54 protein-coding genes and 1 pseudogene (2 of these 55 running past the window's edge) are annotated in these 55,943 nt (G+C 71.3%); 29 read left to right on the top strand and 26 right to left on the bottom strand.

The genetic code is table 11. The features are described 5' to 3' along the window. The 4 genes from ACIRQP_RS18005 to ACIRQP_RS17990 all read left to right on the top strand — a co-directional run. A protein-coding gene (locus ACIRQP_RS18005; protein ID WP_403890555.1) for an ATP-binding protein crosses the window boundary here: on the top strand, positions 1–38 show its 3' end. Its footprint begins 487 nt before the window's first position; the window shows 38 of its 525 coding nt (coding positions 488–525); its start codon lies beyond the left edge, outside the window; the stop codon is at positions 36–38. 243 nt (positions 39–281) lie between these two features. Beyond that, entirely contained in the window at positions 282–920 is a 639-nt protein-coding gene (locus ACIRQP_RS18000) for a TetR/AcrR family transcriptional regulator (RefSeq protein WP_403890552.1), read from the top strand. A 47-nt stretch (positions 921–967) separates the two neighbouring features. Next, positions 968–1,549 carry a DUF4865 family protein gene (locus ACIRQP_RS17995; protein ID WP_403890549.1) on the top strand — a complete coding sequence of 194 codons (582 nt, stop codon included), beginning with the start codon at positions 968–970 and terminating at the stop codon, positions 1,547–1,549. Further along, the gene (locus tag ACIRQP_RS17990) at positions 1,546–2,472 is read left to right on the top strand and encodes a phosphotriesterase (RefSeq protein ID WP_403890546.1); all 927 of its coding nucleotides are present in this window, start codon (positions 1,546–1,548) and stop codon (positions 2,470–2,472) included. Before ACIRQP_RS17995 ends, ACIRQP_RS17990 begins: the two co-directional genes overlap by 4 nt. Positions 2,473–2,514: 42 nt before the next feature. On the opposite strand, the gene ACIRQP_RS17985 is transcribed toward ACIRQP_RS17990, so the two are convergent. Next, complete coding sequence (locus ACIRQP_RS17985) at positions 2,515–3,732, bottom strand: ROK family protein (RefSeq protein ID WP_403890543.1); 1,218 nt, start codon at positions 3,730–3,732, stop codon at positions 2,515–2,517. A 96-nt stretch (positions 3,733–3,828) separates the two neighbouring features. On the opposite strand from ACIRQP_RS17985, the gene ACIRQP_RS17980 reads away from it, so the two are divergent. The 3 genes from ACIRQP_RS17980 (at position 3,829) to ACIRQP_RS17970 (ending at position 6,011) form a co-directional block, all read left to right on the top strand. Continuing rightward, a complete protein-coding gene (locus ACIRQP_RS17980) occupies positions 3,829–5,112 on the top strand; it encodes an MFS transporter (RefSeq protein ID WP_403890541.1) in 1,284 nt (427 codons plus the stop codon). 149 nt (positions 5,113–5,261) lie between these two features. Continuing rightward, positions 5,262–5,609: an SCO4225 family membrane protein gene (locus ACIRQP_RS17975; RefSeq protein WP_403890538.1), complete on the top strand. Its 348-nt coding sequence runs from the start codon at positions 5,262–5,264 to the stop codon at positions 5,607–5,609. 72 nt (positions 5,610–5,681) lie between these two features. Then, entirely contained in the window at positions 5,682–6,011 is a 330-nt protein-coding gene (locus ACIRQP_RS17970) for a DUF6332 family protein (protein ID WP_403890535.1), read from the top strand. Here the strand turns inward: ACIRQP_RS17970 and ACIRQP_RS17965 are convergent. From ACIRQP_RS17965 to ACIRQP_RS17955, 3 genes are all read right to left on the bottom strand, one after another. Beyond that, positions 5,972–6,637 (bottom strand): response regulator, encoded by a 666-nt coding sequence (locus tag ACIRQP_RS17965; RefSeq protein WP_403890532.1) that lies wholly within the window; start codon positions 6,635–6,637, stop codon positions 5,972–5,974. The two genes, ACIRQP_RS17970 and ACIRQP_RS17965, sit on opposite strands and share 40 nt — an antisense overlap. A 156-nt stretch (positions 6,638–6,793) precedes the next feature. Continuing rightward, positions 6,794–7,930, bottom strand: coding sequence for a histidine kinase (locus ACIRQP_RS17960; RefSeq protein ID WP_403890673.1), 1,137 nt, complete (start codon positions 7,928–7,930; stop codon positions 6,794–6,796). A gap of 509 nt (positions 7,931–8,439) precedes the next feature. Beyond that, on the bottom strand, positions 8,440–9,744 hold the full coding sequence (locus tag ACIRQP_RS17955; RefSeq protein WP_403890529.1) for a geranylgeranyl reductase family protein: 1,305 nt from the start codon (positions 9,742–9,744) through the stop codon (positions 8,440–8,442). A gap of 149 nt (positions 9,745–9,893) precedes the next feature. Between ACIRQP_RS17955 and ACIRQP_RS17950 the strand changes: the two genes are divergently transcribed. Continuing rightward, positions 9,894–11,258 (top strand): dipeptidase, encoded by a 1,365-nt coding sequence (locus ACIRQP_RS17950; RefSeq protein WP_403890526.1) that lies wholly within the window; start codon positions 9,894–9,896, stop codon positions 11,256–11,258. Positions 11,259–11,364: 106 nt separating this feature from the next. Here ACIRQP_RS17950 and ACIRQP_RS17945 read toward each other — a convergent pair whose 3' ends face one another. After that, the gene (locus ACIRQP_RS17945; protein ID WP_403890523.1) at positions 11,365–12,411 is read right to left on the bottom strand and encodes an NUDIX domain-containing protein; all 1,047 of its coding nucleotides are present in this window, start codon (positions 12,409–12,411) and stop codon (positions 11,365–11,367) included. Between the two features lie 230 nt (positions 12,412–12,641). Here ACIRQP_RS17945 and ACIRQP_RS17940 point away from each other — a divergent pair, with 230 nt between their 5' ends. Together ACIRQP_RS17940 and ACIRQP_RS17935 are read left to right on the top strand one after the other, a co-directional pair. Then, the gene (locus tag ACIRQP_RS17940) at positions 12,642–12,830 is read left to right on the top strand and encodes a hypothetical protein (protein ID WP_356516437.1); all 189 of its coding nucleotides are present in this window, start codon (positions 12,642–12,644) and stop codon (positions 12,828–12,830) included. Further along, entirely contained in the window at positions 12,827–13,282 is a 456-nt protein-coding gene (locus ACIRQP_RS17935) for a hypothetical protein (RefSeq protein WP_403890519.1), read from the top strand. Before ACIRQP_RS17940 ends, ACIRQP_RS17935 begins: the two co-directional genes overlap by 4 nt. A gap of 143 nt (positions 13,283–13,425) precedes the next feature. Here ACIRQP_RS17935 and ACIRQP_RS17930 read toward each other — a convergent pair whose 3' ends face one another. Beyond that, positions 13,426–14,382, bottom strand: coding sequence for an ROK family protein (locus ACIRQP_RS17930; protein ID WP_403890516.1), 957 nt, complete (start codon positions 14,380–14,382; stop codon positions 13,426–13,428). 204 nt (positions 14,383–14,586) lie between these two features. On the opposite strand from ACIRQP_RS17930, the gene ACIRQP_RS17925 reads away from it, so the two are divergent. Then, positions 14,587–15,630 carry a LacI family DNA-binding transcriptional regulator gene (locus ACIRQP_RS17925; protein WP_403890513.1) on the top strand — a complete coding sequence of 348 codons (1,044 nt, stop codon included), beginning with the start codon at positions 14,587–14,589 and terminating at the stop codon, positions 15,628–15,630. A gap of 98 nt (positions 15,631–15,728) precedes the next feature. Here ACIRQP_RS17925 and ACIRQP_RS17920 read toward each other — a convergent pair whose 3' ends face one another. The 5 genes from ACIRQP_RS17920 to ACIRQP_RS17900 form a co-directional block, all read right to left on the bottom strand. Then, positions 15,729–17,027 carry a DUF6986 family protein gene (locus ACIRQP_RS17920; protein ID WP_403890510.1) on the bottom strand — a complete coding sequence of 433 codons (1,299 nt, stop codon included), beginning with the start codon at positions 17,025–17,027 and terminating at the stop codon, positions 15,729–15,731. 141 nt (positions 17,028–17,168) lie between these two features. After that, positions 17,169–18,131 carry an electron transfer flavoprotein subunit alpha/FixB family protein gene (locus tag ACIRQP_RS17915; RefSeq protein ID WP_403890507.1) on the bottom strand — a complete coding sequence of 321 codons (963 nt, stop codon included), beginning with the start codon at positions 18,129–18,131 and terminating at the stop codon, positions 17,169–17,171. Positions 18,132–18,216: 85 nt separating this feature from the next. Further along, entirely contained in the window at positions 18,217–19,011 is a 795-nt protein-coding gene (locus ACIRQP_RS17910; RefSeq protein WP_403890504.1) for an electron transfer flavoprotein subunit beta/FixA family protein, read from the bottom strand. Positions 19,012–19,211: 200 nt separating this feature from the next. Beyond that, a complete protein-coding gene (locus ACIRQP_RS17905) occupies positions 19,212–19,718 on the bottom strand; it encodes a flavin reductase family protein (protein ID WP_403890502.1) in 507 nt (168 codons plus the stop codon). A gap of 195 nt (positions 19,719–19,913) precedes the next feature. Next, positions 19,914–20,381, bottom strand: coding sequence for a TlpA family protein disulfide reductase (locus tag ACIRQP_RS17900; RefSeq protein ID WP_403890499.1), 468 nt, complete (start codon positions 20,379–20,381; stop codon positions 19,914–19,916). A 150-nt stretch (positions 20,382–20,531) separates the two neighbouring features. Here ACIRQP_RS17900 and ACIRQP_RS17895 point away from each other — a divergent pair, with 150 nt between their 5' ends. Beyond that, on the top strand, positions 20,532–21,260 hold the full coding sequence (locus ACIRQP_RS17895) for a lysophospholipid acyltransferase family protein (protein ID WP_403890496.1): 729 nt from the start codon (positions 20,532–20,534) through the stop codon (positions 21,258–21,260). A gap of 99 nt (positions 21,261–21,359) precedes the next feature. Here ACIRQP_RS17895 and ACIRQP_RS17890 read toward each other — a convergent pair whose 3' ends face one another. From ACIRQP_RS17890 to ACIRQP_RS17870, 5 genes and pseudogenes are all read right to left on the bottom strand, one after another. After that, complete coding sequence (locus tag ACIRQP_RS17890) at positions 21,360–22,052, bottom strand: B3/4 domain-containing protein (RefSeq protein ID WP_403890493.1); 693 nt, start codon at positions 22,050–22,052, stop codon at positions 21,360–21,362. A 37-nt stretch (positions 22,053–22,089) separates the two neighbouring features. Next, positions 22,090–22,293: pseudogene (locus tag ACIRQP_RS17885) on the bottom strand (transglutaminase); the annotation flags it as partial. A 63-nt stretch (positions 22,294–22,356) separates the two neighbouring features. Further along, on the bottom strand, positions 22,357–23,445 hold the full coding sequence (locus tag ACIRQP_RS17880; protein ID WP_403890490.1) for a threonine aldolase family protein: 1,089 nt from the start codon (positions 23,443–23,445) through the stop codon (positions 22,357–22,359). Then, entirely contained in the window at positions 23,424–24,185 is a 762-nt protein-coding gene (locus ACIRQP_RS17875; RefSeq protein WP_403890487.1) for an SDR family NAD(P)-dependent oxidoreductase, read from the bottom strand. Before ACIRQP_RS17875 ends, ACIRQP_RS17880 begins: the two co-directional genes overlap by 22 nt. A gap of 28 nt (positions 24,186–24,213) precedes the next feature. Continuing rightward, positions 24,214–25,611 (bottom strand): DUF6421 family protein, encoded by a 1,398-nt coding sequence (locus ACIRQP_RS17870; protein WP_403890484.1) that lies wholly within the window; start codon positions 25,609–25,611, stop codon positions 24,214–24,216. 299 nt (positions 25,612–25,910) lie between these two features. Between ACIRQP_RS17870 and ACIRQP_RS17865 the strand changes: the two genes are divergently transcribed. Continuing rightward, the gene (locus tag ACIRQP_RS17865) at positions 25,911–26,561 is read left to right on the top strand and encodes a glycerophosphodiester phosphodiesterase (RefSeq protein WP_403890481.1); all 651 of its coding nucleotides are present in this window, start codon (positions 25,911–25,913) and stop codon (positions 26,559–26,561) included. Between the two features lie 89 nt (positions 26,562–26,650). Here the strand turns inward: ACIRQP_RS17865 and ACIRQP_RS17860 are convergent, their stop codons facing one another. The 4 genes from ACIRQP_RS17860 to ACIRQP_RS17845 all read right to left on the bottom strand — a co-directional run bounded on the left by ACIRQP_RS17860 (position 26,651) and on the right by ACIRQP_RS17845 (position 30,488). Beyond that, on the bottom strand, positions 26,651–27,214 hold the full coding sequence (locus tag ACIRQP_RS17860) for a GNAT family N-acetyltransferase (protein WP_403890478.1): 564 nt from the start codon (positions 27,212–27,214) through the stop codon (positions 26,651–26,653). A 105-nt stretch (positions 27,215–27,319) separates the two neighbouring features. Next, positions 27,320–28,198, bottom strand: coding sequence for a carbohydrate ABC transporter permease (locus ACIRQP_RS17855; RefSeq protein WP_403890475.1), 879 nt, complete (start codon positions 28,196–28,198; stop codon positions 27,320–27,322). Then, positions 28,195–29,115: a carbohydrate ABC transporter permease gene (locus ACIRQP_RS17850; protein WP_403890473.1), complete on the bottom strand. Its 921-nt coding sequence runs from the start codon at positions 29,113–29,115 to the stop codon at positions 28,195–28,197. Before ACIRQP_RS17850 ends, ACIRQP_RS17855 begins: the two co-directional genes overlap by 4 nt. Beyond that, positions 29,112–30,488: an ABC transporter substrate-binding protein gene (locus ACIRQP_RS17845; RefSeq protein WP_403890470.1), complete on the bottom strand. Its 1,377-nt coding sequence runs from the start codon at positions 30,486–30,488 to the stop codon at positions 29,112–29,114. Before ACIRQP_RS17845 ends, ACIRQP_RS17850 begins: the two co-directional genes overlap by 4 nt. Before the next feature lie 169 nt (positions 30,489–30,657). Here ACIRQP_RS17845 and ACIRQP_RS17840 point away from each other — a divergent pair, with 169 nt between their 5' ends. From ACIRQP_RS17840 to ACIRQP_RS17820, 5 genes are all read left to right on the top strand, one after another. Then, positions 30,658–31,443: an IclR family transcriptional regulator gene (locus ACIRQP_RS17840; protein WP_403890467.1), complete on the top strand. Its 786-nt coding sequence runs from the start codon at positions 30,658–30,660 to the stop codon at positions 31,441–31,443. 135 nt (positions 31,444–31,578) lie between these two features. Continuing rightward, the gene (locus ACIRQP_RS17835; RefSeq protein WP_403890464.1) at positions 31,579–32,253 is read left to right on the top strand and encodes a ThuA domain-containing protein; all 675 of its coding nucleotides are present in this window, start codon (positions 31,579–31,581) and stop codon (positions 32,251–32,253) included. Beyond that, positions 32,238–33,317 carry a Gfo/Idh/MocA family protein gene (locus ACIRQP_RS17830; protein ID WP_403890462.1) on the top strand — a complete coding sequence of 360 codons (1,080 nt, stop codon included), beginning with the start codon at positions 32,238–32,240 and terminating at the stop codon, positions 33,315–33,317. The genes ACIRQP_RS17835 and ACIRQP_RS17830 overlap by 16 nt, the downstream gene beginning before the upstream one ends. 205 nt (positions 33,318–33,522) lie before the next feature. Beyond that, positions 33,523–36,792, top strand: a complete 3,270-nt coding sequence (locus ACIRQP_RS17825; RefSeq protein WP_403890459.1) for an alpha-mannosidase — start codon at positions 33,523–33,525, stop codon at positions 36,790–36,792. Beyond that, entirely contained in the window at positions 36,785–39,049 is a 2,265-nt protein-coding gene (locus ACIRQP_RS17820) for an ROK family protein (protein WP_403890456.1), read from the top strand. Before ACIRQP_RS17825 ends, ACIRQP_RS17820 begins: the two co-directional genes overlap by 8 nt. Positions 39,050–39,117: 68 nt before the next feature. Here the strand turns inward: ACIRQP_RS17820 and ACIRQP_RS17815 are convergent, their stop codons facing one another. Beyond that, positions 39,118–40,392 (bottom strand): glycoside hydrolase family 71/99-like protein, encoded by a 1,275-nt coding sequence (locus ACIRQP_RS17815; RefSeq protein ID WP_403890453.1) that lies wholly within the window; start codon positions 40,390–40,392, stop codon positions 39,118–39,120. A gap of 352 nt (positions 40,393–40,744) precedes the next feature. Here ACIRQP_RS17815 and ACIRQP_RS17810 point away from each other — a divergent pair, with 352 nt between their 5' ends. The 5 genes from ACIRQP_RS17810 to ACIRQP_RS17790 all read left to right on the top strand — a co-directional run bounded on the left by ACIRQP_RS17810 (position 40,745) and on the right by ACIRQP_RS17790 (position 44,844). Further along, on the top strand, positions 40,745–41,329 hold the full coding sequence (locus ACIRQP_RS17810) for a DUF5134 domain-containing protein (RefSeq protein WP_403890450.1): 585 nt from the start codon (positions 40,745–40,747) through the stop codon (positions 41,327–41,329). 201 nt (positions 41,330–41,530) lie between these two features. Further along, positions 41,531–42,466: a M56 family metallopeptidase gene (locus tag ACIRQP_RS17805; protein WP_403890446.1), complete on the top strand. Its 936-nt coding sequence runs from the start codon at positions 41,531–41,533 to the stop codon at positions 42,464–42,466. 68 nt (positions 42,467–42,534) lie between these two features. After that, positions 42,535–43,245 (top strand): phosphatase PAP2 family protein, encoded by a 711-nt coding sequence (locus tag ACIRQP_RS17800; RefSeq protein WP_403890443.1) that lies wholly within the window; start codon positions 42,535–42,537, stop codon positions 43,243–43,245. A 19-nt stretch (positions 43,246–43,264) separates the two neighbouring features. Continuing rightward, positions 43,265–43,975: an HAD family hydrolase gene (locus ACIRQP_RS17795; protein ID WP_403890440.1), complete on the top strand. Its 711-nt coding sequence runs from the start codon at positions 43,265–43,267 to the stop codon at positions 43,973–43,975. A 215-nt stretch (positions 43,976–44,190) separates the two neighbouring features. Beyond that, the gene (locus tag ACIRQP_RS17790; RefSeq protein WP_403890437.1) at positions 44,191–44,844 is read left to right on the top strand and encodes a TetR/AcrR family transcriptional regulator; all 654 of its coding nucleotides are present in this window, start codon (positions 44,191–44,193) and stop codon (positions 44,842–44,844) included. On the opposite strand, the gene ACIRQP_RS17785 is transcribed toward ACIRQP_RS17790, so the two are convergent. Then, positions 44,820–46,316, bottom strand: coding sequence for an LVIVD repeat-containing protein (locus ACIRQP_RS17785; RefSeq protein ID WP_403890434.1), 1,497 nt, complete (start codon positions 46,314–46,316; stop codon positions 44,820–44,822). The genes ACIRQP_RS17790 and ACIRQP_RS17785 overlap by 25 nt on opposite strands. A gap of 177 nt (positions 46,317–46,493) precedes the next feature. Between ACIRQP_RS17785 and ACIRQP_RS17780 the strand changes: the two genes are divergently transcribed. Next, positions 46,494–47,162 carry a DUF305 domain-containing protein gene (locus ACIRQP_RS17780; RefSeq protein WP_403890432.1) on the top strand — a complete coding sequence of 223 codons (669 nt, stop codon included), beginning with the start codon at positions 46,494–46,496 and terminating at the stop codon, positions 47,160–47,162. 46 nt (positions 47,163–47,208) lie between these two features. On the opposite strand, the gene ACIRQP_RS17775 is transcribed toward ACIRQP_RS17780, so the two are convergent. Both ACIRQP_RS17775 and ACIRQP_RS17770 read right to left on the bottom strand, forming a co-directional pair. Continuing rightward, entirely contained in the window at positions 47,209–48,183 is a 975-nt protein-coding gene (locus ACIRQP_RS17775; RefSeq protein ID WP_403890429.1) for a DUF6214 family protein, read from the bottom strand. Positions 48,184–48,353: 170 nt separating this feature from the next. Then, positions 48,354–48,722 (bottom strand): ArsR/SmtB family transcription factor, encoded by a 369-nt coding sequence (locus ACIRQP_RS17770; RefSeq protein ID WP_403890426.1) that lies wholly within the window; start codon positions 48,720–48,722, stop codon positions 48,354–48,356. 180 nt (positions 48,723–48,902) lie between these two features. On the opposite strand from ACIRQP_RS17770, the gene ACIRQP_RS17765 reads away from it, so the two are divergent. From ACIRQP_RS17765 to ACIRQP_RS17745, 5 genes are all read left to right on the top strand, one after another. Continuing rightward, positions 48,903–49,982, top strand: a complete 1,080-nt coding sequence (locus ACIRQP_RS17765) for an NADH:flavin oxidoreductase/NADH oxidase (RefSeq protein WP_403890423.1) — start codon at positions 48,903–48,905, stop codon at positions 49,980–49,982. A 92-nt stretch (positions 49,983–50,074) separates the two neighbouring features. Continuing rightward, a complete protein-coding gene (locus ACIRQP_RS17760; RefSeq protein WP_403890420.1) occupies positions 50,075–51,163 on the top strand; it encodes a WD40/YVTN/BNR-like repeat-containing protein in 1,089 nt (362 codons plus the stop codon). A 97-nt stretch (positions 51,164–51,260) separates the two neighbouring features. After that, a complete protein-coding gene (locus ACIRQP_RS17755; RefSeq protein WP_403890417.1) occupies positions 51,261–51,938 on the top strand; it encodes a uracil-DNA glycosylase in 678 nt (225 codons plus the stop codon). Positions 51,939–52,037: 99 nt separating this feature from the next. Then, positions 52,038–53,030 (top strand): N-acetylglucosamine kinase, encoded by a 993-nt coding sequence (locus ACIRQP_RS17750; protein WP_403890415.1) that lies wholly within the window; start codon positions 52,038–52,040, stop codon positions 53,028–53,030. A 95-nt stretch (positions 53,031–53,125) separates the two neighbouring features. Further along, positions 53,126–54,046 carry a sirohydrochlorin chelatase gene (locus ACIRQP_RS17745; protein ID WP_403890412.1) on the top strand — a complete coding sequence of 307 codons (921 nt, stop codon included), beginning with the start codon at positions 53,126–53,128 and terminating at the stop codon, positions 54,044–54,046. Between the two features lie 158 nt (positions 54,047–54,204). Here the strand turns inward: ACIRQP_RS17745 and ACIRQP_RS17740 are convergent, their stop codons facing one another. Continuing rightward, positions 54,205–55,263: a lactonase family protein gene (locus ACIRQP_RS17740; RefSeq protein ID WP_403890409.1), complete on the bottom strand. Its 1,059-nt coding sequence runs from the start codon at positions 55,261–55,263 to the stop codon at positions 54,205–54,207. Between the two features lie 277 nt (positions 55,264–55,540). Next, positions 55,541–55,943, bottom strand: partial view of a BTAD domain-containing putative transcriptional regulator gene (locus ACIRQP_RS17735; protein ID WP_403890406.1) — the final stretch only. 1,628 nt of this gene lie beyond the right edge of the window; the window shows 403 of its 2,031 coding nt (coding positions 1,629–2,031); its start codon lies beyond the right edge, outside the window; the stop codon is at positions 55,541–55,543.

The following is a 55,943-nucleotide window of genomic DNA, read 5'->3' as shown; positions in this document are numbered from 1 at the left end:
ACGGGCACGCCTGGGCCAAGTCGGCCGCGATCAGCTGACCGGGACCGCGATCGGCCGTTCCCGAGCCACCCGAACGGTCCACGCTCCACCCGAACGGTCCGCGTTCCGGGAAGGGGAACCCGAGGGCGGGCACAGCGACCGGAGACCCGCCGCGACCCCGGTCCCGGCGGCAGCCCCGCCCCGGCGCCCGCCGAGGCCGCCGGCATTCCTCCCCTCACCCCTTCTCGCCTCCTCCCCCTCCTCGCGCATTTTCTGTACCTACTGGTATGTACAGTGGATCCATGAGCACTCCCGAGCGTCTCATCGAGGCCACCCGAGAGCTGCTGTGGGACCGGGGGTATGTCGGCACCAGCCCCAAGGCGATACAGCAGCGGGCGGGCGCGGGCCAGGGCAGCATGTACCACCACTTCAGCGGCAAGCCCGCGCTGGCGCGGGCCGCGATCGTCCGTACCACCGAGGAGTTGCGGGCCACGGCGGAGGCCGCACTCGGCGGCACTGACACCGGCTCCGGGACCGGGACCGAGGTCGGGGCCGGCTCCGGGACCGCGTCCGCGTCCGCGTACGACCGGATCGCGGCGTATCTGGTGCGCGAGCGCGAGGTGCTGCGCGGCTGTCCGGTCGGACGGCTGACCATGGACCCGGACATCATGGCCGACGAGACCCTGCGCGCCCCGGTCGACGAGACGCTCGACTGGCTGCGCGGCCGGCTGGCCGGAATCGTCCAGGAGGGCCTGGAGCGAGGCGAGTTCCCCGCCGCGCTCGACCCGGCCGAGATCGCGTCGACGGTCGTCGCGACCGTACAGGGCGGGTACGTCCTGGCCCGCGCCTCCGGTTCACCCGCAGCCTTCGACGCGGGGGTGCGCGGACTGCTCGCGCTGCTCGCACCTGCCCGTGATGACCCCAACTCGCCTCGTTCGTAGGACGATTGGCCTCATCCCGTACACACTGTCAGGACCGGGAGCACCCGATGCACGTCATGCAGTACGAGATCACCCTTCCCGCCGATTACGACATGGAGATCATCCGCAAGCGCGTGGCGGAGAGGGGGCCGCTCCTGGACGACTTTCCCGGGCTCGGGCTGAAGGCGTATCTGATCCGGGAGCGCGGAGACGACTCGCCCGTGAACCAGTACGCGCCGTTCTATGTCTGGACCACGCCCGCGGGCATGAACTCCTTCCTCCTCGGGCCGGGGTTCGCGGGCATCGTCCGTGACTTCGGCCGGCCCGAGGTCCAGCACTGGTCCGGGCTCGTGCACGCGGAGGGCCCCGCCCGCGCGAGCCTCCCGCGGACAGCGGTACGCCGCCAGCAGCCTGTCCCGGAGGGGATGGCGCTGTCCGCCCTGGCGGACGAGGCGGTACGGGAAACCGAACGGCTCGCGGGGCTCGACGGGGTGGTGTGCGCGACGCTGGCCCTCGATCCGCGCCACTGGGAGCTGTCGCAGTTCACGCTCTGGGCGCATGACACCCCACGCGCGGTCGGCGACCTTTACCACGTGCTGCATCTGTCCCAGCCGCACCGCGAGGAGTTGAGCGGTGGAGACCGCCGGTGAGCCCGGACCAGGCGCTTCCCGGGGTCCGGAACGCCCGTACGGTCCGTACGGTTCTCGGCGAGGTCGACCCGACCGGGCTGGGCATCTGCGACGCGCACGACCATCTCTTCCTGCGCAGCCCCCGGTTACCGGGCCAGGAGCTGGCCGATCCCGACGCGGCGGCCGGTCGGCTGCGGGAGTTCCGGGCGCTCGGCGGCCGGGCCGTGGTGCAGTGGACGCCGTACGGAATGGGCCGCAGGCCGGCGGACCTCGCCACGCTGTCCCGGGCGGAGCGTGTCCATGTGGTCGCCGCCACCGGGCTGCATCAGGCCGCGCACTACGGCCGGGCGACACTGCGGTCGGCGGGCGAGGATCCGGCCGAACTCTTCGTCAGGGAACTGACGGAGGGGATCGCGGGGACCGGCGTCCGGGCCGGGCTGATCAAGGTGGCCGGGTCGTTCTACGGGATCGACGCGCACGCCCGGCGCACGATGACGGCCGCGGCGCGGGCCCATCACCGTACGGGTGCGCCGATCGCCGTCCATCTGGAGCTGGGAACCGGCGCGCTGGACGTACTCGACCTGCTGTGCGGGAAGTTGGAGGTGGCGGCCGAGCGGGTGATCCTGGGGCATCTGGGCAGATCACCGGATCAGATCACCCAGCGTCTGGTCGCCGAGTCCGGCGCCTATCTGGCTTTCGACGGCCCGTCACGTGCCCATCACGCCACGGACTGGCGGCTGCCCGAGCAGCTGGCCGTGCTCGCGATCGCCGGATTCGGCGACCGGCTGCTGCTGGGCGGGGATACGACTGTGCCGGAGACCCCGGGGATGGCGTATCTGCTGCGTCGGCTGCGCCCGAGGCTCGAAGTCACCCTGGGCGAAAGGATGGTGGAGCGGATTCTCGTGGCGAACCCGGCTCGCGCGCTGAGTTTCCGCGCGCCGTGATCCCCGCCAAGGGACGGGCGCCCGCGTACCGCCCCCGGCCGGTCACGGGGCCAGCGCGCCGAGCGGATCGTCCAGCACCGGCTGCCACGCCACCTCGGCCGCGCCCACCAGGCCGTTGTGGTCGAGGGTGCAGGGCAGGATGGGTACGCCTCCACTGCGGCCCCACAGGCTGCGGTCCGCGACGACGGCGCGCAGCCGTTCCGGGTCGGCGTCGAGCAGTTCCCGGTGGAGTCCGCCGAGGATGATGCGGTCGGGGTTGAGGATATTGACCAGCCCCGCGAGCCCGAGCCCGAGCCGGTCGATCAGTTCCTCGGTGGCTCTCTGTACAGCGGGGTCCGCGTGCTCGGTACGGAGCAGGTCGCGGGCCTGCTGGAGCAGCGAGACCTCGGGGCCCGGGGCGCGGCCGGCCGCGGTGAGGAAGGCGAGCGGGTCGGCCTCGACATCGAGACAGCCCTTGCTGCCGCAGTAGCAGGGGCGGCCCTCGGGGTTGACCGTGAGATGGCCGACTTCCAGGGCGAGGCCCGCACTGCCGGTGTGCAGCCTGCCGTCGAGCACCAGCGCGCCACCGACCCCCCGGTGTCCGGTCGCGACACAGAGCAGGTGCTGGGCGCCGCGTCCGGCGCCGTGCCGATGCTCGGCGAGCGCGGCGAGGTTGACGTCGTTGCCGGTGAACGCGGGGCCCTCGATGCCCGCCGCGCGTACCCGCTCGGCGAAGATCTCCCGCACCGGCGCCCCGGCGGGCCAGGCGAGATGCAGGGGATTGAGCGCCGTGCCCTCCGGCTCGGCGACGGCCGACGGTACGGCGAGCCCCGCGCCGACGCAGCGCAGCCCGGTGGTCCGCAGCAGCCCCGCCCCGGCCTCGACGACCTCCCCGAGGATCTGCGCCGGGTCCGCGGTGACCGTACCGCGGACGGGAGCGGTGGCGACGATCCGGCCGCCGAGCCCGACCAGCGCCGCCCGGAAGCCGTCCGCGTGGACCTGCGCGGCGAGCGCGACGGGCCCCCTGTCGTCGACGGACAGCCGGTGCGAGGGCCTGCCCTGGGAACCGGCGCCGGCGCCGGGACGGGAGTCGACCCGGATCAGACCGAGGGCCTCCAGCTCCGCGGCGACCGCACCCGCCGTGGCGCGGGTGACCCCCAGCTCCGCGGTCAGCACCGCGCGGGTGGGCGCACGGCCGGTGTGCACCAGTTCCAGTGCCGGACCGAGTGCGCCGCGGCCTCTCTCCAGCCTCGTCCGGGCGGTCGTCCCCTTGCCGTTCATGGGGGCGAGTCTCCCATGATCCGCGACCGATGCCGACGGCCCGTCGAGCGATACCGACGGCTTGTGAGGACGGGCCACGGCACCTATGCTCACTTTGTGCCGCACCTAAACAAAGTACGGACGGCTCTCTCGGGAGGACGCGCCGGAGAACCCGGCTCCCGGTCCTCACCGTCCCGCCTCCGCATCGCGCTGACCGTGTTCTTCGCCCTCGACGGTTTCATGTTCGCCGGCTGGGTGGTCCGTATCCCGGCCATCAAGCAGCAGACCGGGGCCTCGGCGAGCGATCTCGGACTCGCGCTGCTCGGCGTCTCCGCGGGCGCCGTCGTGACGATGGTGTTCACCGGCCGGCTCTGCCGGCGCTTCGGCAGCCATCCGGTGACGGTGGTGTGTGCCGTACTGCTCTCGTTGAGCATCGTGCTGCCGCCACAGACCCACTCGGCCCTGACGCTCGGGCTGGTGCTGCTGGTCTTCGGCTCGGCGTACGGAGCGTTGAACGTCTCGATGAACAGCGCGGCCGTCGATATCGTGGCCGCCCTGCGGCGCCCGGTCATCTCCAGTTTCCACGCCGCGTTCAGCCTCGGCGGCATGGTCGGGGCGGGGCTGGGCGGGCTGCTCGCGGGCGGGCTCTCCCCCGCCGTCCATCTCTCCCTGCTGACCGGCCTCGGTCTGCTCGTCACCGCCGTCACCGGCCCCACGCTGCTGCGGCACCCCGCGCCCGTCCCTGAGCGTACGGAGCGGGAGCGCGAGGCGGAGGCGACCGCGAAGGGGACGGCGGCCGCACCGCGGCGGCTCGACCGACGCACCCGACGCCTGGTCCTCCTCTTCGGTGCGATCGCCCTGTGCACGGCCTACGGCGAGGGCGCGATGGCCGACTGGAGCGCGCTCCATCTCACCCAGGATCTGGACGCCACCCCCGGTCTGGCGGCGGCCGGTTACTCGCTCTTCGCCCTCGCCATGACGGCGGGACGGCTGTCCGGTACGGCTCTGCTGGAGCGCCTCGGCCAGACCCGTGCCCTGGTCGCGGGCGGCGTCACGGCAGCGCTCGGCATGCTGGTCGGCGCGCTCGCGCCCACCGCCTGGCAGGCTCTCGCCGGCTTCGCCGTGGCCGGTCTCGGCCTCGCCAATATCTTCCCCGTGGCCATCGGCCGCGCGGGGGCGCTGGCGGGGCCCGGCGGGGTCGCCGCCGCCTCCACGCTGGGGTACGGCGGGATGCTGCTGGGGCCACCCGCGATCGGTTTTCTCGCCGACTGGTTCACGCTGCCCCTCGCACTGACCACGGTGGCCCTGCTGGCGGGCGCCGCCGCACTCATCGGCTACTCGGCGCGGAACGCGTCGGCGGGACCGGCGGAGTCCGCGCGACCGGTGGAGTCCACGGCCTGAGCCGGCGCACCGGCCTGACGTGGAGCGCCGGCCTGAGCCGGCGCGACCGCCTGAGTTGGCGCGACCGGCGGATGAGTAGCCGTACTCAGGCACATCCGTTCGGACCGAACCACCCTTGGGGGGACAACCGCTTCAGGGGAGACAGAGCAATGAATTCAGGATGGCTGACCGGACTCGCGCGGCTGACCTTCGGCAATCGCGCGTCACAGGTCTATCTCGGCCTGGTCGCGGCGGCGACGGTGTTCGTCGCGGTCGACACCCTCTTCGTACAGCACCAGGACGCCTCGTTCGCCGGTGTGTGGCTGTTCTTCCTCGCCGCGCCGACCATCTTCGCGTTCTTCGTCGGCGGCGGGCTGCTGGGCGACGCGGTCGCGGAGTCCGCCGGGTTCCTCTATCCCGCGCTGGTGCTCTCGGTGCTGATCCAGGCGGCGGCCATCGGGGCGTTCGTACGGCTGCTGCGCAACGCGCAGGGTTCGGCGCACCCCCACGGGGCCTGACCCCGGCAGACCGCGGCCGGCCGGCCGGGGTGGCGTCTTGTCCCGGGCCCCGGGCGTGGTCAGACTCGGGCCATGGGGAGACGAATCGCGGGGACCACGCGCAGCGACGCCGAACGGGACGCCATCACGGTCGAGATCGGCTTCGCCGTGCTGACGGGTGCGTTGGCGGCGGGGCTGGTGTACGGCGTCATCGCGGGACCGGCGTGGTACTTCGACCTGCCGGACGCGCTCCGGCACATCGCCGCCGTCGCCGCGGGTCTCACGTTCGTGGCCCGTGTCGTCCAGGTCCTGTGGCGCTTCCCGCGGTCCGGTCGGGGGCCGGCGGGGCAACTCCCGGGTCAGCAGCCCGTCAAGCACGCCGATCAGCCGAGCCAGCCCGGCCGCACCAGCCCGGACTCGTAGGCGAGGACGACCAGTTGGGCCCGGTCGCGGGCGCCCAGCTTCACCATCGTCCTGCTGACATGCGTCTTGGCCGTGAGCGGGCTGACGACCAGTCGGCGGGCGATCTCCTCGTTGGAGAGTCCGATCCCGACCAGGGCCATCACCTCCCGTTCCCGCTCGGTGAGCGCCGACAGTTCCGCGAGGCCCGTCGGCGCCTTGGAGCGGGACGCGAACTCCGCGATGAGACGGCGGGTGACCCCGGGGGACAGCAGCGCGTTCCCCTCCACCACCGCCCGCACCGCGCGCAGCAGTTCCTCCGGTTCGGTGTCCTTGACGAGAAAGCCGGAGGCGCCGGAGCGGATCGCCTCGAAGACGTACTCGTCGAGTTCGAAGGTGGTGAGCATGACCACCTTCACCTGGTCGAGCCGGCCGTCCTCGGTGATCCGGCGGGTCGCGGCGAGCCCGTCGAGCAGCGGCATCCGGATGTCCATCAGCACCACATCGGGGCTCAGTTCACGCACCCGGCGCAGCGCCTCCTCGCCGTCCGCCGCCTCGCCCGCGACCTCGATGTCCGGCTGGGCGGCGAGCAGCGCGCGGAAGCCAGCGCGTACGAGCGACTGGTCGTCGGCGAGCAGTACTCGGATCACGGTGTCTCCTTGGGCGTTCAGGCCCTGCTCAGGCCCTGGGTGTTCAAGTCCGGGCTGGGGCGCCGGGAGTTCGGACCCCGGGGATTCGGACCCCGGGGGATTCGGACCCGGGAGATTCGGACCCGGGGAATCGAACCGCTGTCGGACTTCGGGTGTTCAGTCCTCGGGGCGCAGCGGGAGCGTGGCCCGTACGCGGAAACCGCCGTCCGCGCGCGGGCCGGCCTCGATCGTGCCACCGAGCGCGGCGGCCCGCTCGCGCATGCCGACCAGACCGTTGCCGCCGCCCCCCGCGTCACCGCCGGTGGCCGGACCCGCGTCGTCGATACGCAGCTCCAGCAGCCCTGGCGCGTAACCGAGGCCGATCTCGGCCGTACGGGACCCTGAGTGGCGCACCACATTGGTCAGCGCCTCCTGGATGATCCGGAAGGCGGCCACATCGGTGCCGGGCGGCAGCGCCGCCCGCTCCCCGTCCCGCCGGATGCCGACGGTCAGTCCGGCGCTCGCGGCCTGTTCGACCAGCTCGGGCAGCCGGTCGAGGCCCGGGGCGGGGGCGCGTGGGGCGTCGCCGGGCGTTCTGAGGGTGTCGAGGACCTGCCGTACCTCGCCGAGCGCCTCCTTGCTCGCCGCCTTGATCGTGGTGAGGGCGGTGCGGGCCTGCTCGGGATCGGAGTCGAGCAGGGCGAGCCCCACGCCCGCCTGAACGTTGATGACCGAGATCGAGTGGGCCAGTACGTCGTGCAGCTCACGGGCGATCCGCAGCCGCTCCTCGTTCTCCCGCCGCTTCTTGGCCACCGTGCGTTCGGCGTCCTCCCTGGCCCACTGCTCACGGCGCACCCGGACGAGTTCGGAGGCCGCGCAGAGGGCGACCACGAAGGCCGCGATGACGAGCTCCTGTCCCCAGGGCGCGAGCCGGTCGTGGGCCGGGGGCAGCCACCGGTAGAGCCAGTGCGCGATCAGCAGATGCCCCACCCAGAGCGTGCCGACCGCCCACCAGGCCGCCCGCCGGTGACCCGTGACGATCGCGGCGAAGCTGGCGACCGCGACGGTGACGAAGACCGGTCCGTACGGATAGCCGGCGGCGAAGTACACGAGCGCGGTCGCCGAGACCCCGAACACAACGATGACGGGGTGCTTCCGACGGAACAGCAGCAGTGCTGCCCCGGCGAGCAGCAGCAGCCGCGCGTAGCCGTCCAGGGGCTGCCGATCGGGCTGGCCGGCCGCGGCGAAGGCGGTCCCCACCAGGACGAAGACGGCCAGGAACAGGGTGGACGGCCAGGGCGGCCGGCCTCCCATTCCGCCGGGGCGGCGGGCCCCGGGCAGCCGGAACGGCGCTCCGTCCTGTCCCGGGGGAGCGCCACCGTACGACCAGCGGCCACCGCCGTACGACCGATGGCCGCTGTACGACCAGCGGCCACCGCCGCGCGCCCGGGGAGGACCGCCGCGCCGACACCGGGGGCCGCCGCCCCGGCCTCCGGCCCGGCGCCCTTCCCACCACCGGCCCCGGCGGCTGTGCTGCTCTTCCATACCGGTCACGCTAGACCGGCGGGTGTGTTCCGGGCGTCAGCCGGGCGAGGTGACCACCCCTACTCCCTGGGGAGTACCGGACGCCCCGGCCCTGGGGAGTACCGGACGCCCCGGCGAACCGGCCCGTCATCGCGCCGGGACGTACGGCGGCGGTCCATCAGCCCGACTTCGTACGCGAGGCGCCGCGAGGCGTGCGTGAACAGCTCGTCGCGGGCCTCGGGACGCGGGCTCCGAGTTGCCGCCCGGAGCCGGCCGCTCTCCCGGTCAGGGCCCGTCGCTCACTCCCGGGCGTCCGCCTCCGGCGCACCCGTCACTCCCGCCACACCGGGCTCCGGCGTCCCGCTGTCCGGCGTCCCGGTCTCGCCCGGCTGTCGGCGGTCCAGCAGATCCAGCGCGCGGCGGGCCAGTGGACGGGTCCGCACGACACCGGCCAGCGTGGTCGAACCGCGGGTGATGTCCGCGAACATGTTCCACGCCGGGCGCAGCCCCGTGATCGCCGCGTGCAGCAGTCCCGGCCTGCGCTCGAAGATGGCCAGCATCCGCCGGCCGACGCCCATCTCCACGCCGAGCCCGGCCTTGATGGCGAACGCGTAGTTCAGCGCCTGACGGCGGGCGTCCACGGCGTCGTGCGACTCCGAGATCCGTACCGCCCACTCCCCCGCGAGCCGCCCGGAGCGCAGGGCGAAGGAAATCCCCTCCCTGGTCCACGGTTCGAGCAGCCCCGCCGCGTCCCCGCACACCAGCACCCGGCCGCGCGACAGCGGTGAGTCCTCGCTGCGGCACCGGGTCAGATGCCCGGACGAGACCGCCGGTTCGAACCCGGCGAGCCCGAGCCGGGCGATGAAGTCCTCCAGATAACGCTTGGTGGCGGCGCCCTCGCCGCGCGCCGAGATCACCCCGACGGTGAGCGTGTCGCCCTTCGGGAACACCCATCCGTAACTCCCGGGCAGCGGACCCCAGTCGATCAGCACCCGCCCCGCCCAGTCCTCGGCGACCGTCGCCGGTACCGGAATCTCGGCCTCGAGCCCCAGGTCCACCTGGTCCAGCTTCACACCGACATGAGCGCCTATCCGGCTGGCACTGCCGTCCGCGCCGACCACGGCCCGCGCCAGCACCGTCTCGCCGTCCGCCAGGACGACGGCGACCGTACGGCGGTCGGGCACGGCCGGGCCGTGCTGTTCGACGCGCGAGACCGTCACACCGGTACGGAGCACCGCGCCGGCCTTCTGCGCGTGTTCCACCAGGCTCGCGTCGAACTCCGGGCGGTTGATGAGCCCGAAGAGCATGCGCTTGGAGCGGCGGGTACGGGCGAGCTTGCCGTTCAGGGAGAAGGTCACCGCGTGCACCCGGTCCCGGAACGGCAACTCGAAGCCCGGGGGCAGTGAGTCGCGCGAGGGCCCGATGATCCCGCCCCCGCAGGTCTTGTAGCGGGGCAACTCGGCTTTCTCCACCAGCAGCACCTGACGGCCCGCGACCGCCGCCGCGTATGCCGCGGAGGCTCCCGCCGGCCCTGCGCCGACCACGACGACATCCCACACCGGCTCGTCGTGCTCGCTTCCGGCGTCTGCGTTCTCGCTGCTCACGATGTGCTTCTGCTCCTGATCCGACCGGTGGCCCCTGCTGTCGAACGGCATCCTACGGCGCTGGCTCGGTGAACCCGCTGTGGGAGGATCGGCAGTGACTTCGACGTACACCCGACTGAGACAACGTCGTACCCACCAGGAGCGTGCCCATGACCGCGAATCCGATCGCCGAGACCATAGCGTCGCTGATGCCCCGTGCCCGTACGGAGCTCGCGGAGCTGGTGTCCTTCCGGTCAGTGGCGGATCCCGCGGTGTTCCCCAGGAGCGAGTGCGAGGCCGCCGCGGGCTGGGTCGCCGACGCGCTGCGTACCGAGGGGTTCCAGGATGTCGCGCTACTCGACACCCCGGACGGCACCCAGTCCGTCTACGGCCTGCTGGCGGGCCCCGAGGGTGCGCCCACGGTGCTGCTCTACGCCCACTACGACGTACAGCCGCCGCTGGACGAGGACGCCTGGGTGACACCGCCCTTCGAGCTGACCGAGCGCGACGGCCGCTGGTACGGACGCGGGGCGGCCGACTGCAAGGGCGGCTTCCTGATGCATCTGCTGGCGCTGCGCGCTCTCCAGGCGAACGGCGGGGTACCGGTGAACGTCAAGGTGATCGTGGAGGGTTCGGAGGAGCAGGGCACCGGCGGTCTGGAACGGTACGCGGAAGCCCACCCGGAGCTGCTGGCCGCCGACGCCGTCGTCGTCGGCGACACCGGTAACTTCCAGCTGGGCCTGCCGACGGTCACGGCCACGCTGCGCGGCATGACCACGGTCCGGATCTCGGTCGACACCCTCGAAGGCAACCTGCACTCGGGCCAGTTCGGCGGAGCGGCGCCCGACGCGCTCGCCGCGCTCATCAGGGTGCTCGACTCGCTGCGCGCCGAGGACGGCTCCACCACCGTGGACGGGCTGGCCTCGGACTCCGTCTGGGACGGACTGGCCTACGGTGAGGCCGACTTCCGCAAGGACGCCAAGGTGCTCGACGGTGTCGGTCTGATCGGCGAGGGCACGGTCGCCGACCGGATCTGGGCCCGCCCGGCCGTGACCGTCCTGGGCATCGACTGCCCGCCCGTGGTGGGCGCCACCCCCTCGATCCAGGCGAGCGCGCGGGCGACGGTCAATCTGCGGGTTCCGCCGGGCCAGGACACGGCCGAGGCGACCGCACTGCTCTTCTCCCACATCGAGAAGCACACGCCGTGGGGTGCGCGGGTCGCGGTGGAGCAGATCGGTCAGGGCCAGCCGTTCCGCGCGGACACCTCCAGCCCCGCGTACACCGCGATGGCCGACGCGATGCGCGTGGCGTATCCCGGCCAGGAGATGCAAGCCTCCGGAATGGGCGGCTCCATCCCGCTCTGCAACACCCTGGCCGAGCTGTATCCGCGCGCGGAGATCCTGCTGATCGGGCTGAGCGAGCCGGAGGCGCAGATCCACGCGGTGAACGAGAGCGTCTCCCCCGAGGAGTTGGAGCGCCTGTCGGTCTCCGAGGCCCTGTTCCTGGTCAACTACGCACGGTCCAAGCGCGTTTGACGGGACTTGAGAGGCCCTGAGCTGGACCGGAGCGGGAAACAGGAGCGGGAGCCGAGCGGGACCGGAGCCGGACCGGCGCAGACCTGACGGGGCTGTGGGGAGGCCGTCAGCCCACCGGGATCCCGTCCTCCAGGTTGAGTACGGTCCCGCGCTCCCTGGCCCGCAGGGCCCAGCGCAGCCGTGCGTAACGGGCGGGCGGCAGCAGCCGCCCCGCCTCCTCCTCGCCGACGAAACGCCAGGCCCGCAGCTCGGGCCCCGGCAGCGCCAGTTGTCCGGCGAGGCGCGCCGGGAGCAGACCGCCGTCGAAGAGCAGCCGCAGTCCGCCGTAGCCCGGCGGTCTCGGCGGTTCCCAGTCGACGACCAGCAGGCCGGGCACATCGGTGAGTTCAATGCCTATCTCTTCGGCGACCTCACGTATCCCGGCGCGGGCGGGCGCCTCACCGGCCTCCACCACACCGCCGGGAAACTCCCAGCCGGGCTTGTACGTGGGATCGACGAGCAGGACCCGGTCCTGCTCGTCGAAGAGCAGGACGCCCGCCGCGACGGTCTCGGCGGTCGGCTCGGGAGTCTGCACGATCTCGCAGACTCCCGCCGTGCCGGTCCGTACCGCTTCCGCGAGACAGACGGCGGTCTCACGCACCGTGAGACCGGTGTTGTCGATCACGAGGGCGTCGCCCGTAAGCCAGCCGAGCGCCGCGCGGTAGGGCTCGATGTACGCGTCGCCCCCGCGCCGGCCGCGCTCGTTCACCCCATGCCCGCCCGGGTCGTCCTCACGGGCCTCACGTGCCGCGATCCGTCCGCGCAGGATCGTTTCATCTGTTGTCAGCAACACGTGCCGTACGGGGATCCGACGCGAGGCGAGCCCGCCGAAGATCTCATCCCGGTACTCCTGGCGCAGCAGTGTCATCGGCACGACGAGCGCCCCGCCCACCTCGGCCAGCAGAGCCGCCGCCGTGTCGACCACCAGACGCCGCCAGATCGGCAGGTCCTGGAAGTCGGTCACCTCGGCGAGCCGCTTCTGCGGCAGCAGCTCCGTCAGTGTCCCGCCGATCAGATCGGGTTCGTACAGAGTGCAGTTCGGGATCAGGTCGATCAGTTCGCGCGCGGTGCTGGACTTGCCCGCTCCGAACGCACCGTTGATCCAGACGATCACGGTTCCCCCTCTTCCATAGCCCTCAGTGGACTGCCCGCAACACCCTGCCCCGGAAACCCCCGGGCAGACCGGGGAGCCCGCACCGGCCGACCGTCGTGTCCGAGCTGTGTCCGGATCGAGGTCGTCCTGAGGCCCCCTGGGCGTCTCCTGTACGGACCGATGTCCCCGCCGGGCCGTAACACAACCCCGAGGGACGTCGTTGAGAGCTCGACAGGGCAAGGGGGTAACCAATGCGCCGGACGGTGCTGGAGAAGTTTCCCGCGGGAGGACCGCGCGGCAGCTGGCCCGCGGAGGAGTTCGCGCGGGCACGGCGGGACGAGGGCACACCGGCCGAGGTCGTGATGGATCTCGACTCGGACGTGTTCCTCGTCGTCGTACCGCACCAGGCGACCGACTCGGGCTCCTGCGGCGCCAAGTGACGCCTACGCCACGGGGAATCGGCCCGACCGGAACACCGACCGCGGCCGACCCACCGCCGCCCGCCACGCCGCCACCCGCCCCACTGCCGCGCGCCAGGCGGTCCGCGCTGACGCTCGCGCTCGCGGGCCTCGCCGTATCGCTGAGCGCCACCCCGGCGGCAGCCGACAGCAGCGCCTGCACCCACCACTTCTCGGGACCGCAGATCTGTATCAGGCTGGAGGGGCAGGGCGGCCGGAACGCGATCACCGGGATCTGGACCAATCCGCCGAGGGAGGTCACCTCCCGCACCGTGTCCCTGTTCCGGAACGGACAGCTCATCGACAGGGCGACGGCCACCCGTTCCGGCAGGGCGCTGACGCACAGTTGGCCGGCCGAGGACGCGGGCAACGACACCGAGTTGTGTGTGAGGTTCCGGGGCAGCAAGCGCATGGCCTGCCAGACGACCCGCTGAGCCCTCGGGGCGAGCGCGCGTGCCGGACACCGCGAGCCGGGCGGGATTGGTCGGACACGGTCTGGCCAAGAGTTGTCCCGTTGTCCCCGGCGGGTGCGCGACGACAGCTACGCACTGATCCACCAGGGACAACGGGACAGCCCTTAGACCAGCAGGTCCGAAGTCCCGTCCCGTCCGCCGAGCGCGGCGGCGGCCGCCGCGCCCACCAGACCCGCGTCCCGCCCGGTCAGCGCCGGGGCGATCTTGATCCCCTGGACGAAGGAGAGCGAGGCGTAGTCCTGGAGCGAGCGGCGCAGCGGTGCGAAGAGCACCTCGCCCGCGTTCGCCACTCCGCCGCCGATGACCGCGATGCGGATCTCGACCAGGGTGGCGGTCGCGGCGATCCCGGCGGCCAGTGCCTGGGCGGCCCGCTCGAAGGAGGCGATCGCGACCGGATGCCCGGCCCGCGCGGCGGCGGCCACCGCCGCCGCGGAGGTGTCACCGTCGGGTCCCGGCTCCCAGCCGCCCTCCAGCGCCCTGCGGGCGATATTGGGGCCGCTGGCGATACGTTCCACACAGCCGCGGCCGCCGCACGGGCAGAGATCGCCGTCCAGGTCCACACTGATGTGGCCGATGTGCCCGGCGTTGCCGGTGGGTCCCGGGTGGAGCTTGCCGTTCAGGACGAGCCCGCCGCCGACCCCCGTGGAGACGACCATGCACAGCGCGTTGTCATAGCCGCGGGCGGCGCCCTGCCAGTGTTCCGCGGCGGTGATGGCGACGCCGTCCCCGACGAGCGTCACCGGCAGCCCGCCGGTGACCATCCGCACCCGCTCCACCAGTGGAAAGTCGCGCCAGCCCGCGACGTTGACCGGGCTGACCGTGCCGGCCGAGGCGTCCACGGGGCCGGCGCTGCCGATGCCCATCGCCGTGGACGACGCCCAGAGCGGGGACGCGGACACCTCGGCGAGGACCGCCTCGACGGCGCGCATCACCGTCTCGCCGTCCTCCCGCGCGGGGGTGGGGCGTTGTGCCCGTACGAGGATCCTGCCGTTGCCGTCCACCAACGCGCCGGCGATCTTGGTGCCGCCGATGTCGAGTGCGGCAACGGGGTCGGTATGCATCGGTGTGGGATCTCCCGGCGATGAGGTATCCCCGCGTATACCGGGGATGGACGGAACAGCGGCTTCGATGAACAGTCTCCATTCCCCTGACAACGTTGTCCAGGGCCTATGCTCGACGCCACAGCCGTGGCGGGCAAACCCACGGCAAAGTGACCGGCGAACGAACGCCGGAACACTGAAGCAACGACGACAGGACAGCGCACTGTGGCCGACAACACCCGCCGCTCCGAGCCCCGTTACGGCAACAGGCCCACGATGAAGGATGTGGCCGCACGTGCCGGAGTTGGACTCAAGACGGTCTCCCGGGTGGTCAACGGAGAGCCGGGTGTCACACCCGACACCGAGCGCCGGGTCCAGGAGTCCATCGACGCGCTGGGATTCCGCCGCAACGACTCGGCGCGAGTGCTGCGCAAGGGCCGCACCGCCAGCATCGGCCTGGTCCTGGAGGACCTCGCGGACCCCTTCTACGGGCCGCTGAACCGCGCCGTGGAGGAAGTCGCCCGCGCCCATGGCGCGTTGCTGATCAACGGATCGAGCGCCGAGGACCCGGACCGCGAGCAGGAATTGGTGCTGGCCCTCTGCGCGCGCCGGGTGGACGGGCTGATCGTGATCCCCGCCGGGCACGACCACCGCTATCTGGAACCGGAGATCAAGGCCGGGGTCGCGACGGTCTTCGTGGACCGTCCGGCCGGGCGGATCGACGCGGACGCCGTACTCTCCGACAGCTTCGGCGGAGCCCGCTCGGGGGTCGCCCATCTGATCGCGTACGGTCATCGCAGGATCGGCTTCATCGGCGACCAGCCCCGTATCCACACGGCGAGCGAACGGCTGCGCGGCTATCGCACGGCGATGGCGGACGCGGGGCTCGCGATACACGACGACTGGGTCTCGCTCGGCACGACGGCCCCGAGGCGGGTACATGACGCCGTCGTCGCGATGCTCGCGGGGCCCGAACCGGTCACCGCGATCTTCACGGGCAACAACCGCGTGACGGTGACGGTCGTACGAGTACTGGCCGCGCACGACCGGCCCGTCGCCCTGGTCGGTTTCGACGACATCGAACTCGCCGATCTGCTGGACCCCGGCGTCACGGTCATCGCGCAGGACGCGGCGACCCTGGGCCGTACGGCGGCGGAGCGGCTCTTCCACCGGCTCGACGGGGCGGCCGACGCCCCGGCACAGGTGGTGCTGCCGACGCGGCTGATCGCCCGCGGTTCGGGAGAGATCCCGCCTCCGGCGCAGGAGTAGCAGCGCGGGGGCGACGGCTCGTCGCCGCCCCCTATCCCTCGCGGGCGCGGGGGCGGGAGCGGCGACGAGGGCCCCGCTACGGAGTGACGCGGGCCCCGCTACGGAGTGCTGACCGTCAGGTCCGCGCGGCGCGGGATCGCGAAGGTCTCCAGCTCGGCGCGGGTCAGGCCGGTCAGCCCGGTGACCTCGTCGCCGTCGAGGGCGCCGCAGTCGAGTCCGCGCAGCAGATAGCCGCTGAGCGCCTTGGCGGTGGCGGGTTCGTCCATCACATCGCCGCCCGCCTTGGCGACATAGGCGGCCAGCCGGGCGGCCGCCGGCGCCAGGCCCTCGCGGTAGAACGCGTAGACGGCGGCGTAGCGGGTCGGCAGATGGCCCGGGTGCATGTCCCAGCCCTGGTAGTAGGCGCGGGCGAGCGCGCGCCTGGTGAGGCCGTAGTGCAACTTCCACGCCTCGTGGACCTGTGCGGTGGGCCCGACCGGCAGGACGTTGGTGGAGCCGTCGCAGACCCGTACGCCCGTTCCGGCGGCGGCGACCTGCATGACGGCCTTGGCGTAGTCGGCGGCCGGGTGGTCGCTCGACTGGTAGGCGGCGCTGACCCCGACGCAGGCGCTGTAGTCGAAGGTGCCGTAGTGCAGCCCGGTGGCCCGGCCGTCGGCCGCGTCGATCATCCGGGCCACGGTGGCGGTGCCGTCCGCCGCGAGGATCGACTGACTGGTCTCGATCTGGATCTCGAACCCGATCCGGCCCGGCTCCAGACCGCGCGCCTTCTCGAACTCCCCGGCCAGCCGCGCCATCGCGGCGACCTGTTCGGGGTAGGTGACCTTGGGGAGCGTCAGAACCAGCCCCTCGGGAAGGCCGCCCGCCTCCATCAGTCCGCTCAGGAAGATGTCGAGGGTCCTGATCGCCCGGTCGCGCGGGGCGGCTTCCAGGCACTTCATGCGGATGCCCATGTACGGGGCGGCGGTGCCGTTCCCGTACGCCTCGTGGACCAGCCGGGCGGCGCGGGCGGCGTCCTCGTCCTCCTCCTGGCCGGTGCGGGGGCCGTAGCCGTCCTCGAAGTCGATGCGCAGGTCCTCGACGGGCTCGCGGCCCAGCTTGTCCCGTACGCGCTCGTACACCGGTCCGGCCAGTTCGTCGGAGAGGCCGAGCACCCGCGCCAGCGAGGCGGCGTCGGGGGCGTGTGCGTCGAGGGCGGCGATCGCCTGGTCGCCCCAGGAGCGGATGGTGTCCGCGGTGAAGGCGTCGCCGGGTACGTAGACGGTGTGGACGGGCTGGCGGGTGCCCGGTTCGCCGGGGTAGCGGCGGGCCAGCTCCGCGTCGACCGACGCGAGGGAGGCGCCGACGGCCGCGCCGACCGCGTCCGGGAGACTCGTGGCCACCTTCTCCTGCTGCCCCATTCCCACACCCTCCAACTTTCCGCTCTGCGGAATCAACAATCCGTTGAATGAAGTTAATCGGCAGGCTCGCGCCGCGTCAACGACGCGGGGCCACGCGGTGAGGATCACCACGCGGCCCCGGGCCCGTACATCGTCGGCGGGTCAGCCCTTGCGGACCTTGATCTCGTCGGTGAGCTGCGGGACGACCTCGAACAGGTCGCCGACGACGCCGTAGTCGACCAGGTCGAAGATCGGCGCCTCGGCGTCCTTGTTGATCGCCACGATCGTCTTCGAGGTCTGCATGCCGGCGCGGTGCTGGATGGCGCCGGAGATACCGGAGGCGATGTACAGCTGCGGGGAGACGGACTTGCCGGTCTGGCCGACCTGGCTGGAGTGCGGGTACCAGCCGGCGTCGACGGCGGCGCGCGAGGCGCCGACGGCCGCGCCGAGGGAGTCGGCGAGCGCCTCGATGACCGCGAAGTTCTCGGCTCCGTTGACGCCGCGGCCGCCGGAGACGACGATCGCGGCCTCGGTCAGCTCCGGGCGCCCGGTCGACTCGCGCGGGCTACGGGAGACGACCTTCGTGCCGGTGGCCTTCTCGGAGAAGGAGACCGCCAGCGCCTCGACGGCGCCCGCGGCCGGAGCGGCCTCGACCGGGGCCGAGTTGGGCTTGACGGTGATGACGGGCGTGCCCTTGGAGACACGGGTCCTGGTGCTGAACGCGGCGGCGAACACCGACTGCGTCGCCACAGGACCCTCCTCACCGGCCTCCAGATCGACGGCGTCGGTGATGATCCCCGAGCCGATGCGGACCGCGAGGCGCGCGGCGATCTCCTTGGCCTCGGCGGAGGACGGGAGCAGCACTGCGGCCGGAGAGACGGCCTCGTAGGCGGCCTGAAGCGCGTCGACCTTCGGGACGACGAGGTAGTCGGCGAACTCGGCGGCGTCGGCGGTGAGTACCTTCACCGCGCCGTGTTCGGCGAGCGCGGGGGCGGTGCTCTCGGCGCCGGGGCCGAGCGCGACGGCGACGGGCTCGCCGAGCCGGCGGGCCAGCGTCAGCAGTTCCAGGGTGGGCTTGCGGACGGCACCGTCCACGTGGTCGACATAGACGAGAACTTCAGCCATGGGACTTCTTCTCTCCTGCTTGCGAAAGATGAGGGGGACGGTCGGCGAGTGGGGCTCAGCTGAACTTCTGGCCCACGAGACCGTGTCAGACGAATTTCCGCTCCGTGAGGAAGGCAGCCAGCTGCTTGCCGCCCTCGCCCTCGTCCTTGACGATCGTGCCCGCCGTGCGGGCCGGGCGCTCGGCCGCCGAGTCCACCGCGGTCCAGGCGCCTTCGAGACCGACCTCGTCCGCGTCGATCTCCAGGTCTTCCAGATCCCAGGACTGCACCGGCTTCTTCTTCGCGGCCATGATGCCCTTGAAGGACGGGTAGCGCGCCTCGCCCGACTGGTCCGTCACCGACACGACGGCCGGCAGGGACGCCTCCAACTGCTCGCTCGCGGTGTCGCCGTCCCGGCGGCCCTTGACGAGTCCGTCCGCCACCGCGACCTCGGAGAGCAGCGTGACCTGCGGGACACCGAGCCGCTCGGCGAGGATCGCGGGCAGCACGCCCATCGCGCCGTCCGTGGAGGCCATGCCGCAGATGACCAGGTCGTAGCCGGTCTTCTCGATGGCCTTGGCCAGCACCAGGGACGTGCCGATGACGTCCGTGCCGTGCAGGTCGTCGTCCTCGACGTGGACGGCCTTGTCGGCGCCCATGGAGAGCGCCTTGCGCAGCGCGTCCTTGGCGTCCTCGGGGCCCACGGTCAGCACGGTGATCTCGGCGTCGCCGTCCCCGTCGAAGTCCCCGGCGATCTGCAGTGCCTGCTCCACCGCGTACTCGTCGAGCTCCGACAGCAGACCGTCCACGTCGTCCCGGTCGACGGTCAGGTCATCGGCGAAGTGCCGGTCGCCGGTGGCGTCGGGCACGTACTTCACACAGACAACGATCCTCAAGCTCACGCCGGCTCTCCTACTGCATCGTCATTTCTGGGCTGCCTTGTTGCACGCAGCATAGGCGCCTTATGGGGCGGTTTCCGGTCGGGGAGACCGGCGCACCGGAGTAAATATTACTCGCCAGTACACCCAGAGTGTTCCCACTGAGCAAGCGCTTGGAACTGTGACCTTGCCAACGCGCGGGGGGAGAGCCGGAGAAGGAACTCTCAGTCGCGCAGCGCGTTGAACCGTCCCTGGTGGTAGAGAAGCGGCCGGCCGCCGCCCGCGGGGTCGCCGACGACGGCCTGGGCGATCACCAGCCGGTGGTCCCCGGCGGGGACCCGGGCGATCACGCGGCAGACCAGCCAGGCCAGTACGCCGTCGAGCACCGGCACCCCCTCGGGCCCGGTCCGCCAGGAGGTGGGCGGCGCGAACCGGTCGGCGCCGCTGCGGGCGAACGTGGCCGCCAGATCCTTCTGGTGCTCGCCGAGTATGTGCACACCGACATGGTCGGTCTCGGCGAGGACCGGCCAGCTGGAGGAGGAGGTGCCCACCCCGAAGGAGACCAACGGGGGTTCGGCGGCTGCCGAGTTGAGGGAGGTGGCGGTGAATCCGACCGGATCCTCCCCCTGGGCCGTGATGACCGCGACACCCGCCGCGTGCTGCCGGAACACGGAGCGGAGCAGATCGGGAGAGGCCAGTCGGGGAGGGGAGAGATCGGGCGTGGCCGTCATGGAGTTGTCCTTCTTCGGGAGTGGCGGGCAGGGCCGTGGCTGCTCAGACAGCCGGACAGCGCGCGCTCGCGTTGCGGGCCAGATCCACATGGGCCCGCCCGTAGAGAAGGAGTTCTTGGGGCACCTCGTCAGCGTGACGATAGGTGGCGGGCGCAGTCAAGTACGTATCCCCCGCCCCCGTGCCACACCCCGGCGTCATACCGCCTCGCCCAGCGCGGCGATCACATCCACTTTCCGGGGCTGACCGGCCGCCGTCCGTACGATGTGCCCCCCGGCGTCCAGTACCAGCACCGTCGGGGTCCTGACGATGCCCAGCTCGCGCACCAGCTCCAGCCGTTCCTCGGCGTCCAGCTCCACATGGGAGACGCCTTCTACCATCTCCGCGACTTCGGCGAGGGTGCGCCGGGTGGCCCAGCAGGGCCGGCAGAACGCGCTGGAGAACTGGACGAGCGTGGCCCGCTCCCCCAACTCGGCGCCCAGCTCGGCCGCACCGAGCCGCTTCCCGCCGTCGTTCCCCCGCACCTTCGCCCTCCCGTCGGTCGCCGCGCCCCCGCCACGTGGAGCGTTCGCACAACCGCGAAATATTCCGGCCGGCGGCCGCTCCCCCCGGGGTGCGAGATATACCTGTTGGTCCGGCGCACCACGGCTGTGCTGCGGCGACATGACGCCGACGTGACGAGAATCTCGCCGGACGCACAAGTCAGGACTGGCCACGGGGCCGCGTATGCGGCACCATCGGCGCAATGCCGAAAACCTACGGCTGCGTAACTTCCGCCGGGAGAACCCTCCCCGGAACAGAAGGGTCCTCACCTGATGGCAGAGCTCGTCTATCGGCCGGTCATCGGCGCCGCCCGTACGATGTTCAAGGCGCTGGACCTGAAGATCGACACTCAGGGTTCCGAGCACATTCCGCGCACCGGTGGCGCCGTGCTCGTCAGTAACCACATCAGCTATCTGGACTTCATCTTCACGGGACTCGCGGCGCTCCCGCAAAAGCGTCTGGTGCGCTTCATGGCGAAGGAGTCGGTCTTCCGGCACAAGGTCTCCGGCCCGCTCATGCGCGGCATGAAGCACATCCCGGTGGACCGCAAGCAGGGCGAGCAGGCGTACTCCCACGCCCTGGACTCGCTCCGGTCCGGCGAGATCGTCGGGGTCTTCCCCGAGGCGACCATCTCCCCGTCCTTCACGCTCAAGAGCTTCAAGTCGGGCGCGGCCCGGCTGGCGCAGGAGGCCGGGGTGCCGCTGATCCCGATGGCGCTGTGGGGCACCCAGCGGGTGTGGACCAAGGGCCGGCCGCGCAACTTCAGGCGCAGCCACATCCCGGTGACGATCCGGGTCGGTGAGCAGATCGAGGCGGCGGCGGACCAGTACGCGGGGGCGATCACGCGGCGGCTGCGCGACCGGGTGCAGGAGCTGCTGGAAGCGGCGCAGCGCGCCTATCCGGTACGCCCGAGGGACGCGGCCGACACCTGGTGGGTGCCCGCGCACCTCGGCGGCACCGCGCCCACCCCGGCGGAGGCCCGCACGGCGGAGGCCGGCTGAGCCGAGGCACGCTGAAACGTCTCTCCTGACCGGAACGTCTCCGCCCCGGCGGAGGCCCGCACTCCGGTCAGGTCAGGCCCGTGGCGCGGCCGGGGCCGGTCACCGCGCCGCGTGGACCGTGATCCGCGCCCCGGGGCTCAGCTTCTCCAGCGATTCGGCGAGTTCGGCGCCCGCGGCGTCGAGCGCGCCGCGGTTCATGGGGGCCAGGCTCTCCAGCAGGAAGACCGCGTTCACCGACTCCTCGGTGAGCCGGGTGCGCACGCCCTGACGCCAGTTCCACCGACGGCACGTGACACCTTCGTCGTCGCACCAGACGACCTCGCCCGGCTCCGGACGCTCCACCGACGTCTCACCGCCGGCGACCGTCGCGAACGGCTCGTCGCCCGTGGCGCGCACGAGCCGCATGCCGCCGACGATCCGGTCGGTGTCCTCGCCGCCGACGGGGATCAGATGGGCGACGCTGATGGCGTTGTAGAGGTCGACCAGCAGATTGATCCGCGGCAGCCCGGCGTCGGACAGGGCACGCTTGGCCAGCGCCTCCGCGGAGTTACGGGTACGGGAGGGCTTGGCCCCGAACGCGGTGTACGCCGCGCGCCAGGCGGCCAGATGCGTGTCCTCGTGCGGGGCGCGGCCGTCCAGTCGGCCGACGAGCCTGCGGGCCGCGTCGTCCAGCAGGGCGGAACTGTCCGCGTTGCTGGGGCCGTTGACCAGCCCGTGGGCCTCGACGGCGAGATGGGTGAAGGTGGGCGCGAGGGCGCGCACCTCGTCCGACACGGTGAGCGTCAGGGTCATGGTCTGCTGTGCCTCGGTGCTTTCGGAGTGGCGGTCGGAGGGCGGTGGGAAGCGTCCGCCGGAGGCGGCCCCGGTCGGGGGCGGCTCCCAGCGCGCTCAGAACGACCGGGTGCGGTGCATCATAAAGCACTGGGCAGTCTATCTCACTGCACTCCGGACGGACGATCCAGGCCGGCCGCTCCCCCTCCGGGGAGAACTGGGCGTCGACCCCCGGCCTGTTGCCGCGCGGGTCCCGCCGATGAGACAGGACCGGCCGGAATCCAATGGATTTCCGGCCGGTCACATATCCATGCACACGCCTCCGCTATCGCGCCATCTCTTCCTTGAGCGCCTGCACGAAGGCGTCGACGTCGTCCTCCGTCGTGTCGAAGGAGCACATCCAGCGGACGTCCCCGGCCTTCTCGTCCCAGAAGTAGAACCGGAACCGGCGCTGGAGGCGCACGCCGACCTCGTGCGGCAGTCGCGCGAAGACGGCGTTGGCCTGGACCGGGTGGAGGATCTCCACTCCGTCCACCGCGCGTACGCCCTCCGCGAGCCGCTGGGCCATCGCGTTGCCGTGCCGGGCGTTGCGCAGCCATAGATCACCCGCGAGGAGCGCCTCCAACTGCACCGATACGAACCGCATCTTGGACGCGAGCTGCATGGAGAGCTTCCGCAGATGCTTCATGGCCCGCGCGGCGTCCGGGTCGAGGACGACGACGGCCTCCCCGAAGAGCATGCCGTTCTTCGTGCCGCCGTAGGAAAGGACATCGACACCGACGGTGTTGGTGAACGTCCGCATCGGGACGTCCAGCGACGCGGCGGCGTTGGATATCCGGGCCCCGTCGAGATGGACCTTCATGCCCCGCTCATGGGCGTGCGCGCAGATGGCGCGGATCTCCGCGGGCGTGTAGACCGTGCCCAGTTCGGTGTTCTGGGTGATCGACACGACCTGCGGCATGGCCCGGTGCTCGTCGTCCCAGCCGTACGCCTGCCGGTCGATCAGCTCGGGCGTGAGCTTGCCGTCCGGGGTCGGTACGGTCAGCAGCTTGAGGCCGGCGACCCGCTCGGGGGCGCCGCCCTCGTCCACGTTGATATGCGCGGTCTCGGCGCAGATGACCGCGCCCCACCGGTCGGTGAGCGCCTGGAGCGCGACCACGTTGGCGCCGGTGCCGTTGAAGACCGGGAAGGCCTCCGCCGTCGGGCCGAAGTGGCTGTGCATGACGCGCTGGAGGTGACCGGTGTAGTCGTCCTCGCCGTAGGCGATCTGATGACCGCCGTTGGCGACGGCGAGCGCCGCCAGGACTTCGGGGTGGGCGCCCGCGTAGTTGTCGCTGGCGAAACCACGTACCTCGGGGTCGTGGTGCCGGCGCGCGTCCGTCGTACGGGACCTCACGGCTCGGGGGTCAGCCACAGGCGGTTTCCATTCACTTCCCGGGCGGGCCGGTCCCAGACTCCGGCGATGGCCTCGGCCAGGTCCGTGACGTCCGTGAAGCCCGCGAACTTCGCATTCGGGCGCTCGGCGCGCATCGCGTCGTGCACCAGTGCCTTGATCACCAGGATCGCAGCCGCGGCCCGGGGGCCCTCCTCGCCCCCCGCCTTGCGGAAGCCGTCGCCGAGGGCCAGCGTCCATGCCTCGGCGGCGGCCTTGGCGGCGGCGTAGGCGGCGTTGCCCGCGGTGGGCTTCGTCGCGCCCGCCGCGCTGACCAGCACGAAGCGTCCGCGATCGCTGCGCAGCAGTCCGTCGTGGAAGGCGAGGGACGTGTGCTGGACGGTGCGGATCAGCAGCTTCTCCAGCAGGTCCCAGTCGGCGAGATCGGTCTCGGCGAAGGAGGCGCTGCCGCGCCAGCCGCCGACGAGATGGACCAGGCCGTCGATCCGGCCGAATTCCTTCTCGGTCTTGTCCGCCCACGCGCGAGCGGCGGCGAGGTCGAACAGATCGACGGTGTCGCCGGTGACCGTGGCTCCGCCGTGCGCGTACCGTGCGGCGTCGACCGCCTCGGCCAGCCGGGTGGCGTCCGCGTCCGCGCCGACGACCGTGGCACCCGCTTCCGCGAGCCGCAGCAGGACGGCCCTGCCCGCGGGGCCCGCCGCTCCGGCCACCGCGACCACGGCGCCGTCCAGCGCTCCGCTCGTAGCACCGCTTCCGTTCATATGCCCGTCGCCTCTCGCTCGCGAGGGCTCACGCGGCCGCTCGCCCGGTGTCGTCGGCGGTGATCCCCTTGGTTGAGGCGATCACGTTCTTGAGCTTCTTGGAGAGCGCCTCGTAGAACATGCTGAGCGGAAACTCGTCCGGAAGCACATCGTCGACCAGCTTACGAGGCGGCTGGGTGAGGTCGAGGGCGTCGGGTCCCTTGGCCCAGCGGGAGCCGGGGTGCGGGGCGAGATACGTCGAGACCAGTTCGTACGCGGCGAACCAGTGCACCAGCTTGGGACGGTCGATCCCGGCCCGGTACAGGTCCTCGATCTCCGCGCAGAGCTGGTTGGTGACCCGCGGGGCCCGCTCCCAGTCGATGCGCAGGGTGTTGTCCGTCCAGCGCACCACATCGTGCTGGTGGAGATAGGCGAAGAGCAGCTGGCCGCCGAGTCCGTCGTAGTTGCGCACCCGCGCGCCGGTGACCGGGAAGCGGAACATCCGGTCGAAGAGGACCGCGTACTGGACGTCACGGCCCTGCGCGACACCGTCCGCCTCCAGCCGTACGGCCTCCCGGAACGCGGTGAGATCGCAGCGCAGCTCCTCCAGGCCGTACATCCAGAACGGCTGGCGCTGCTTGATCATGAAGGGGTCGAACGGCAGATCGCCATGGCTGTGCGTGCGGTCGTGGATCATGTCCCAGAGCACGAACGCCTGCTGACAGCGGTCCTGATCGGCGACCATCGCGCTGATGTCACCGGGCAGTTCGACGCCGAGCGTACGGACGGCCGCGTCGATGACCCGGCGGAAGCGGGCGGCCTCGCGGTCGCAGAAGATCCCGCCCCAGCTGAACCGCTCCGGGGCCTCGCGGACGGCGATGGTCTCCGGGAAGAACACCGCGGAGTTGGTGTCGTAGCCGGAGGTGAAGTCCTCGAACGTGATGCCGCAGAAGAGCGGGTTGTCGTAGCGCGTGCGCTCCAGTTCGGCGAGCCAGTCGGGCCAGACCATGCGCAGCACGACCGCTTCGACATTGCGGTCGGGGTTGCCGTTCTGCGTGTACATGGGGAAGACGGCGAGGTGCTGGAGGCCGTCCACCCGGTCGGCGGCGGGCTGGAAGGCCAGCAGCGAGTCCAGGAAGTCGGGGACGTCGAAGGCGCCGTCGGCCCATGCTCGCAGATCGGCGACGAGCGCCGTGTGGTACGCGGAGTCGTGCGGGAGCAGCGGGGAGAGCTGCTCGACCGCGGCGACCACCCGGTCGAGCGTCACCTCGACGAGAGAGCGCGCCGGGGCGCCCTCGGCGTCGAAGTCGATCGAGCCGTCCTTCGACTGCCAGGGGCGGATCTCCTCGACGGCATTCCTGAGCTCTCGCCAGGCTGGGTGATCAACCACCCGGGCAGCACTCGATATGCCGGGTACGGCGGCGTCCTGCGCAAGAATTTCCGTCATGTCACTTCCTCCACGGGAGAACTTGGCGTCAAGACACCGTATAGGCGTTCAGTTCTCCCTTACAAGCAGGGCTGACATAAATTATCCTGCCGACCCCCCATGGTCACCGTTGTTTTTCCTGTGATCCAGGGGTAGGACACTCGTAACCAGCGTAGCGCCGGGGACCTCAACCGGCCTCCGGACTCCTTGGCGCACGGCCGGGTCCCAGGTAGGGGCTGGCCATTAGGCTGCGCGCGGGAGCCGCCGTCGACGGAAGCGAGATCGTCTTGACTTTCCAGACCATCGGTCATCGTGGAGTGATGGGTGTCGAACCGGAGAACACCCTGCGCTCCTTTCTGCATGCCGAACGCGCGGGCATGGACGCCATCGAACTGGACCTCCATCTGACCAAGGACGGCGCCCTCGCCGTCATGCACGACACGGACGTGGACCGTACGACCGACGGAACGGGCGCGATCGCCGACCGGACCCTCGCCGAGCTGCGGGAGCTGGACGCGGGGCGGGGCGAGCGCGTCCCGGTCTTCGAGGAGGTGCTGGACGCCGTACGGTCGCCGCTCCAGGCCGAGATCAAGGACAGGGCAGCGGCCCGCGCGCTGGCGGAGGTGATGCTCCGGCGCGGGCTCGTGGAACGCGTCGAGGTGTCGTCGTTCCATGACGAGGCGGTCGCCGAAATCGCCTCGCTGGTGCCGGGCGTACGTACCGTACTGATCGCCAGCCGCTGGGGCGCCGACGTGGTGGACCGGGCCAGGGCGGTGGGCGCCGCCAGGCTGGCCCTGAACATCCGGAGACTGACCCTGGAGATCGTGGAGCGCGCGCACACGGAGGGGCTGGGGATCATCGGCTGGGTGGTGAACACCCCGGACCAGCTGCGGCTTGCGCGGGCGTTCCAGCTGGGGGCGGTGACCACGGACTTCCCGGAGATCCGGCGCACGGGCCGGTTCACCGCCTGAGCCCGCGCGGGACCTGCCCGGATCCGCGCGGGTCCTGCCACCGCGTTTCAGCCCGGCGTTTCGGCGCAGCGTTTCGGCGCAGCGGCGTTTCAGCCCAGCGACTTGACCAGCAGCTCGAACTCCAGGTCGGCACGTTGCGGGATACCGAAGCGCTCGTCGCCGTACGGGAAGGGGAACAGCTTTCCCGTACGGCGGTAGCCGCGCCGCTCGTACCAGGCGATCAGCTCCTCCCGGACCGTGATCACGGTCATATGCATCTCCCGTACACCCCAGGTCTCGCCCGCGATGCGCTCCGCCGCCGCCATGACCTGCTTGCCGAGGCCGGAACCCTGCGCGCCGGGCAGTACGGCGAACATCCCGAAGTAGGCGGCGTCCCCGCGGTGTTCGAGCTGGCAGCAGGCGATCAGCTTCCCGTCCCGTTCGACGGCCAGCAGCCGGCTGCCGGGCGACTCGATCACTTCGAGCACCCCTCGCGCGTCGGTTCGCTGCCCCTCCAGGATGTCCGCCTCGGTGGTCCATCCCGTACGGCTGCTGTCGCCCCGGTACGCCGACTCTATGAGGGCGACGAGCGCGTCGGTGTCGGCCGCCGTGGCGTCCCGGTAGACGAGATCGCCGATCCGGTGCGGGACGGTGGGGTGGCTGGGGGCGTCCATGGTGCGCGAGCTCCTCTGTCCGGTCTGTCTGTTCTGTCCTGGGTCCGGCCGGGACCTCCGCAGCCTAACGCGGAGAGTCGCGCCGGCCAGGCCCGCGTCAGCCCTTCAGCCCTTCACCGCCCCGACCAGCCCGTTGACGAAGTACCGCTGGAGGCTGAGGAAGAGCAGGATCACCGGAATGACCACGATGAGCGCGCCCGCCATCAGATTGTTGTAGTGCGGCACATTCTCCGCGGAGAGGTACTGGAGTCCGAGCGGCAGGGTGTACGTGGACGGATCGTTCAGCGAGACCCGGGTGAGCAGGAACTCGTTCCAGGTCGGGATCGCCGTCAGCAGTGCGACGGTGATCAACGCGGGTCTGGCCAGCGGCAGATAGACGCTGGTGAAGATCCGCAGCTCGCTCGCCCCGTCGACGCGCGCCGAGTCGCGCAGCTCGCTCGGGACGGCCAGGAAGGCACCGGTCATCAGCAGCACCGAGAGCGGGGCGCCGCCGTTGACGAAGGGCAGCACCAGTCCGAAGTGCGTACCGAGAATGCCCAGCTTGTCCTCCAGCAGCACGATCGGCAGCATCACCGTGATGCCCGGCACGAACAGCAGGGAGACGAAGAGTTTCTGGAGGACTCCCCGGCCCGGGAAGCGCAGCACGGCGAAGGCGTAGCCGGCCGCCGCGTAGATCACCAGCGTCAGCACCACCGTATAGGCCGTGACCAGCAGGCTGTTCAGGAAGAAGTCGAGGAAGTGCAGCTTGTTCCAGGTGTCGACGAGGGTGTCGAACGTCGGGTTGTCCGGGATCAGATGTCCGCCGCGTACGACCTCGATCTGGTCCTTGAAGGCCGCGGACACCATCCAGAGGAACGGGTAGACGCTGACGAGTCCGTAGAGACCGAGAAGTACGCCGACCACGGTGCGGGCGACGAGCCGGCGGGTGCGTGCCCTGCTCTCGTCGGGCGCACCGGGACGGGCTTTCATGGAGAGCGAGGTCATGTTCTGCTCCGCAGCGCTCGCAGATTGATCAGGGCGAGGACCAGTGCGACGGCGAACAGGATCCAGCCGAGCGCACTGGCGAGCCCCAGGGTGGGCGCGAGATTCTTGAGGAACGCGAGGCGGTACGCCTCCAGGCCCAGCACATTGGTGTGATCACCGGGGCCGCCGTTCGTCATCACCAGGAAGGTCTGGAAGCCCTGGAGCGATTCACGCAGATTGAGCAGCACGACGATGGCGGTGATGGGCCGCACCAGCGGCCAGACCACCGAGGCGTTGGTACGCCACCAGCCCGCGCCGTCCAGTTCGGCGGCCTCCAGCACGCTGCGGTCGATCCCTTGCAGACCGGTCAGATACAGCAGCATCGCGACCGGAACATGGCCCCAGACCGTCACCACGATCATGGTGGGCATGGCGGTGGACGGATTGCCGAGCCAGCCCTGCGGCTGCTGGAGCGAGCCGAGCCCCAGACCGTCGAGGAGGAAGTTCACCGCGCCGTCCGGCTGGAGGATGTACTGCCAGGCGAAGAAGACCGCGACCCCGCTGGTCACGTAGGGCAGGAAGTACACCGAGCGCAGTACCGACTGGAACCGCTTGACCTGGTTGAGCAGGACGGCCAGCGGAAAGGAGACCGCGACGGTGAGGGCGGGGGCGGCGATCATCACCCAGAGGGTGTTGACCGCCGCGTGCCGTACCCGCGGGGCGTAGACGGGACTGCGCCACAGCAGATCGGCGTAGTTGTCCAGGCCGACCCAGGTCCAGTTCGGTGTGAAGCCGTTCCAGGTCGCGAAGCTGAGCGCGAAGCCGTACCCGACGGTGTACAGACCCATCACACAGAACAGGACCACCGCCGGGCCGACGAAGAGGTATCCGGTGAGCGTCTCGTACGGACGGATGCGCCGGCGGGGAGCCGTCGTCACCGCGCCGCCGCCCAGTAGGAGGCGTTGAGTTCGCGCAGCTTCTTCGCCGTCTGTTCGACGGACTGCTGCCCCAGCGGGGTGAGGTCGGCGAGGATCGCGCCCGCGTCGTCCTGCTCGTAGCCCGGCGCGCGGAACTCGTTGCCGCGGCTGGGGTCGTAGGTGTTCTGCGCGGTGCCCTTGAAGCTTTCGACCATGGCGGAGAGCGCAGGGCCCAGTACGGCGGCGGAACCGGCGCCGAGTTCGGTGGCCGGGACGTCGGAGGCGTCCTTGGCGAAGCGCTCGGCGATGTTCTTGGTGGAGAGGAACTCCAGCCACTTCTTGGCGTTGTCGGGCTGTTCGCTGGTGGCGGCGACGCTGAGGCTGGTCAGCGCGAGCGGGCCGAGCGCGCGGTCGGGGACGGCGCCGTCCTTCGGGGAGGGCAGTCCGAACGCGAACACGTCGTCGGGGTTCATCCCGTTCTGCTGGAGGAAGGCGAGGGTGAAGGTGCCGCCGATGTTGAACGCCGACTTGCCCTGCGCGAAGGCCTGGTCGGCCTGGTCGATGGTGAGGGACTGGGTGCCCGGCATCCAGTACGGGGTGAGCTGGTCGTACATGCTCAGGACCTTGATGCCGTTGGGCGAGCCGAAGTCGCCGCTCGGGTCCTTGCCGAAGAGGCTCTCGTACCCCCGCTGTCCGAGCTGGCTGAAGGCCAGCGGCTGGAGGACCCAGGTCAGGCCGGTGGCCTGGACCTTGAGGCCGAGGGACATACCGCCGGTCTTGGGGTTCTTGGCGGTGGTTGTCCGGAGCGCGTCCAGGAAGCCCGCCCAGTCGGCCGGGGGCTCGGTGATGCCCGCCTCGGCGAGCATCTTCTTGTTGGCGTAGACGATCCCGAAGGTGCCCACCGTGAGCGGCACGCTGTAGCGGGCGCCCTTCTCGATGCCGTGGTCCTTGGCGGTCTCCGGCAGCGAGTCCTTGAACCGCTGGTCGGTGACGAGCCCGGACTCCCATACGGGCTCCTGGATACGGTCGGCCCAGTCGCCCGTGAAGTCGCCGCTGAGGTCGGAGAGGATCCCCGCCGCGCCGAAGACCCGGTCCTCGCCGTCGGAGTGCACTTCCAGCACATCCGGCAGATCGCCGGTCTTCGCCGCGCTCTGCACCTTGGTGGTGTAGGCGTCGTCGGGTGTGTAGGCCTCGACCTTGACCGAGATGCCGGTCTGCTTCTTGAACTCGGCGGCGGCGTTGCGCAAGGCGCCGACATGGGACTGCTTGAAGGTCCACATCTCCAGCGAGGTGGAGCTCCCTCCGGAGTCGGAGGAGCCGCCGCAGGCGGAGAGTGTGGTGAGCGAGAGAACCGTGGCGACGGCTACCGCCGCGAGCCGGACATTCCTTGACATGGGTATACGCATGGCCCCTACCTAAGGATCAACCGTTCAGAAGGCCGAATGGCGTTGGAGTGACTGAACTTATGGTTGGGGTGATATAGCGTCAAGACGCACGTCGAGATTCGTGCCGACCGGTTCGCCGAGGGGCACCGGCGCGAGAAGCGGAGGTTCCGTGGAATCGGTGGCAGCAGCAGCGCGCGGGCGCAAGCCCGAAGAGGTCAAGTCCGCGGCTCGGGTGCTTGAGGTGCTCGAACTGCTGGGCGCGGAAGGCGCACGGCTCTCGCTTGCCGAACTGGCCGGCACGATGGCCGTGCCCAAGAGCAGCCTGCACGCGATCCTCCGCACGATGGAGGCGCGCCGCTGGGTGGATCTGGATCCGTCGGGCACCCGCTACAGCCTCGGCCTCAAAGCCCTGTTGACGGGTACGGCCTATCTGGAGGGCGACGATGTCGCGAGCCTCGCGGGCCCCGTGCTCGACTCCCTGGCGGAGGAGACGGGCGAGTCGGTGCATCTGGGCAGGCTCGACGGTACGGACGTCGTCTACCTGGCCAAACGTGAGTCCCGGCATGCCCTGCGGATGTACTCGGCGGTGGGCCGCCGACTGCCCGCGCATGCCACCGCACTGGGTAAGGCGATGCTCTCGCTCTATGACGCGGCCGAGGTCAGGATGCGGCTCAACTGGCCGTTGGAGAGGCTCACTCCGGACACGGTGACCGACCCGGACGCACTGCTGAGCCAGCTGTCCGAGGCACGGCTGCGCGGGTGGGCGATGGACGACGGGGAGAACTCCCCGGACATCCGGTGCGTGGCGGTGGCACTCGGCACCGGCCACGGCGGCGGCGACGCGATCAGCTGCTCCGCGCCCAAGAGCCGGATGGACGACGCCCGCGCCGAGGAGATCGCCCTCGCGGTCACCGAGGCGGCCCACTCGCTGCGGACTCTCCTCAAGCGGCTCGGGCAGCACTGACGACGTTCCGGGGGCTATTTGGTAGAGTCGTTGACAAATAAGTCTCCCGCTTCATACGTTCGGATGACAGTACGTCATTCCGCCATCCGTACGCTGAAGTTCGCTGGACCCGCGCAACACCGATGGGAGCGTGCAATGACCATGACGTCCGAGACATCCGACGCCCGGAGGGCCCTGGTGGTCCGTGGCGGCTGGGAGGGACACCAGCCCGTGGCGATCACGGAGCTGTTCCTGCCCTTCCTCCGCGATCGCGGCTATGACATCCGGATCTCCGACACCCTGGACGTCTACACGGACGCCGAGCTCCTCGCCGCCACCGATCTGGTGGTCCAGTGCTGGACGATGGGCGAGATCACGGCCGAGCAGAGCGCCGGACTCACGGCGGCGGTCCGGGCCGGCACCGGACTGGCCGGCTGGCACGGCGGGATCGTGGACTCCTTCCGCGGTGATGTCGGCTACCAGCTGCTCACCGGCGGGCAGTTCCTGATGCATCCGCCCGGCTTCTCCGACCACGGGGTCACGCTGGTCAAGGAGCGCGCCGACCATCCGGTGATCGCCGGACTGAGCGACTTCCGGGTCCATACGGAGAAGTACTGGCTGGTCAGCGACCCGCTGATCGACGTCCTGGCGACCACGGAGTTCGCGGCGGACGAGGAGCGGGCGCGGCCGGTCACCATGCCGGCCGTCTGGACCAGGACCTGGGGCGAGGGGCGGGTCTTCGTCTCCACCATCGGCCACAAACCGGACGACTTCGATGTACCCGAGGTACGGGTGCTCACCGAGAGGGGACTGCTGTGGGCGAGCCGCTGAGGATCGGCATCGTGGGCGCGGGCAAGATCAGCGGCGCCTATCTGGACACCCTTGGACGGCTGGAGGGCGTCACGCTGACGGCCGTCACGGATCTCGACCCGGAGCGCGCCGCGTCGGTCGCCGCCCGGGTGCCGGGCACCGCGGTCGCCGGATCGGTGGCCCAGCTGGTGGCGCGCCCCGACGTGGACGCCGTACTCAATCTGACGATCCCGGCGGTCCATGCCGAAGTCGCCCTGGCGGCGCTCGAAGCGGGCAAGCATGTGTACGGGGAGAAGCCGCTGGCCGCCACGCGCGCGGAGGCGGACCGGATGCTGGCCGCGGCCGAGGCGGGCGGGCTGCGGATCGGCTGCGCGCCCGACACCGTGCTCGGTACGGGCGTCCAGACGGCGCGCAAGGCGGTCGGCGACGGGCTGATCGGCACGCCTGTCGCCGCGACGGCCTTCATGACCACGGCGGGCCACGAACGCTGGCACCCGGACCCGGAGTTCTACTACCGGCGGGGCGGCGGGCCACTGCTCGACATGGGTCCTTACTACCTCTCGGCGCTCGTCCATCTGCTGGGCCCGGTCATCACGGTCACCGGCGCGGGATCCCGCCCGCGCGCCGAACGGGAGATCGGCAGCGGACCGCGGGCCGGTGAACGGTTCGGCGTGGAGGTCGACACCCATGTCACGGGGGTACTGCGGCATGCCAACGGAGCCCTCACCACGCTGGTGATGAGCTTCGACATCCAGGCCGCCCGGCTGCCCCGTATCGAGGTGCACGGCACCGAGGCCTCGCTGTCCGTCCCCGACCCGAACGGGTTCGACGGCACGGTCGAACTGCACCGGGGTACCGGCGAGTGGGAGACGCTGCCGGTCACGGCCGGATATGTGGGAGCGGGGCGCGGCACCGGGCTCGCCGATCTGGCCGAGTCGCTCGCCGGGGGCCGCCCGCACCGTGCGTCCGCCGAACTGGCGCGCCATGTCCTCGACATCATGCTGACGCTGCTCGACTCGGCGCGCGAGGGCAGGGCGCTCCCGGTGGAGAGCTGCTGTGTCAGGCCGGAGCCGGTACGGCACTGAGCGGCGGTCCGGCCCTCCCTCCACACATTGTCAATTCACTTACTTTCCGTCGGCTTCGCAATTCGTCAATTTATTGTCCTGACGATTCCGACGCACGCCGTCATCACCAGGAAGAAGACGGAAGAAGAAGGAAGAGGAAAGCCGTTGACTTGATAACACACGTGGTTTTACATGGCGGTTACTGGCTGGACAGGGAGGGCCGCCCATGGATGACCGCCGGAACTCCGGAGAGGCGCGGATCAGCCATTTCCTCGCCGCCCGACTGCGTCCCGCGCTGTACACCGGGCGACTGCCGATGGATATCGGCGCCTGGCACATCCCCGGTGAGCCGGTCCCCGTCGATGTGGCCCTCCGGGCCGACTACACACCGTTCTTCGTGGGCGACGCCTGGGGCCGTCCCTGGTCGACCAGTTGGTTCCAGGTCCACGCCACCGTCCCGCAGCGCTGGGCGGGTGAGCGGGTGGAGGCGGTCTTCGACCTCGGCTTCGAGCCCGACCTCGGCTTCGAGCCCGGCCCCGGCTTCGAGGGCCCGGACTCGGGGAGCCGCGCCGTGGGACTCGTCCACGACGCGCACGGCACTCCTCTCCAGGGGCTGCACCGGCTCCACCGGTCCGTGACGGTGTCGGCCCCGGCTGGTGGCGGCGAGCCGGTCCGGCTGTTCGTCGAGGCCGCCGCCAATCCGCCGATCGACGCGGCCACCGGCGCGGGCGCGCACTACGGGGATCCGGTCACCGCGGGGGACGAGCCCCTGTACCGGCTGCTCCGCGCCGATCTCGCCGTACGCGACGAGGGCATCTGGCAACTCATCCATGACATCGATGTCCTGGACGGTCTGATGCGCGCGCTCCCGGCGGGGCTGCCCCGCCGGTACGCGATCCTGCGGGCCCTCGAAGAGGCCGTGGACGCCGTCGACCCCCGCGATGTCGCCGGGACCGCCCCGGACGCGCGGCGGATCCTCTCCCCCGTACTGACCCGTCGCGCGCACGAGTCCGCGCACACCGTCTCCGCTGTCGGACGCGCACCCCTGGGGGCGGCCCGGCTGGGGCCCGCGCGTGAGTCCGTACGCGAGACCGCCCGCGCGTTCAGCACCATGACCGCGCTGGCGGAGGAGTACCCGGAACTGACCGTCGCCGCGCCCTCCGCCCACCGGTACGCCTGGATGAAGGACCGCCATCCGCATGTCTTCGAGCGGGTGCGCAAGTCCGTCGCCGACGGCAACTGGGTGCCGGTCGGCGGTATGTGGGCGGAGCCCGACGGAAATCTCCCCGGCGGCGAGGCGCTGGCCCGCCAGTTCGTGTACGGCCGCCGCTTCTACCGCGAGGAGCTGGGCACCGACACCGACGGCGTGTGGCTGCCCGGTGCCTCCGGACTGAGCGCCGCCTTCCCGCAGTTGGCCGTGCTCGCCGGGGCCCGCTGGTTCCTCGCGGAGAGTTCCGATCCCGTGCCCGACCCCACTTTCTGGTGGGAGGGCATCGACGGCACCCGTATCCTCAGTCACTTCCCGCCCGCCTCGGCCCGCACTGGTGGCGTACTTACCGACGGTGAACTGACCGGTGGTGAACTGGCAGGTACCGCCGACGCGTTCGCCGGCCAGGGCGCCGCCGCCCGCTCCCTGCTGCCCCTCGGAAACGCCGACGGGTACGGCCCCACCCCCGAGACGCTGGAGCGCGCCCGGCGTCTGGCCGATCTGGAAGGCTCGCCGCGCGTCGGGATCCAGGATCCCGCGCACTTCTTCCAAGGCGCCCTCGACGCGCGTCCGGGCGCGCCGGTGTGGCGCGGTGAGTTCCGCCCGGAGTCCCATCAGGGCACATACACCAGCCAGGCACGCACCAAGCGCGGCAACCGCCGCGGTGAATCGCTGCTGCGGGAGGCCGAGTTGTGGTCGGCGACCGCGGCCGTACGGGACGGCGTCCCCTATCCGTACGACGAACTCGACACCCTGTGGAAGAAGGTTCTGCTCCAGCAGAGCCACGATCTGCTGTCCGGCGTCTCGACCGCCTGGGCGCACCAGGAGGCCGAGCAGCTCCACCGCGAGGTCCATCGCCGTCTGGAGCGGCTGATCCGACGGGGCGTGGGAGCGTCCGACGGCAGCGGCGCCACCAGCCTGTCCGTCTACAACGCGGGGCCGCTCGCGCGCCGTGAGGTGGTGGTCCTGGACCGGGACCGGCCGACGGGCGGCGGTCAGCGGCTCTCCGACGGACGCGTCGCCGTACTGGCCGAGGCTCCGGCCCTCGGCCGCGGCGCCGTCCTTCCGGAGCCCGCCGGGGTCGCGCCGGTGACCGTACGGCCCGCGGACGGCGGCGGATGGCTGCTGGACAACGGGCTGCTGCGGGTCCATGTCGACGCCCGGGGGCTCGTACGCTCCATGCTGGACCTCACCACCGGACGGGAGGCCGTCGCCCCGGGAGCGGTGGGCAATCTGCTGCGGCTGCACCGCGACGACCCGCCGCGCTGGAGCGCCCGGCACATCGACGCCGCCCGCCACCGCGAGGTGTTCCGGGATCTCGACCGGGCGGAATCGGTCGAAGTGACGGAGGAGGGCGCTCTGTTGGCGGCCGTCCGGGTGGTACGGAACACCGGCAGGTCCGCGATCGAGCAGACGCTCTCGCTGACCGCCGGGAGCCGGTCCCTGACGATCGACACGGAGATCGACTGGCGCGAACGTGACGCTCTGCTCAAGGCTGTCTGGCCGTTCGATGTGCACGCCGAACACAGCGGCGCGGAGATCCAGTTCGGCCATGTCACGCGCCCCACCCACGAGAACTCCGGCGGGAGCGCGGCCCGTTGTGAGCTATGGGCGCACCGCTGGATCCATGTGGGCGAGCACGGCTGGGGCGTGGCGCTGGCCGGTGATTCCACATACGGCTACGACGTCTCGCGCCATACCCGCGAGGACGCCGGTACGACCACCACCGTACGGCTCACGCTGCTGCGCGCGGCGCACAGCCCCGACCCGCATGCCGACCGGGGCCCGCAGCGCTTCAGGCACGCCGTTCGCCCCGGGGCGGGGATCGGTGAAGCGATCGCCGAGGGGTACGCCGTCAATCTGCCGCTGCGTCCCGGCCCTTCGGAGCCCGCGGGATCCGCCGCGCCGCCGCTGGTCTCGGTGGACCATCCCGATGTGCTCGTGGAGGCGGTGAAGCTCGCCGACGACCGCTCGGGTGATGTGGTCGTACGGCTGTACGAGTCGCGCGGCGGCCGGGCCCGTACGGCGCTCTCCGCCGCGTTCCCGGTGGCGTCGGTGTGCGAGACGGACCTCCTGGAGGAGCCGCTCGCCGCGCGCCGGTACGAGAACGGGTCGGTCGCGCTGACGCTGCGGCCCTTCCAGATCCTGACGCTGCGGCTGACACCCGGGGACCGCCGGGCGGCGAACCGTACGGCCCCGGCTGTGCGCCGTACGGCTTCCACGGGCCGTACAGCTTCGCCCACGGGCCATACCGCGGCGCATCCGTGGGCCGGAGGCACTGATGCCTGAGGCCCCCCAAGACGACGGCCCGGTCGGCTCTCTGCCCCCGGAGCACCGGGCCGTCTTACACCGCTGGGCCGCGGAGGGCGGTCCTCTCGCGACCCGGGCGAGTGTCGTCCTCCTCGCCGCCGAGGGGCTGCGCGACGCCGAGATCTCCCGTCGGCTCGCAGTGTCCCGGCAGACGGTCGGCACCTGGCGGCAGCGCTGGAGGAGCGCGGGGATCGACGGTCTCGGACACCGGCCGCGCACCGGCCGGCCCGCCACCGTGGACGAGGCGGAGGTCGTCACCCGTACGCTGCTGGCGACCGGTGGCGGTGGCGCCTCGCGCGCGGTCGCCAGGGAGCTGGGCCTCTCGCACGCCACGGTCGCCGGGATCCGGCGTCGCTGGCGGCTCTCCCCCGACGAGACGCCCGCCCCGTCCGTACCGACCAGACCGCCGCTGCCGAGCGGCGAGGTCTGGGTGATGGGCCTGTATGTGGACCCGCGGCGCGCCGTGCTCCTGGCGGGCACCAGACAGGAGGTTCCCCGGCAGTCCGCCGCCGGGACCGTGCTCGGTACGGACGTACTCACCGGACTCGACCGGGCGGTGGAGGCCGCGCTGTCGGCGTCGATGGCGCGCGGGGCGGACGGTGACGCCTCACCGGCGTACGGGCTGGCGGAGTATCTGGCCGAGGCCGGCCGCAGCCATCCGGACCTCGGGCTGCACGCCATCACGCTCTGGGACGCGGCGGGCCGCCCCGGATCATCCCAACAGTCCGCGCCGGAAGGATCGGTGACGCAACATCAGATTCCCGCACGGTCGACCTGGCGCACCTTCCTCCGGGCCATGATCGCGCTCGACAGCACCAGCCATCCGGAGTCCTCGCGCCGCGTCTATCTCGATCTGGCGGCCGAGCTGGAACGGTACGCGACGGCGCGGCCCGACGCCCCGTGCGCCGCGGTGCGCTGGCTGCGCGAGAACGTCGCGGGCCATCCGGGCACGGACCGCCGCGCGGACAGCACGGCGCGAAGCCAGTCCTGGAGCGGGGTCAACCAGATCGATCTGGGTTCGTTCAACGAGTGTGTGGTCATCGAGACGGTACGGCTCTCCGGCACCATCACCCGGGGTGAGATCGCCCACCGCACGGGCCTCACCCAGCAGTCGGTCTCCCGGATCGCCCGTTCGCTGCTGGACCGCGGCATCCTCATCGAGGACGCCCAGCGGCGCGCGACCTCGGGCAAACCCCGCACGCCGGTACGGCTCTGCGGGACGGCGGCCCACGCGCTCGGTATCCATATCGACCCGGAGGTGCTCACCGCGGTCGTGATCGATCTCGACGGCGCGATCGTCCGTACCCGCACCCGCCCCGTCACCGCCGACATCGATCCGGCGGAGTTCGTCGAGCGGGTGGCCACGCTGGGCCGGGAGACGCTGGCGGAGGCGCGCGGGTCGGTGCGGGAGGACGGTTTCCTCGGGATCGGGGTCGCCGTACCGGGGCCGGTCGACATCGCGTCGGGCACGGTCCTCGGGCCGCCGCTGATGTCGGCCTGGGGCGATCTGCCGCTGCTGTATCTGCTCCAGGACCACTTCCCGTGCCCCGTCCTGATGGAGAAGGACTCCACCGCGGCGGCGGCCGGCGAGCGGTGGATCGGGCGTGACCGCCGGGCCAGGGACTTCGCGTATCTCTATCTCGGTACGGGCGTCGGTACGGGGCTCTATCTCAACGGCGATCTGTACCGAGGGATCAGCGCCAACGCCGGGGAGTTCGGACAGCTGTGCGCCATAGCGCTGGGACGGGTGGCGAAGGACGGCCGGCCGGAGATCCTCCCGGAGTGCAATCCGCCGGTGTCCGTACCGGAGCTCGCGGTACGGGGCGGGATGCGCCCCGCACCGGCCGCGCCGGGGCGTACGTCCGGGAGTACCGCCGCCTATCTGGCGGTGGGCGAGGCCGCCGCCGCGGGCGACCCCGCCGCCGCGGCGGCCGTACGCGAGGTCGCGCAGGCGGTGGGGCGGGGGGCGCTGGGCATGGTCGATCTGCTGGACATCGATCTGATCGTGCTCGGCGGCCCCTTCTTCACCGAGGACGTCGCCGGCTTCTATCTGGACGAGATCGCCCGTACCGTCAACGCTTTTCCGACCGCCAGACGGCTGCGGCGGGTCGCGGTCGAGCCGTCCGTGCTGAGCGCGGAGGCCGCCGCGGTGGGGGCGGCCTCGACCATCTTCCACGCGACGTTCACCCCCCGCCTGCGCGGACGGGAGAGCCGGGCACGGCATCTGCCTGGCTGACGCGGAAGGGCCGCCGGGGATGCCCCGGCGGCCCGCACGGTCATCGCTCGCCGCTGTGTGACGTCTCGTCAGATCCGGGGCTGGGTGGGCCTGGTGGCCGTCAGCCCGATCTGGCCCTTCAGCATCCGCCCGCCGTCGCCGGTCAGGCGCAGGTAGTAGTCGGACGAGCAGGAGGTGCCGTCCTCGTCCAGCGCCCAGATACCCGATCCGGACGGCACCTGCGCACCGGTCTCGGCGGTCTTGGCGATCTGGTTGCCCTCGTTGAACTCGTCGAACATGGAGATGTAGATGCCCTGCGCGCCGACCCGCACCATGTTGTAGAACTGCCGCCACATGAAGTCACCGTGCGCGCGGTGGCGTTCCTGGAGATCGCCGGGCAGCACGCACGGCTGGTAGTCGATGCCGTGGGCGTTGCAGTCCGCCTGGTCGGGGGTGTTGACGTCGCGGAAGAACCGGTCGGTGTCGGCGACGTTGCCGATCCGTCCGACCATCCAGGGCGAGATCATGTTGAACGCGTGGTACACGTCCTGGAAGCCGGGGCGTGAGTCGTCGGTGCTGTTGCGCCAGTGGGTGGGCACGCCGCCGATGACATAGCAGCCCTGGGCCTTGAACCAGTCCACGACCTCCTTGCACGGCGCGGGCGCGAAGGGCCGGCCGGGGTCGTTGAAGCCGAAGCCCCAGATGCACACCACCGGCTTGCCGTTCTGCTTCGCGTAGGCGCTGGACGCGGTGTGCGCCTTCATCTTCGACGTCCAGTCCTCCTTGATCTGGGACTGCATGGACGTCCAGCCGGTGACGTCGTACATGATGTAGAACTTACGGCCGTTGGCCTCGGCCGCCTGGCGTACCTTCTGCGCCATCGCGTCGCGGGTCGGGCCCTCCGGGCTGAAGGGGTTGAAGCGCTGGAGCGCGGCCGTGTCGCAGTTGTTCTCCCGCATCCAGCGGAAGTGCGTGTCGACCGTCTGCTGGTCCCACGAGGAGAACAGCGTGGCGGGCTGGCCGCTGTTCAGGTTCGGGTAGGCGGTGGGGTAACCGCGGGAGTATTCCCGCATGTCCGGCCACGACTTGATGGTGGTATTGCTGAGCGACGGCGGCTGGCTCATGTTCTGACTCCAGTGCCACCACCCATTGATGGGGGCGCCGTCACCGGTACAGGCGAACCAGCCCTGGTAGCCCACGGTGATTTTGCCGACCACGTCACCGGGGGGACTCGCGGCGGGCCCCGGCTGTGCGCGGCGTCGCGGTTCGGAGGCCGACGCACCCTGCTGGGCTGCGCCGACGCCGGCGATGGCGGCCGAAGCGGCCAGCGCGGACGCGATGGCGGACCGTCGTGACATATGCATGGGGGAATGCCTCCCACTCGATATCTGCCAGAAATGCGTAAAGTCCTCGGGGGTGGGGGGATTTACAGGCGGCGGCAGTCCGCCCGGCCCCCAAGGGCACGCCTTCGCAAAGTAGTCGGGTGCTACCGTCACCACAAGGCCACACGCACCAGGAATTCGTTCGGCAAAAGCGGCGGCGTGTCAGCCGATTTTCTTTACGCTTTCCGTTTCCACTGAAATGCGAATAACGGAACGGCGGTGCCCCGCCCGGCCCGTGACCCCCGGTGCGCTCCCCCTGTGTCCCTCTGCGCTCGTATGCGCATCGTCGGCGTCGGGCATTCCCTGGACGAGTCCGTTGACGGGGGAGGTCGCGATGCACGGACCGGCGATGTCCGGCTGGCTGCTCGTCGCGCTCTGCGCGGCGGCCGGGAGCTACTGTCTGCTCCGGTTGCGCGACAGCGTGGGCGACCAGCGCGGTTCGGTGGGCGGCGAGGCTCTGATGGGGTTCGGGATGGCGGCCATGGCGGTGCCCGCCGCCGTGCTGACTCCGCCCCGGTGGGTCTGGGCGGGGTACGTGGTGGTGTTCTGCGGCGCGGCGCTCCATACGCTCGTCCGGGCCGGCGGGGCGGGGCACCGGCTGCACCATCTGCTGGGGATGCTCGCGATGGTCTACATGGCCGGGGCCATGGCCGTCGCCCCGGCCGGGGCGCACGGCGCGCACACCGAGGGGGTGGCGGGCGCGGGGAGCGGGGCGCCGCTGATCACCGGTGTGCTGCTGGTCTACTACGCCGGGTATGTGCTGTGGGCGGGCGCCCGGCTGCTGCCCGTCCCGGCCACCGCGGGCCCCGAGGGCAGTGGCGGTGCCGCCCTGGCGGGCTGGGGCGAGCGGCCGGAGCTGGCGCTGGTCTGCCGGCTCTCCATGGGCATCGCGACGCTGGCGATGCTGCTCACGCTCTGATCGGAGCTGATCACGGTCGGTTCCGGCCGGTTCCGACCGGTCCCGGCCGGTCGGTCACATCCCTGCCGGTCACGGCCGGTCGGCCGCGGCCGGTCCGGCCGATCCCGGACGATCAGCGGCGCCCGCGCGGAAACGTGTCGTGGGTCACTTGCCAGGTCAGGACATATCCCTGAGTAGTGCGCCCCTCATACCCTGGTGACCATGATGGTCTCCCTGGCACTGCTGCTGCTCGGTGCGCTGGCCGCCGTCGTCGCCCCGCGGCTCCTGTCGCGCGCCGACTGGCCGGAGCGCGAGCCCGTGGTGGCGCTATGGGTGTGGCAGTGCGTCGTGGCGGCCGTGCTGCTGAGCTTCGCGCTCTCCATGACCTTCAGCGCCGCCGCCTCCTGGCTCCTCGTCCGTGGCCATGTCTTCGCGCCCGCCCCGCGCGGAGTGGTGGAGGCCTACGCCTTCGGTTCGCACGGTCCGTGGTCCGCCGTGCTGGCCGTGCTGCTGGCCGGCGGTGGCCTCTGGACGGCCGCGATGCTCACCCGCGAGATCCACCGGGCCCGCCGCCGCCGTCGGCAGCGCCGCAAGGAACTGCTCGTACGCTCCCCCGTGCTGCCCGGCGAGGAGCCGCGCGACGAGCCCCTCGTGGTCCTGGAGGGCGAGCGTCCCGGCGCGTGGTGGCTGCCGGGCGCCGCACCCCAACTGGTCATCACCACGGCCGCGCTGCGCCGCCTGAAGGGCCGTCAGCTCGACGCCGTACTCGCCCATGAGCAGGGCCACGCGCGCGCCAGGCACGACTGGCTGCTGCACTGCTCGTGCGCGCTGGCGAACGGATTCCCGCAGGTGCCGGTGTTCGCGGCGTTCCGCGACGAGATGCACCGGCTGGTCGAGCTGGCCGCCGACGATGTCGCCTCGCGGCGTTTCGGGCGGCTGACGATCGCGCTCGCGCTGGTCGAACTGAACGAGGACCGGGGGGTGTTCGGGCCGGGCACCGCCCCGGACGCCCAGCTGCCACAGCGGGTGAACCGGCTGCTGTCGCCCGAACCCCGGCTCACCGCGGGACGCCGGCTGCGGCTGACCGCGGCAGCGGCCGTGGTGCCGCTGGTGCCGCTGCTGGTCGCGTTCGTACCGGCTCTTCGCGCCCTCGGATAACCCGCGCCCTCGGATAACCCGCCCCCTCGGATAGCCGCCCGCGCGCCGTGTGCGCGAGGATCAACCCCATGCCCTCGCCCTCGGCCCCCGTGGCCTCGCCGCAGCCCCCGGCCCGTCCCCCGCTCGCCGGACTCACCGGACTCACCGGAGCGGGCGCGGTGGCCACGCTGCTGGCCGTCCTCTCCGTGGTGCTGACCGTCCTCGTCGTCGCGGAGTGGGATCCGCTGTTCTCCTTCGACCGGTGGGTCGCCGAGGAGTTGCACCACCGCGCGGTGGACGAGCCCGGCGCGACCTGGGTGAACCGGGTGCTCACCGACTGGGTCTGGGACCCCTGGACGATGCGGCTGCTGACCGCGGTGGCCGTGATCGCGCTGTGGCTGCGGCACGAGCGGCTGCTCGCGCTGTGGACGACCGGGACGGCGGCGGTGGGCGCGGCCGTCTCCCAGGGAGTGAAGGCCGCGGTCGGGCGTGAGCGCCCGCGGTGGCCCGACCCGGTCGACTCCGCGGATTTCGCGGCGTTCCCCTCCGGACACGCCATGACCGCCGCGGTGACCTGCGGGCTGCTGCTGTGGCTGGTACGCCGCCACGGGGCCGGGGGGTGGCCGTGGCGTACGGCGGTCGCCGTCGGGGCCGTATCGGTGGCCGGAGCGGGCTTCACCCGGCTGTGGCTGGGGGTGCACTGGGGTACGGACGTAATCAGCGGATGGCTGTTCGGTGGCTGTCTGGTCGCGTTCTCGGCCGCGGTGTACGGGCGCGTGACCTTGTCCAAGAAGCCGTGACCCGGCGAGGATCGTACGCATGACCTTCAAGGGTGTGCTCTTCGACTTCTCCGGAACCCTCTTCCGAATCGAATCCGCGAGTTCCTGGCTGCGTGCCGTGCTCGATGAGGCGGGCGTCGCCGTACCCCCCGACGAGGTACGCCGGTACGCGATGCGGCTGGCCGTGGCGGGCGCGCTGCCCGGTGGCTCCTCACCGGAGCGGGTACCGCCGGAACTGGCAGGACTGTGGGCCACCCGCGACGAGAGCGCCGAACGGCACCGCGCGGCGTACACCGGGCTCGCCCGGCAGGTGAAGCTGCCCAGCCCGGTCCTGTACGACGCGCTCTACGACCGTCATATGACGCCGGACGCCTGGCGTCCGTACACCGACGCCGCCGAGGTGCTCGGCACGCTGCGGCGCGAGGGCGTCGGGATCGCGGTGGTGAGCAATATCGGCTGGGATCTGCGGCCGGTCTTCCGCGCCCACGGCCTGGACGCGTTCGTCGACGCGTATGTGCTCTCGTACGAGCACGGCATCCAGAAGCCCGACCCCCGGCTCTTCCGGACCGCCTGCGAGCAGTTGGGGCAGGATCCGCACGATGTGCTGATGGTCGGCGACGACCGCCGGGCGGACGGCGGAGCCGCGGAGTTGGGCTGCTCGGTCCATTTCGTGGACCATCTGCCGGTCGAGGAGCGCCTGTCTGGACTGCGGCCCGTTATCGCTCTGGCGAGCCGGGGACCGTTGCGATAGACCCGTAAAAGAGCCGCGAACAAAGCCCCAAACGGGCGGCCCCGAGGCTCGAAACGGGCACCGGCGCGCCGTCCGGGCATGCCGAAGCCACCTGCCTTGGACGATCCCCCGCGTCGCCCAAGGCAGGCGGAAGCCCCGCTGACCAGGCCCGGAAGGGTCTGCGACGGGACGCACTGAGTATATTGGCTTAGAGCCAGTCAACGCAGGAGTAAAGCATGTCCCCGCGGAGCGCATCGGTCAATGAAGAGCTCCGTCGGCGTTCCCGGGAGCGATTGCTGCAGGCGACAGTGGAGTTGGTCGCCGAACGCGGTTACGAGGCCACGACGCTCGCCGACATCGCCGACCGGGCGGGTTCCGCGCGCGGTCTCGTCTCGTACTACTTCCCGGGGAAGCGACAGCTGCTGCAGTCCGCCGTGCACCGGCTGATGCACCGCACGCTCCAGGCGGCCCTGGAGCGCGAACCGGCCACGGACGACGGCCCGGAGCTGCTGGCACGGGCGATCGACGCCATTCTCGGGCTCACCGAGGACAGTCCCGTCCTGATGCGGACGCATATGGCCGGCATCCTGCAGGCCGAGGGGTTCGTGCAGTGCCCGGAACAGCAGCGGCTCGCGGGGCTGCTCCGGGAGACGGTGGAACGGTACGGCTCACAGGACCCGGAGAGCGACTATCCGCTGCTGCGCGCCCTGTTGATGGGCGCGGTCTTCGCCGTACTGATGCCGGGCGCGCCGATGCCGCTGCCGCGGCTGCGCGCCGAACTGTTCCAGCGCTACGGGCTGGAGTGGGAGCTCGGCGTTCCGCCGGGCGGCAGCCCGCCCGGCGGAACGAGTCAGGACATGATCCTTCAGTGGCCGGAGCGGTCGAAGTAGTCCGGCTGCGTCTGCACGTTGAGCTCGGACATCCGCACCCGCTTCGCGGGGTCGGTCAGGCGGTCGTCGAGCCTGAGCACATCGAAGCCCTTGACCATGTCGTTCGAGTAGATGTAGCCGTTGTAGTAGTAGGCGGACCAGGTGCCTCCGCCGACCATGGTCTCGGCCGAGATCGGACCGCGCTCGAAGTACGCGATCTCCTTCGGCTTCGAGGAGTTGGTGAAGTCCCAGACCGAGACTCCACCCTGGTACCAGGACTGGACCATGATGTCGCGGCCCTTGACCGGGATCAGCGAGCCGTTGTGGGCGACGCAGTTCTCGGTGTCCGCCTGGTAGCGAGGGATCTTGTAGTAGCTGCGGAAGACCAGCTCGCGCTTGTCACCCTTGCCGACGATGTCGTAGATGCCGTCGGCGCCCCTGTTCGGACCGATCTCGGCGTTGCAGGTGGCGGAGCCACCGCCGCCCAACTCGTCGGTGAAGACGACCTTGTTGGCCTCCTGGTTGAAGGTGGCCGAGTGCCAGAAGGCGAAGTTGACATTGTCCTGGACCTGGTCGATCACCTTGGGGTGCTCGGGGTCCTTGATGTCGAACAGGATGCCGTCACCCATGCAGGCTCCGGCGGCCAGGTCCTTCGAGGGCAGCACCGTGATGTCGTGGCAACCGGTGGTCGACGAGACGCCCGGGTTGGTGGGCCCTCCCGGGTTTCCGCCCTGGGGGAAGAGAACCGGGAAGTTCACGATCGCGGCCTTCTCAGGGGACTTCCGCGGCACCTTGATGACGGAGATACCGTCATGCGGCGGCTGGCAGTCCGGGAAGGACGCGCTGGGCGAGTACGACGAGACGTAGACGTAGACGTCCTTGCGCTCCGGCACCAGCGTGTGGGTGTGTGAACCGCACGCGGTCTCGACAGCGGCGACATACTTGGGGTTCCGCTTGTCGCTGATGTCGAAGATCTTCATGCCCTCCCAGGACGACTTCTCCGTGGCGGGCTGCGTCGTGCTGGTGCACGAGTTGTCGCTGCGCGAGGAGTCGGTGGAGAGGAAGAGGAGATCGCCGGAGACCGACACGTCGTTCTGCGATCCGGGACAGAGCACCTGCGAGACGGTCTTGGGGGACTTCGGGTTGCTGATGTCGAAGATCCGGAAACCGTCATAGTTGCCCGAGAAGGCGTACTTGCCCTGGAACGCGAGGTCCGAATTGGTCCCCTTGATCAGGTCTTTGGGCACATTGGCGAGATGACTGATGTTGGGGCTGTGGACGATCTCGTCCACGCCGGGTATCTCACCGTTCTGGATGGCCGACTTCACCTCGGCGGCCTGGCTGCTGGAGATCTCCTCCTTGGCCTGACGGTCACCGGGGTCGGGTGTGGCGACCGCCGGACCGGCTGCGAGCAGCGTGGCGAAGAGCCCGGCCGCGGCTGCTGCCACGCCCAGACGTCTGCGCCGCACTCGGGTGGTGTGCAACGAACTCACTGCGTCCTCCCTGTGTATCCCCGTTCAGAGATGAACGGGTCACGGACCTGGGCAGTATCGTCCCTCACATGTACATGGCAACAGATGGCAACGGAGATGTAATGAAAGTTTTTGATCACGGGTGGCCGGAAGCGTGCTAGGAAATGTCCACCACACCATGTGCCGTAGGAGGTCGCCGTGTTGATCCGCCACCGGAGCCCGCGTACTCGCCGGACCGTCGCCGCGGCGGCCGTCGCCGCCGCCGTACTCGCCCTGGGAGCCTGCGAATCGGGCGGCGACAAGGGTACGGACGCGGCAAAGACCAACGCGGACAAGGGCGCTGGGGTAGTGGCGCCCGGAAAGCCGGGCGAGCCCGCGAAGACGCTCTCCGCCGAGGAGGCGTTGAAGGCGGCGCCGGACAACACCCCCAACTCCGCTGACTTCACCTATGCGCAGATGATGATCGTGCATCATGGGCAGGCGCTGGACATGACCGAGCTCGTGCCGGAACGGGCGGACTCGGATCAGGTGAAGCGGCTCGCGTCACGGATCGCCGACGCGCAGAAGCCCGAGATCGGCATGATGGAAGCCTGGCTGAAGAACAACGGCGGGGCGAAGAAACACGAGGGCCATGACCACGGCACGATGCCCGGAATGGCCACCGAGGCCCAACTGACGCAGTTGCGGGCGGCGAAGGGCAAGGCCTTCGACGAGCTGTTCCTCAAACTGATGATCACTCACCACCAGGGAGCGATCACCATGGCCACCGAGGCGCTCTCGGAGGGCAACAACGTCCAGGTCGGGGAGATGGCGAACGATGTCATCTCGCAGCAGACGTCCGAGATGAACCGTATGCGCGCCATGTAAGGCGATAAACCGTGCATGAGGTCGCTGACGGTGCCAACGCCGCTGGTCAGCGCCGGTGGTGACGAGGGGTCAGATGACCTTCGTCGCGGGCGCCCGCGATCAGCTTCAGCGCCTTGCGGCGGCTGAACCCGGTGGCGGACATCACGGCGAGCACCGGGTCCTGGCCGGCCTGCTGGGCGGCGCGGTAGATCTCGGCGACGCCCCGCCGGGCGGCGCTGCCGCGCGGGAGGGACGGACGGGCCCGGTGCCGGCCGGACTGGTCCTGTTCCCGCGGGGCTTCCGGTGCGGCCGTCTGCGCGGCCGTCGGCTCGGGCTCCGGCTGCGCGGCCGGCGCCGGGGCGGGGTCCGGCACCGGCTCCTCGCGGGGCCGTTCGGCCGGCTGCTCGGCCGGCCCTTCCGCCATGAGCGGCGCGGGCCGCGGCGCGGGTTCGTACGCGGGCGCGGCGGGGCTGTACGCGGGCGCGGGCCCTGGCGCGTGGACAGGCCCTGCCGCGTGGGTGGGCCCGGATTCGGGTGCCGGGCCGGATTCAGCCGCGGACGGGGGCTCGAACCCGGGCTCGGTCTCCCCCGGTGCCACCGACCTCTCCGGCAGCGGCTGCGGTCCCCCGCCGTGGTCAGCGGCGAGCGGAGTGACCGGGGCGTCGGCGGGAACCACGCCGTCGACGGGCTGGGGCGCGGGCGGCCGGTGTCGGTCGGCGACCACCTGACAGGCGTTGTGGAGCGGCGCCTCGATCGCCTCGGCGAGCGCGGCGAAACCGTCCAGGGCGAGCGGCGGGTCGGCCTGCGCGTCCTCGATGGCGATCCGCCCGTCACGTACCACCGCGAGCACATCGATGCGCGCGCCGTCCGCGAAGGTCAGCCTGATATCGACCCAGGGGGGCAGGATCTCGCGCCGCGCGGCGCCGTCCCGGGGGTCCCCGGCGCCGGTGACGGTGCCGTGCCCCTGCACTTCCCAGACGGGCCATGGGTACGCGTCGTGCTCATGAGGTTCCTGGGCGGAAATCAATTTATGTTCCGACACATTCACAACTTAATCAGGCAATCCACCCTGGTTGTCATGGCGCGCACGTGCCGAGGCGTACGGCACCCTGTCGGCTCATCGGATCAGCCATGACCGGGCTCCGGATCAACCGCGAACGACCTCGGAACCAGCCGTGAACGACCTCGGGATCAACCGCGACGATCTCGGGATCAGCCGCCACCGAGCCGGGCCGCCTGCGCGGTGGCGGCGCCCAGAACGCTGTCGAGCAGGCCGGGGAAGAGACGGTCCAGATCCTCCCTGCGCAGTCCGCTCATCTTGGCCGTCCCCCGGTAGTTCTGCTCGATCACGCCGCTCTCGCGCAGCACCCGGAAGTGGTGGGTGGTGGTGGATTTACTGACGGGCAGCTCGAAGTGCGAACAGGACAGCTCGTCGTCCGCCACGGCCAGCTCGCGGACGATCCGCAGCCGCAGGGGGTCGGAGAGCGCGTGGAGCACGCCCTCCAGACGAATCTCGGCGCACGAGGGATGAGCGAGTTCACGTGTGCTGGTCGCGGCGGTCACGGCGGGGCTCCACTTCATCGCGTTCTTCGCGCTTCATCGACGAGATCTCATCGAGTGAGATCTCATTGTACGAGACTTATCGTAGTTTGACATTCGCCTTACTACGATGGGTACCGTACGAAGCGTTGGCGGGTCTCGCACCGAGGCGGCGGCCCGTCGGCCACGTACCGATCCCGCACGTTCCGAATGGAGTCCGCCGTGAGCGCACTGTTCGAGCCGTACACCCTGCGGTCCCTGACCATCCCCAACCGGGTCTGGATGGCTCCCATGTGCCAGTACTCCGCGGACGAGACCGGCCCGGACGCCGGTGTACCGAACGACTGGCACTTCTCCCATCTCGCGGCGCGCGCCGCCGGCGGCACCGGACTCATCCTCGTCGAGGCCACGGCCGTCAGCCCGGAGGGCCGTATCAGCCCCGCCGATCTCGGGATCTGGAACGACACGCAGGTCGAGGCGTTCCGCCGGATCACCCGCTTCCTCGCCTCGCAGGGCACCGTCGCCGGCATTCAGCTCGCTCACGCCGGGCGGAAGGCGTCGACCGACCGGCCGTGGAACGGTGGCGGTCCCGTCGGCACCGAGGCCCATGGATGGCAGCCGCTGGCGCCGAGCGCGGTGCCCTTCGCGGAGGGCCATCTGCTGCCCGCCGAACTGACCGTGGAGCAGATCAAGGAGATCGTCGGACAGTTCGCGGCGGCGGCGCGGCGGGCCAGGGAGGCCGGTTTCCGGATTGTCGAGGTGCATGGCGCGCACGGCTATCTGATCGGGGAGTTCCTCTCCCCGCACAGCAACCGGCGCACGGACACCTATGGTGGCTCGTTCGAGAACCGCGCGAGGTTCGGCCTGGAGGTCGTGGACGCCGTACGCGCCGAGTGGCCCGACGAGCTGCCGCTCTTCTTCCGGATCTCCGCCACCGACTGGCTGGACGAGGGGGGCTGGACCGTCGACGACACGGTGCGCCTCGCGGACGAGTTGCTGGCGCACGGCGTGGATCTGCTCGATGTGTCCAGTGGCGGCAACGCCGCGGACGTCCGTATTCCGGTCGGTCCCGGCTACCAGGTGCCTTTCGCGGCCCGGGTCCGGGCGGAGACGCGGCTGCCCGTCGCGGCGGTCGGTCTGATCACTCGGCCCGAGCAGGCCGAGAAGATCGTCGCCAACGGTGAGGCCGATGCCGTACTGCTCGGCAGGGAGCTGCTGCGCGACCCGTCCTGGGCCCGCCGCGCCGCCGGTGAGCTGGGCGGGCGCGTACACACCCCGCAGCAGTACCACCGGGCCGTCTGACCTGCGCGAACGCTCACTACAGGAGCCGTTGTCAGTGGTCGGGTGCAGACTGACCCGTATCCCGAGACAACGGCGTCCTGGAGGTATCGGCGATGTCCGACGTACTGCTCACGGTGGGCACCCGCAAGGGGCTCTTCATCGGCCGCAAGCGTGGCGGCCGCTGGGATTTCGACGGCCCGTGGTTCAACGCGCAGGCGGTCTACTCGATCGGTATCGATACGCGCCGAGCGGTGCCGCGGCTGCTGGTCGGCGGCGACAGCGCGCACTGGGGCCCGTCCGTGTTCCACTCGGACGATCTCGGGGCGAGCTGGACGGAGCCGACGAGACCGGCGGTGCGCTTCCCCAAAGACACGGGCGCCTCCCTGGAGCGGGTCTGGCAGCTGCATCCGGCCTGCCCCGAGGCCCCGGACGTGGTGTACGCGGGGACGGAACCCGCCGCTCTGTTCCGGTCCGACGACGGCGGCGAGACCTTCGAGCTGGTCCGGCCGCTGTGGGAGCACCCGACCCGGTCGCGCTGGGTGCCGGGCGGCGGCGGTGAGGCCGTGCACACGGTGGTGACGGACCGACGGGATCCGGACGCGGTGACGGTCGCGGTGTCCACGGCCGGGGTGTTCCGCTCGCGGGACGGCGGCGGGAGCTGGGCGCCGTCCAACCGGGGGGTGTCGGCGGTCTTCCTGCCCGATCCCTATCCGGAGTTCGGCCAGTGCGTCCACAAGATCGCGCAGGACGCGGCCGATCCCGACCGGCTGTATCTGCAGAACCACTGGGGTGTGTTCCGCAGTGATGACGCGGGCGCCCGGTGGAGCGACATCGGCGCGGGTCTGCCGTCCGACTTCGGCTTCGCGGTCGCCGCGCATCCGCACCACGCGGATGTGGCCTATGTGTTCCCGATCAGCGCCGACGCGGACCGCGTCCCCGCCGAGCGCCGCTGCCGGGTGTTCCGTACGGAGAACGCGGGCGGCGACTGGGAGCCGCTGTCGGCCGGGCTGCCCGAGGGGGACCATTTCGGCACGGTGCTCCGTGACGCGATGTGTACGGACGGCTCCGATCCGGCCGGGGTGTACTTCGGCAACCGCAACGGCGAGGTGTACGCGAGCGCGGACGACGGGGACAGCTGGGCGCTGCTCGCCTCGCATCTGCCGGATGTGCTCTGTGTCCGCGCGGTCACCCTGCCCGGGTGAGCCCGGTGGAGACCGGGCCGGGCAAATGCCGTCCGCCGGTGGCGGGTTCACGAGTGTGTGCGGAAGCGCGCCGCGCGCACCAGTAGAGTGGCACCCCGTGGCAGCACGACCGTTGAACGAAATCGTCGAGCCCGGATGGGCGGATGCGCTGGGCCCCGTGGCCGGACGCATCGCCGAGATGGGTGACTTCCTGCGTATGGAGATCGCCGCCGGGCGCACGTACTTGCCGGCCGGACCGAATGTGCTGCGTGCTTTCCAGCAGCCGTTCGACGAGGTGCGGGTCCTGATCGTGGGACAGGATCCGTATCCGACCCCCGGGCACGCAGTGGGGCTGAGCTTCTCGGTGGCACCCGAGGTGCGGCCCCTGCCCGGCAGTCTGGAGAACATCTTCCGGGAGGCGCATACGGATCTGGGGCTTCCGCGCCCCTCCAACGGCGATCTGACGCCCTGGACGCGGCAGGGGGTACTGCTGCTCAACAGGGCGCTCACGACAGCGCCCCGCAAGCCCGCCGCGCACCGCGGCAAGGGCTGGGAGGAAGTGACCGAGCAGGCCATTCGCGCTCTGGTCGCGCGCGGCAAGCCGATGGTCTCCATCCTGTGGGGGCGTGACGCCCGTAACTGCCGCCCGATGCTCGGGGACTACCCGGCCGTCGAATCGGCCCATCCCTCCCCCATGTCGGCGGACCGCGGCTTCTTCGGCTCGCGTCCGTTCAGCCGGGCCAATGACCTGCTGATCGGCCAGGGGGCGCAGCCGGTGGACTGGCAGCTGCCATGAGACGGACGCCCGCGTGAGCCGGCTGGGGCCGATGAGCCCGGTGCGTCGATGAGCCGGGTATGCCGATGAGCAGGGTGTGTCCATGAGCTGGGTGTGTCGATGAGCTGGGTGCTGGGCGTGGACTCGGGCGGCTCGGGGCTGCGGTTCGCGCTCGGCTCGACCGCTTCCGACGGGTCGGCGGGCGTGACGACGGTCGCGACCACCGCCTCCACCGAGCCGATGCGCACGGGCCCCTCGGGTATCGACGCCGGGCAGTTGCTCGACCGGCTCCTGCCCGCGGTGGACGCCCTGCTGGTGGACGCGGACGCGGGTCCGGGCGACCTGTCCGCCGTCGCGATCGGCGCCGCCGGGATGGCGACGCTCGGCGACGGACTGCGTGCCGTGCTGCCCGCGGCGCTGGAGCGCTCCCTCGGTGTGCGGCGGCTGGCGCTCGCGGCGGACGCGGTCACCGCGTACGCGGGAGCGCTCGGCCAGCGTCCCGGCGCGGTCGTCGCGGCCGGTACGGGCATGATCGCCCTGGGCACGGATCTGACCCGCTGGCAGCGCGCGGACGGCTGGGGTCATTTGCTGGGTGACTGCGGCGGCGGCGCCTGGATCGGCCGGGCGGGACTGGAAGCGGCCATGCGGGCATACGACGGACGGCGCGGTGGATCGCCCGCACTGCTGTCCAGAATGGAAGCGGTTTTCGGGCCCGCTCCCGGGCTGCCCGGACTGCTCTATCCGCGTACCGACCGGCCCGCGGTACTCGCCTCGTTCGCGCCGGAGGTGGCCCGTTGCGCGGCCGGCGATCCGATCGCGGAGAGCATCGTCTCGACGGCCGCGCGGTATATCGCGGAGGCCGCCGCGGCGGTCTGCCCACCGTCGGGTGCGTGCGAAGTCGCCCTCACGGGAGGGCTGTTCGGCCTCGGCGACCCACTGCTCGTCCCCCTGCGCGCCGAGCTGGCCGGTCAACTGCCGCACGCCACGACCGTGTCCGCCGCGGCCGATCCGCTCGGCGGGGCGCTGCTCATCGCGGGGGCGCTCGCCACGGACGCGCTCCGGCTGCCGCACGACGCGCGCCTGCTGAACGTCCTGACAGAACAGGATGGATGAGCAGAAAAACACCTAACGGATAAATAGGGACAGATGGTTCGCGACCGCCCCCTCCCCGAACAGCCGCGCCCACAAAACCAGTAGCATTCGACGCCATGAGCACCCCCACTGGGCCCGCATCCGGCCTGCCTGTACGAATGCCGCGACCCCGTCAGTCGGGGCGCCACCGCCGCCCCGAACCGGTCGCGGCTCCCGAAGGTGCGGCCGCACTTGTCGTCGCCGTGCCCGGCACGCCCTCGGCCGCCGTCCGCGGTCTGGCCGAAGAGGTCGTCAGTATCGCCCGCTCCGAGCTGCCCGGCCTCGACGCCGTCATCGGCTTCCTGGACGGCGACGACTCCGAGTACCCCACGCTGCAGAGCGTCCTGGCCGGGACCGCCGCGCTGCGTATCGAGCGCTATGAGCTGGCGAAGGCGGCGGGCCGCGAGGTGGCGGAGCCCGAGGGTCCGGCCGCCGTCGTCGTACCGCTGCTCGCGGGACCGGACAGTGGGCTGGTCACGCGGATAGGTCAGGCCATCGCGGACAGCGGCGCCACCGCGGAGCTGACCGATGTCCTCGGTCCGCATCCGCTGCTCGCCGAAGGTCTGCACGTACGCCTGTCGGAGGCCGGTCTGGCCCGCGCCGACCGCGCCAGGCTCTTCACGGTCGCCACGGCGGCCGACGGGATCATCCTGGCCACAGTGGGGGGCAAGGAAGCGGTGCAGACCGCGGGGATCACCGGAATGCTGCTGGCCGCGCGCCTCGCCGTACCGGTCATGGCCGCCGCGCTGGACGAGGAGGGCTCGATCCCGGCCGTGGCCCAGGAGCTGCGCGAGGCCGGTTCGACCCAGCTCGCGCTCGCCCCGTATCTGGTCGGCCCCGAGCTGCCCGAGGGCCTGCTCGAAGCGGCGCTCAAGGAGGCGGACTGTGCCGCCGCCGAGCCGCTGGGCGCGTACCCGGCGATCGGGAAACTGGTGCTGTCGAAGTACACGGCGGCGCTGGGCATCCCCGCACAGCCGCAGGGGACACCGACGCACTGACCCACCCGTACCGGCCACGCGCCGCACGCCCCTGAGTACGGGAGCACAGCCCGCCCGTACCCATGGAAAGGGCCCGCCCCGGATCTCTCCGGCGCGGGCCCTTCCGCGTCCGTACGACCGAGTCCGCCCGTACGGGTGGATTCGCTCGTGCCGGTCGGTCAGCCGAAGACCACGCAGGAGGCGGCGGGGGCCGCCAGGGAACCGGCGCGCACCGGAATGCCCGTCTCCGGATCAACGTCGAACCAGGTCACATCGCCGGAGTGCTCATTCGCGGCATAGAGACGACCGCCCGTCGGGTCCAGCGCGAGATCGCGCGGCCAGCGCCCGCCGCAGTCCACCGTGGTGACCAGTTCGGCCTTCTCGTATGTCGCGTCGAGCGCGAGGACGGCGATGCTGTCGTGGCCGCGGACCGCCGCCCAGACGAACCGTCCGTCGTGGGACACGACCACCTCGGAGCCGAAGCCCTCGGCATCCACGCCGTCGGGCAGGACAGGGACTTCGCCGACCGGTTCGAGCTGCCCCCGCTCGGCGTCCCAGAGGCAGAGGGTGAGCGTCGGCTCCAGCTCGTTGAGCACATACGCGTGGCCGCCGCCCGGATGGAAGGCGAGATGGCGCGGTCCGGAGCCGGGGCGCAGCGGGATCTCGGTGTGCGGTACCAGCTCGCCGACGCCGGCGTCGAGGGTGCTGATCCGGACGGAGTCGGTGCCGAGGTCGGTGGTGAGGATCCACCGGCCGGTCGGATCGGTCAGCACCTGGTGCGCGTGGGGTCCGCGCTGGCGGTCCGGGTGCGGCCCGGAGCCCTCGTGGCTGGTCACGCCGCTCGCCGGCCGGGGAGCGCCGTCGGCGCCGACGGGCAGCACCGTGACGCTGCCGGAACTGTAGTTGGCGGTCAGCAGATGCCCGGCGGTGAGGGTGAGATGGGTGGGGTCGGCGCCGCCGACCGGTACGGGCTCCGCCAGCAGCCGCGGCGCCCCGTCCCCGGCCTCCGCCGCCGCTGTCCTGAACGCCGCCGCCGCGCCTTCCCCGGTCTCGGAGACCGCGTAGAGCACGGATCCGTCCGGGGCGGGCGCGAGATAGGACGGATTGGCGACGGCGTCGGTGACTCCGCGCTCCGTCAGCGCTCCCGTCTCCGGGTCCACGGTGACGGCGGTGATCCCGCGGCCCCCCGCGGAGGTGAACGATCCGATGAAGGCCCGTCCGTCGTTCCTGCCGCTCACTGTCTGTCCCCTCTTCGGCTGATCTCTTCGCCCGGTCGCGTCGGCTGGTCGCGTCGGCTGGTCCCGTCCCAGGACCGCGCAGGCCACCGCTCCCCCGGCGTCCGGGGCCGACGGTAGCAGGGGGTCTCGACCGATCAGCCGGCCCGGTGGACCCGTTCCGGGCCTGCTCCGGGCCCTTCTCCGGCAGCTCAGACGGGGACGACGGCACGGCTACGGGCTACGGGCTATGGGCTACGGGCTACGGCCACGGCCGGTCAACGACGCCGTCCCGCCCGGCTCACCGTCCCTCCTGACCGGCCGCTCCCGCGCCGGCGAGCTCGTCGAGGTACCGCGCGACCGGGCCGAGGCTGAGCAGGCCGCTGCCCGCTCCCGCCAACTCCGCTGCCGCCGGGGTCAGTTCGCGGTGCGCGCGCCGCATGGTCTCCCGGTCTCCGAGGGCGACGGCCGCCCGCGCGGTGAGACACCACAGGGCCTCGAACAGCAGGTCGGGGGGCGGGTCCTGGCTCTCGCGCAGTGCTGTCACGGCCGCGTCGCGGCGGTCCTGGGCGAGCAGCACCAGCGGGCGGGCCCATGGCTCGTACGGTCCCCAGTCGATGTGCTCGTCGGTCGGGGCCGGCCGGCCGTGCCGCGCCCGCAGACACAGCAGCGCGAGCGGCAGCAGGCCGCGTTCCAGGCCGGGC

This window comes from Streptomyces sp. NPDC102274, from assembly GCF_044766385.1.
Lineage (GTDB): Bacteria > Actinomycetota > Actinomycetes > Streptomycetales > Streptomycetaceae > Streptomyces.
This window is presented reverse-complemented; position numbering and strand designations above follow the sequence as displayed.

Coding starts and splice junctions, on each gene's coding strand:
- ACIRQP_RS18000 (WP_403890552.1), top strand. CDS start 282: ATGAGCACTCCCGAGCGTCTCATCGAGGCCACCCGAGAGCTGCTGTGG.
- ACIRQP_RS17995 (WP_403890549.1), top strand. CDS start 968: ATGCACGTCATGCAGTACGAGATCACCCTTCCCGCCGATTACGACATG.
- ACIRQP_RS17985 (WP_403890543.1), bottom strand. CDS start 3,732: ATGAACGGCAAGGGGACGACCGCCCGGACGAGGCTGGAGAGAGGCCGC.
- ACIRQP_RS17975 (WP_403890538.1), top strand. CDS start 5,262: ATGAATTCAGGATGGCTGACCGGACTCGCGCGGCTGACCTTCGGCAAT.
- ACIRQP_RS17970 (WP_403890535.1), top strand. CDS start 5,682: ATGGGGAGACGAATCGCGGGGACCACGCGCAGCGACGCCGAACGGGAC.
- ACIRQP_RS17960 (WP_403890673.1), bottom strand. CDS start 7,930: ATGGGAGGCCGGCCGCCCTGGCCGTCCACCCTGTTCCTGGCCGTCTTC.
- ACIRQP_RS17950 (WP_403890526.1), top strand. CDS start 9,894: ATGACCGCGAATCCGATCGCCGAGACCATAGCGTCGCTGATGCCCCGT.
- ACIRQP_RS17940 (WP_356516437.1), top strand. CDS start 12,642: ATGCGCCGGACGGTGCTGGAGAAGTTTCCCGCGGGAGGACCGCGCGGC.
- ACIRQP_RS17930 (WP_403890516.1), bottom strand. CDS start 14,382: ATGCATACCGACCCCGTTGCCGCACTCGACATCGGCGGCACCAAGATC.
- ACIRQP_RS17920 (WP_403890510.1), bottom strand. CDS start 17,027: ATGGGGCAGCAGGAGAAGGTGGCCACGAGTCTCCCGGACGCGGTCGGC.
- ACIRQP_RS17915 (WP_403890507.1), bottom strand. CDS start 18,131: ATGGCTGAAGTTCTCGTCTATGTCGACCACGTGGACGGTGCCGTCCGC.
- ACIRQP_RS17905 (WP_403890502.1), bottom strand. CDS start 19,718: ATGACGGCCACGCCCGATCTCTCCCCTCCCCGACTGGCCTCTCCCGAT.
- ACIRQP_RS17900 (WP_403890499.1), bottom strand. CDS start 20,381: ATGTCGCCGCAGCACAGCCGTGGTGCGCCGGACCAACAGGTATATCTC.
- ACIRQP_RS17895 (WP_403890496.1), top strand. CDS start 20,532: ATGGCAGAGCTCGTCTATCGGCCGGTCATCGGCGCCGCCCGTACGATG.
- ACIRQP_RS17890 (WP_403890493.1), bottom strand. CDS start 22,052: ATGACCCTGACGCTCACCGTGTCGGACGAGGTGCGCGCCCTCGCGCCC.
- ACIRQP_RS17875 (WP_403890487.1), bottom strand. CDS start 24,185: ATGAACGGAAGCGGTGCTACGAGCGGAGCGCTGGACGGCGCCGTGGTC.
- ACIRQP_RS17870 (WP_403890484.1), bottom strand. CDS start 25,611: ATGACGGAAATTCTTGCGCAGGACGCCGCCGTACCCGGCATATCGAGT.
- ACIRQP_RS17865 (WP_403890481.1), top strand. CDS start 25,911: ATGGGTGTCGAACCGGAGAACACCCTGCGCTCCTTTCTGCATGCCGAA.
- ACIRQP_RS17860 (WP_403890478.1), bottom strand. CDS start 27,214: ATGGACGCCCCCAGCCACCCCACCGTCCCGCACCGGATCGGCGATCTC.
- ACIRQP_RS17855 (WP_403890475.1), bottom strand. CDS start 28,198: ATGACCTCGCTCTCCATGAAAGCCCGTCCCGGTGCGCCCGACGAGAGC.
- ACIRQP_RS17845 (WP_403890470.1), bottom strand. CDS start 30,488: ATGTCAAGGAATGTCCGGCTCGCGGCGGTAGCCGTCGCCACGGTTCTC.
- ACIRQP_RS17835 (WP_403890464.1), top strand. CDS start 31,579: ATGACCATGACGTCCGAGACATCCGACGCCCGGAGGGCCCTGGTGGTC.
- ACIRQP_RS17825 (WP_403890459.1), top strand. CDS start 33,523: ATGGATGACCGCCGGAACTCCGGAGAGGCGCGGATCAGCCATTTCCTC.
- ACIRQP_RS17820 (WP_403890456.1), top strand. CDS start 36,785: ATGCCTGAGGCCCCCCAAGACGACGGCCCGGTCGGCTCTCTGCCCCCG.
- ACIRQP_RS17815 (WP_403890453.1), bottom strand. CDS start 40,392: ATGCATATGTCACGACGGTCCGCCATCGCGTCCGCGCTGGCCGCTTCG.
- ACIRQP_RS17810 (WP_403890450.1), top strand. CDS start 40,745: ATGCACGGACCGGCGATGTCCGGCTGGCTGCTCGTCGCGCTCTGCGCG.
- ACIRQP_RS17805 (WP_403890446.1), top strand. CDS start 41,531: ATGATGGTCTCCCTGGCACTGCTGCTGCTCGGTGCGCTGGCCGCCGTC.
- ACIRQP_RS17800 (WP_403890443.1), top strand. CDS start 42,535: ATGCCCTCGCCCTCGGCCCCCGTGGCCTCGCCGCAGCCCCCGGCCCGT.
- ACIRQP_RS17795 (WP_403890440.1), top strand. CDS start 43,265: ATGACCTTCAAGGGTGTGCTCTTCGACTTCTCCGGAACCCTCTTCCGA.
- ACIRQP_RS17790 (WP_403890437.1), top strand. CDS start 44,191: ATGTCCCCGCGGAGCGCATCGGTCAATGAAGAGCTCCGTCGGCGTTCC.
- ACIRQP_RS17770 (WP_403890426.1), bottom strand. CDS start 48,722: ATGAAGTGGAGCCCCGCCGTGACCGCCGCGACCAGCACACGTGAACTC.
- ACIRQP_RS17760 (WP_403890420.1), top strand. CDS start 50,075: ATGTCCGACGTACTGCTCACGGTGGGCACCCGCAAGGGGCTCTTCATC.
- ACIRQP_RS17750 (WP_403890415.1), top strand. CDS start 52,038: ATGAGCTGGGTGCTGGGCGTGGACTCGGGCGGCTCGGGGCTGCGGTTC.
- ACIRQP_RS17745 (WP_403890412.1), top strand. CDS start 53,126: ATGAGCACCCCCACTGGGCCCGCATCCGGCCTGCCTGTACGAATGCCG.